This is a genomic window from Streptomyces sp. NPDC007088 (assembly GCF_042869355.1).
Lineage (GTDB): Bacteria > Actinomycetota > Actinomycetes > Streptomycetales > Streptomycetaceae > Streptomyces.
In genome coordinates this window covers 339,997-389,608 of sequence record NZ_JBIAFO010000005.1, presented here as the reverse complement: position 1 = coordinate 389,608, position 49,612 = coordinate 339,997, and the positions used below count along the sequence as shown (strand labels likewise).

The 49,612-nt window shown below is 74.6% G+C and carries 40 protein-coding genes and 1 riboswitch; of the genes, 12 read left to right on the top strand and 28 right to left on the bottom strand.

Annotated elements, in window-relative coordinates:
• The first annotated feature begins 110 nt into the window (after window positions 1-110).
• Window positions 111-467, top strand: coding sequence for an Mpo1-like protein (locus ACFYMP_RS11400; RefSeq protein WP_388854216.1), 357 nt, complete (start codon window positions 111-113; stop codon window positions 465-467).
• A gap of 55 nt (window positions 468-522) precedes the next feature.
• Here the strand turns inward: ACFYMP_RS11400 and ACFYMP_RS11395 are convergent, their stop codons facing one another.
• The 4 genes from ACFYMP_RS11395 to ACFYMP_RS11380 form a co-directional block, all read right to left on the bottom strand.
• Entirely contained in the window at window positions 523-1,119 is a 597-nt protein-coding gene (locus ACFYMP_RS11395) for an ATP/GTP-binding protein (protein ID WP_388854213.1), read from the bottom strand.
• Between the two features lie 73 nt (window positions 1,120-1,192).
• Window positions 1,193-1,588 carry a DUF742 domain-containing protein gene (locus tag ACFYMP_RS11390; RefSeq protein WP_388854210.1) on the bottom strand — a complete coding sequence of 132 codons (396 nt, stop codon included), beginning with the start codon at window positions 1,586-1,588 and terminating at the stop codon, window positions 1,193-1,195.
• 9 nt (window positions 1,589-1,597) lie between these two features.
• A complete protein-coding gene (locus ACFYMP_RS11385) occupies window positions 1,598-2,044 on the bottom strand; it encodes a roadblock/LC7 domain-containing protein (RefSeq protein WP_388854207.1) in 447 nt (148 codons plus the stop codon).
• Window positions 2,041-4,887 (bottom strand): nitrate- and nitrite sensing domain-containing protein, encoded by a 2,847-nt coding sequence (locus tag ACFYMP_RS11380; protein WP_388854204.1) that lies wholly within the window; start codon window positions 4,885-4,887, stop codon window positions 2,041-2,043. Before ACFYMP_RS11380 ends, ACFYMP_RS11385 begins: the two co-directional genes overlap by 4 nt.
• Before the next feature lie 416 nt (window positions 4,888-5,303).
• On the opposite strand from ACFYMP_RS11380, the gene ACFYMP_RS11375 reads away from it, so the two are divergent.
• Complete coding sequence (locus ACFYMP_RS11375; RefSeq protein ID WP_388854201.1) at window positions 5,304-6,014, top strand: hypothetical protein; 711 nt, start codon at window positions 5,304-5,306, stop codon at window positions 6,012-6,014.
• 74 nt (window positions 6,015-6,088) lie between these two features.
• On the opposite strand, the gene ACFYMP_RS11370 is transcribed toward ACFYMP_RS11375, so the two are convergent.
• From ACFYMP_RS11370 to ACFYMP_RS11350, 5 genes are all read right to left on the bottom strand, one after another.
• Window positions 6,089-10,789, bottom strand: coding sequence for a hypothetical protein (locus tag ACFYMP_RS11370; protein WP_388854198.1), 4,701 nt, complete (start codon window positions 10,787-10,789; stop codon window positions 6,089-6,091).
• A 60-nt stretch (window positions 10,790-10,849) separates the two neighbouring features.
• The gene (locus tag ACFYMP_RS11365) at window positions 10,850-11,737 is read right to left on the bottom strand and encodes a hypothetical protein (protein WP_388854195.1); all 888 of its coding nucleotides are present in this window, start codon (window positions 11,735-11,737) and stop codon (window positions 10,850-10,852) included.
• Window positions 11,738-11,829: 92 nt separating this feature from the next.
• Window positions 11,830-13,374 carry a hypothetical protein gene (locus ACFYMP_RS11360; RefSeq protein ID WP_388854192.1) on the bottom strand — a complete coding sequence of 515 codons (1,545 nt, stop codon included), beginning with the start codon at window positions 13,372-13,374 and terminating at the stop codon, window positions 11,830-11,832.
• A gap of 241 nt (window positions 13,375-13,615) precedes the next feature.
• Window positions 13,616-15,034 (bottom strand): HEAT repeat domain-containing protein, encoded by a 1,419-nt coding sequence (locus ACFYMP_RS11355; RefSeq protein ID WP_388854189.1) that lies wholly within the window; start codon window positions 15,032-15,034, stop codon window positions 13,616-13,618.
• A 313-nt stretch (window positions 15,035-15,347) separates the two neighbouring features.
• Entirely contained in the window at window positions 15,348-15,761 is a 414-nt protein-coding gene (locus ACFYMP_RS11350) for an ankyrin repeat domain-containing protein (protein WP_388854186.1), read from the bottom strand.
• A gap of 323 nt (window positions 15,762-16,084) precedes the next feature.
• On the opposite strand from ACFYMP_RS11350, the gene ACFYMP_RS11345 reads away from it, so the two are divergent.
• Window positions 16,085-16,279: a hypothetical protein gene (locus tag ACFYMP_RS11345; protein ID WP_363147976.1), complete on the top strand. Its 195-nt coding sequence runs from the start codon at window positions 16,085-16,087 to the stop codon at window positions 16,277-16,279.
• 149 nt (window positions 16,280-16,428) lie between these two features.
• Window positions 16,429-18,099, top strand: a complete 1,671-nt coding sequence (locus ACFYMP_RS11340; RefSeq protein WP_388854183.1) for a hypothetical protein — start codon at window positions 16,429-16,431, stop codon at window positions 18,097-18,099.
• Window positions 18,100-18,138: 39 nt separating this feature from the next.
• Here ACFYMP_RS11340 and ACFYMP_RS11335 read toward each other — a convergent pair whose 3' ends face one another.
• Window positions 18,139-19,650: a PLP-dependent aminotransferase family protein gene (locus ACFYMP_RS11335; protein ID WP_388854321.1), complete on the bottom strand. Its 1,512-nt coding sequence runs from the start codon at window positions 19,648-19,650 to the stop codon at window positions 18,139-18,141.
• Between the two features lie 100 nt (window positions 19,651-19,750).
• Here ACFYMP_RS11335 and ACFYMP_RS11330 point away from each other — a divergent pair, with 100 nt between their 5' ends.
• The 4 genes from ACFYMP_RS11330 to ACFYMP_RS11315 all read left to right on the top strand — a co-directional run bounded on the left by ACFYMP_RS11330 (window position 19,751) and on the right by ACFYMP_RS11315 (window position 23,290).
• On the top strand, window positions 19,751-20,404 hold the full coding sequence (locus ACFYMP_RS11330) for a YitT family protein (protein WP_388854318.1): 654 nt from the start codon (window positions 19,751-19,753) through the stop codon (window positions 20,402-20,404).
• Window positions 20,405-20,470: 66 nt separating this feature from the next.
• On the top strand, window positions 20,471-21,235 hold the full coding sequence (locus ACFYMP_RS11325) for a glycerophosphodiester phosphodiesterase (RefSeq protein ID WP_388854315.1): 765 nt from the start codon (window positions 20,471-20,473) through the stop codon (window positions 21,233-21,235).
• A 44-nt stretch (window positions 21,236-21,279) separates the two neighbouring features.
• Complete coding sequence (locus ACFYMP_RS11320) at window positions 21,280-22,647, top strand: MFS transporter (RefSeq protein ID WP_388854180.1); 1,368 nt, start codon at window positions 21,280-21,282, stop codon at window positions 22,645-22,647.
• 268 nt (window positions 22,648-22,915) lie between these two features.
• Entirely contained in the window at window positions 22,916-23,290 is a 375-nt protein-coding gene (locus tag ACFYMP_RS11315; RefSeq protein WP_363147982.1) for an RNA polymerase-binding protein RbpA, read from the top strand.
• Window positions 23,291-23,503: 213 nt separating this feature from the next.
• Here ACFYMP_RS11315 and fxsA read toward each other — a convergent pair whose 3' ends face one another.
• The 4 genes from fxsA to ACFYMP_RS11295 form a co-directional block, all read right to left on the bottom strand.
• Window positions 23,504-24,079: an FxsA family membrane protein gene (gene fxsA, locus ACFYMP_RS11310; RefSeq protein WP_388854177.1), complete on the bottom strand. Its 576-nt coding sequence runs from the start codon at window positions 24,077-24,079 to the stop codon at window positions 23,504-23,506.
• Between the two features lie 73 nt (window positions 24,080-24,152).
• Entirely contained in the window at window positions 24,153-25,007 is an 855-nt protein-coding gene (locus ACFYMP_RS11305; RefSeq protein ID WP_388854174.1) for a polyprenol monophosphomannose synthase, read from the bottom strand.
• Window positions 25,008-25,625: 618 nt separating this feature from the next.
• Window positions 25,626-27,269 (bottom strand): amidohydrolase, encoded by a 1,644-nt coding sequence (locus ACFYMP_RS11300; protein WP_388854171.1) that lies wholly within the window; start codon window positions 27,267-27,269, stop codon window positions 25,626-25,628.
• A gap of 69 nt (window positions 27,270-27,338) precedes the next feature.
• Entirely contained in the window at window positions 27,339-27,779 is a 441-nt protein-coding gene (locus ACFYMP_RS11295; protein WP_388854168.1) for an Lrp/AsnC family transcriptional regulator, read from the bottom strand.
• Window positions 27,780-28,135: 356 nt separating this feature from the next.
• On the opposite strand from ACFYMP_RS11295, the gene ACFYMP_RS11290 reads away from it, so the two are divergent.
• On the top strand, window positions 28,136-28,567 hold the full coding sequence (locus tag ACFYMP_RS11290; protein ID WP_388854166.1) for a hypothetical protein: 432 nt from the start codon (window positions 28,136-28,138) through the stop codon (window positions 28,565-28,567).
• A 1,346-nt stretch (window positions 28,568-29,913) separates the two neighbouring features.
• Here the strand turns inward: ACFYMP_RS11290 and ACFYMP_RS11285 are convergent.
• Both ACFYMP_RS11285 and ACFYMP_RS11280 read right to left on the bottom strand, forming a co-directional pair.
• Window positions 29,914-31,086 (bottom strand): acyl-CoA dehydrogenase family protein, encoded by a 1,173-nt coding sequence (locus ACFYMP_RS11285; RefSeq protein WP_388854164.1) that lies wholly within the window; start codon window positions 31,084-31,086, stop codon window positions 29,914-29,916.
• Between the two features lie 316 nt (window positions 31,087-31,402).
• Window positions 31,403-32,761, bottom strand: a complete 1,359-nt coding sequence (locus ACFYMP_RS11280) for a peptidase C39 family protein (RefSeq protein ID WP_388854161.1) — start codon at window positions 32,759-32,761, stop codon at window positions 31,403-31,405.
• Window positions 32,762-33,231: 470 nt separating this feature from the next.
• On the opposite strand from ACFYMP_RS11280, the gene ACFYMP_RS11275 reads away from it, so the two are divergent.
• Both ACFYMP_RS11275 and ACFYMP_RS11270 read left to right on the top strand, forming a co-directional pair.
• Window positions 33,232-33,858 (top strand): uridine kinase, encoded by a 627-nt coding sequence (locus tag ACFYMP_RS11275; RefSeq protein ID WP_388854158.1) that lies wholly within the window; start codon window positions 33,232-33,234, stop codon window positions 33,856-33,858.
• A gap of 482 nt (window positions 33,859-34,340) precedes the next feature.
• A complete protein-coding gene (locus ACFYMP_RS11270) occupies window positions 34,341-36,218 on the top strand; it encodes an AAA family ATPase (RefSeq protein ID WP_388854155.1) in 1,878 nt (625 codons plus the stop codon).
• Window positions 36,219-36,287: 69 nt separating this feature from the next.
• On the opposite strand, the gene ACFYMP_RS11265 is transcribed toward ACFYMP_RS11270, so the two are convergent.
• The 12 genes from ACFYMP_RS11265 to ACFYMP_RS11210 form a co-directional block, all read right to left on the bottom strand.
• Complete coding sequence (locus ACFYMP_RS11265) at window positions 36,288-37,403, bottom strand: hemolysin family protein (RefSeq protein ID WP_388854152.1); 1,116 nt, start codon at window positions 37,401-37,403, stop codon at window positions 36,288-36,290.
• Window positions 37,400-38,752: a hemolysin family protein gene (locus ACFYMP_RS11260; RefSeq protein WP_388854149.1), complete on the bottom strand. Its 1,353-nt coding sequence runs from the start codon at window positions 38,750-38,752 to the stop codon at window positions 37,400-37,402. Before ACFYMP_RS11260 ends, ACFYMP_RS11265 begins: the two co-directional genes overlap by 4 nt.
• Before the next feature lie 272 nt (window positions 38,753-39,024).
• Entirely contained in the window at window positions 39,025-39,492 is a 468-nt protein-coding gene (locus tag ACFYMP_RS11255; RefSeq protein ID WP_388854147.1) for a PH domain-containing protein, read from the bottom strand.
• Between the two features lie 26 nt (window positions 39,493-39,518).
• Window positions 39,519-40,376, bottom strand: coding sequence for an ATP phosphoribosyltransferase (gene hisG / locus ACFYMP_RS11250; RefSeq protein WP_388854144.1), 858 nt, complete (start codon window positions 40,374-40,376; stop codon window positions 39,519-39,521).
• A gap of 152 nt (window positions 40,377-40,528) precedes the next feature.
• Window positions 40,529-40,801: a phosphoribosyl-ATP diphosphatase gene (locus ACFYMP_RS11245; protein WP_388854142.1), complete on the bottom strand. Its 273-nt coding sequence runs from the start codon at window positions 40,799-40,801 to the stop codon at window positions 40,529-40,531.
• Between the two features lie 110 nt (window positions 40,802-40,911).
• The gene (ribH, locus tag ACFYMP_RS11240) at window positions 40,912-41,397 is read right to left on the bottom strand and encodes a 6,7-dimethyl-8-ribityllumazine synthase (protein ID WP_388854140.1); all 486 of its coding nucleotides are present in this window, start codon (window positions 41,395-41,397) and stop codon (window positions 40,912-40,914) included.
• Between the two features lie 64 nt (window positions 41,398-41,461).
• Entirely contained in the window at window positions 41,462-42,781 is a 1,320-nt protein-coding gene (locus tag ACFYMP_RS11235; protein WP_388854138.1) for a bifunctional 3,4-dihydroxy-2-butanone-4-phosphate synthase/GTP cyclohydrolase II, read from the bottom strand.
• Window positions 42,778-43,428 carry a nicotinamide riboside transporter PnuC gene (locus ACFYMP_RS11230; protein ID WP_388854135.1) on the bottom strand — a complete coding sequence of 217 codons (651 nt, stop codon included), beginning with the start codon at window positions 43,426-43,428 and terminating at the stop codon, window positions 42,778-42,780. Before ACFYMP_RS11230 ends, ACFYMP_RS11235 begins: the two co-directional genes overlap by 4 nt.
• Window positions 43,425-44,051, bottom strand: a complete 627-nt coding sequence (locus ACFYMP_RS11225) for a riboflavin synthase (protein WP_388854132.1) — start codon at window positions 44,049-44,051, stop codon at window positions 43,425-43,427. Before ACFYMP_RS11225 ends, ACFYMP_RS11230 begins: the two co-directional genes overlap by 4 nt.
• The gene (ribD, locus tag ACFYMP_RS11220) at window positions 44,052-45,146 is read right to left on the bottom strand and encodes a bifunctional diaminohydroxyphosphoribosylaminopyrimidine deaminase/5-amino-6-(5-phosphoribosylamino)uracil reductase RibD (protein ID WP_388854129.1); all 1,095 of its coding nucleotides are present in this window, start codon (window positions 45,144-45,146) and stop codon (window positions 44,052-44,054) included. It lies immediately after the preceding gene.
• 143 nt (window positions 45,147-45,289) lie between these two features.
• Window positions 45,290-45,421: riboswitch (FMN riboswitch) on the bottom strand.
• Window positions 45,422-45,504: 83 nt separating this feature from the next.
• Entirely contained in the window at window positions 45,505-46,839 is a 1,335-nt protein-coding gene (locus ACFYMP_RS11215; protein ID WP_388854126.1) for a PP2C family protein-serine/threonine phosphatase, read from the bottom strand.
• An 89-nt stretch (window positions 46,840-46,928) separates the two neighbouring features.
• Complete coding sequence (locus ACFYMP_RS11210) at window positions 46,929-48,110, bottom strand: ROK family transcriptional regulator (RefSeq protein WP_388854123.1); 1,182 nt, start codon at window positions 48,108-48,110, stop codon at window positions 46,929-46,931.
• A 116-nt stretch (window positions 48,111-48,226) separates the two neighbouring features.
• On the opposite strand from ACFYMP_RS11210, the gene ACFYMP_RS11205 reads away from it, so the two are divergent.
• Window positions 48,227-49,450, top strand: coding sequence for an MFS transporter (locus tag ACFYMP_RS11205; protein ID WP_388854120.1), 1,224 nt, complete (start codon window positions 48,227-48,229; stop codon window positions 49,448-49,450).
• The last annotated feature ends 162 nt before the right edge of the window (window positions 49,451-49,612 follow it).

The following is a 49,612-nucleotide window of genomic DNA, read 5'->3' as shown; positions in this document are numbered from 1 at the left end:
GGGGGGCCGGGCCCGCCGGGGGGGCGGGCGGGGCGGGGGCGGGGGGGGGGGGGCCGCGGGGGGCCCCCCCCCCCCTCCCCCGTCGGGGCCCCGCGCGCTACCGTGCCCGCATGGAGCAGGCGACGGAAGCCGGGTTCGGCGGCTACGAGGAGTTCTGGCCCTACTACGTGGCCATGCACGCGCGGGCGGCGACCCGGTGGGTGCACCTCGGCGGCACGCTGACCGGGCTCGCGGTGAGCGCCTACGGGCTGGCGCGCGGACGGCGACGGTACGCGGTGGCGCTCCCGCTCATCGGTTACGGCACGGCCTGGCCCGCGCACTTCCTGATCGAGGGGAACAACCCGGCGACCTTCGGGCATCCGGTGTGGTCGCTGCGCGGGGACGTCCGGATGATCCGCATGATGCTCGCGGGCCGGGACGCGGAACTCGCCGAGACCGCGCGGAAGTGGCTCGCCGAGCACGCGTGAGCCGAGCGGGCGGCGCGGGCGCGGGGCCGGCGCGCGGCCCCGGGCGGGCCGGGGTTCACGGGGCGCCGGTCGGCTGCCCGGCCGCCCTGGCGAAGGCCCTGGCGTGTTCCACGACCGCGATGAGGACCGTCTTCGCCGAGGCGCGCTCGCGCGCGTCGCACAGCAGGACCGGGACGTCCGGGTCGAGGTCGAGGGCCTCGCGGACGGTCGCGGCGGGATGCCGGTCGGCGCCCTCGAAGCAGTTGACGGCGACGACGAAGGGGATGCCGCGGCGCTCGAAGTAGTCGACCGCGGAGAAGGAGTCCTCCAGCCGACGGGTGTCGACGAGCACCGCCGCCCCCAGCGCGCCCTGGGCCAGTTCGTCCCACAGGAACCAGAACCGGTCCTGGCCGGGGGTGCCGAAGAGGTACAGGACGAGGTCCTCGCGCAGGGTGATGCGGCCGAAGTCCATCGCGACGGTCGTGGTGCGTTTGTGCTCCACGCCCCGGATGTCGTCGACGGGCCGGCTCGCCTCGGTGAGCGTTTCCTCGGTACGCAGCGGACGGATCTCGCTGACCGCGCCGACCAGCGTGGTCTTGCCGACCCCGAACCCGCCGGCCACCAGGAGCTTGAGGGTGACCGGGGGCGCGGCGGGGGCGAGTGAGGTGTTCATACGGCCTCTTCTCGTGCCGTCCCCGCCGGTGTGCGCGGCGGGGACGTGCGGGGTGAGCGGTGCGGGCCCCGGTTCACAGGGCGCGCAGCCCGTCGATGACATCGCGCAGGATGCTCTCGTCGGGCAGTTCGGCGGGCGGCACCGGCCGGGTGACCGTGACCAGTTCGCCCTCGGCGAGGTCGCCGACGAGCACCCGGACGACGCCGACCGGCAGGTCGAGCCCGGCCGCGAGTTCCGCCACGGACTGCGGGGCGTTCGCGCAGAGCCCGAGGATGTCCATGTGCTCGGGGGACAGCAGCGCGTCGCTCGCCGCGTCCTGCGGGGGCGAGGCGGCGGTGACGAGCGCGATGAGGTCGAGCCGGTGCTGTCCCGCTCCGCTGGTGCGGCCCCGGGTCATCGCGTAGGGACGTACGACCGGGCCCGCCTCGTCGTCGAACCAGCGGGCGCTCTCGTGACCGGCGTCGCTCATGCCCTGCCTCTACCCCCCGGCGGACACGTCGGAGCGGGGGGCCTGGCCCAGGTGGGCGCCGACCCGCTTGACGAGCAGGGTCATCTCGTAGGCGATCTGGCCGACGTCGGCGTCGGAGCCCGCCAGCACGGCGAGACAGCTGCCGTCCCCGGCGGCGGAGACGAACAGGAACGCCTCGTCCAGTTCGACGATGGTCTGCCGGACGCTGCCCGCCTCGAAGTGCCGCCCGACCCCCTTGGCGAGACTGTGGAAGCCCGAGGCGACGGCGGCGAGGTGCTCGCTGTCCTCGCGGTCGATGTCCTCGGAGACGCCGGTGGGCAGTCCGTCTCCGGACAGGACGATCGCCTTGCGGATGCTCGCTACCCGGGAGACCAGATCGTCGAGGAGCCAGTTGAGTTCGCGGGTGCCGCCGGGGGCGGCGTTCGCGGGTGTCGTAACGGCCCTTGGTGCAGTCATCGACCGTCCCTTTCCGGTGTGGTTCGTGGCGCTGTGCTGTCGGGGACGGGTCCGGTGGCACCGGTCCGCCCCACGTTCTGCCCGGCCGGTCGGGAACCGGCCGGCGTGTCCTTCGGTGTGCCGCCGGGGTCCTCGCCCGTCTCGACGCGCCCGCGCTGCCAGCCCTGCTGGAGGGCCGCCATGCGGTCGCGGACCTCGTCGGCGTCGCGTTCGGCGGCGCTCTGCCCCGCGGACGCCGCCGGGGCGGGTGGCGGTTCCTCGCGCAACTGCCGCGCGAGGCTCGCCTGCCGCACCCGGCGGGGCAGCCCGCCCGGTCCGGCGGACGGACGCCCGGGTGCCGCGGGAGGCGGCGAGGCCGGAGCCGGGCCCGGGGCGCGGCTCGCGGCCGGAGCGGGGGTGGCCTCGTCCGAGGCAGGCCCCGGTCCCGGCGGCGCGGGGCTCGCGGCGACCGGGGCCCCGCGCGTAGGCGCCGCCTCCGCGCCGGCGTCCGGGCGCTGCCCGCGCACCGGCCTGCCGTGGGAGCTGACGAGCTTGGGCACCGGCCGGCGCGGCAGGGCGCCGAGGTCTGTCAACGGGCCCCTCGGCCGGTTCGCGCCCCCGGCGGTCCCGGCGTCCGCCGTCTCGCGCTCGTCCCGGGCGTCCCTGGCCTGCTGGTGCTGTTCGCCGCCGGTCTCGCCGGCGGGGGCCCTGCCGGTGCCGCGGGCGCGGAACAGTCCGCCGTGCTCCGTGCCGTCCTCGTCCGGCTCGTCGGTCTCGTCCCGCTCGTCGAGGCCCTTCGCGCCGAGTGGGGCCTCCAGCTCCACGGGACCGTCCGGTACCGGTTGCCCGGCGGCCGGGGCCCGGCCCGGTTCCCGCGTGCTCGCGCCCTCGCGCGCCGTGCGGCGCGGCAGCCCCCGCTCCTGCCGGGACGGCGGCAGGTCACCGGTCCGCAGTCCGGCGCCGTCGGTGTCCCCGGCCTCCGTCAGCAGGGCCTCGGGCAGGAACACGACGGCGGTGGTCCCGCCGTACGGGGAGGGCTGGAGGGAGACCCGCACGCGCTGGCGCCGGGCCAGCCGGCTGACCACGAACAGACCGAGGCGGTCGGTGTCGGACAGTTCGAACTCGGGTGTCTCGGCGAGGCGCTGGTTGGCGTCGAGCAGCGCCTCGGGGGCCATGCCGAGGCCGCGGTCGTGGATCTCCAGCGTGAACCCGTTGCCGACGTGCTCGCCGACGACCTGGACAGCGGTGTGCGGCGGGGAGAACACGGTGGCGTTCTCCAGCAGTTCGGCGAGCAGGTGGGTGAGGTCGCCGACGGTGGGGCCGGTCACCGCGACGCGGGGCAGCCGGCGCACCTCGATGCGTTCGTAGTCCTCGACCTCGGAGACGGCGGCGCGTACGACGTCCATGAGCGGCACCGGTCTGCGCCACTGCCGCGAGGGCGCCGCGCCCGACAGGATGACGAGGCCCTCGGCGTGCCGGCGCATACGGGTCGTGAGGTGGTCGAGGCGGAAGAGGTCGGCGAGTTCGTCGGTGTCCTCGGTGCGCCGTTCCATCGTGTCGAGCAGGGTGAGCTGCTTGTGCAGCAGCACCTGGCTGCGCCGGGCCAGGTTGACGAAGACCTCGGAGACGCCCTGGCGCAGCTCCGCCTGCCGGACGGCGGCCTCGACGGCGGCCCGCTGGAGCGTGTTGAGGGCCTGCCCGACCTGGCCCATCTCGTCCTTCTCGTAGCTCAGGCGGGGGGTCTCCGTCTCGACGTCGATCTCCTCGCCGGCCGCGAGCCTGCGCATGACGGCGGGCAGCCGCACCCCCGCCGCCTCGTGCGCCTGGCGGCGCAGCCCGGACAGGTCGCGCACGAGTCCGCGGCCGATGCGCAGCGACAGGTAGAGGGAGAGCAGCAGCGCGAGCAGGCCGAGGACGCCGGCCAGGGTGGCCCGCAGCAGCACCCCGTGCGCGTACGGGCTGATCTCGTCGCGGTAGCGGGTCTCGGCCCGGTCGTTGCGCGTGGCGAGGGCGTCGAGGACGGTGCCCGAGGCCTCGGACCAAGTGCGGGCGCTCACCGGGCTCGGGGCGCTGGGCACGGACTGGCTCACTCCGTACTCGGCGTCGCGCAGCGCCGAGGTCTGGCCGCCGGACCAGTACTTCGTGAACTCCTCGCGCTCCTTCTCCGGCAGCAGCGCGAGGTTGGTCTCGTAGACGAGGTCACGTTGGGCGACGAGGTCGGAGACGCTCTGGATCTCCTCGCGCCCCAGCCGTTCCTGGGTGAGGGCCGCGGTGACGACGGCGTCCTCGCGGGAGAGGAGTTCGCGTGCGCGGTCGATGCCGACGACGCCGCGGCCGTACTTGTCCAGGGCGACGTCCTTGACCGAGCGCAGGTCGGTGAGGAAGCCGAAGCAGGGGCTGATCAGCCGGGTGTACAGGTCGAGCGCGGTGGTGCGCGAGACCCGGTTGTCCTCGACGGTGCGGCGGATGGATTCGAGGTCCTTGAACCCGTCGACGAGGTCGGCGAGTTCGGCTCGCGAGGTGGGGTTCATCCGGTCGCGCAGCCCTGTGTCGCGGGCCACGTCCTCCACCTTGGCCAGCGCCGTGTCGGTGCCGGTCCGGCTGCGCCGCAGGGCCGCGAGGACGTCGGCGCCACGCGGGTCGGCGAGGTAGACGAGGGTGCGCAGCCGCTCGTGCTGGAGGGCCCGGGTGGCTTCCTGGACAGGCCGGGCGGCGTGGTCGAGGAGTTCGTTCACGCCGAGGACCCGGTAGGCGTCCTGGCCGCTGATGACGGTGGCGTAGGCCCAGACGGCGCTCAGCGAGAGCAGCGGCACCAGGAGCAGCGCCACGATCTTCCTGCGGATCGATTTCCCGCGAAAGCGCATGGTCTCCCCCAGATCCGACCCCCTGCCGGTCCCGGGCCGGCGGGCGGCCACCGAAACCGGCCCCTTCGGGAAGGGGCGCACGTTCCTCGTGAATCGGCGTGACTCTACTACTGCCTCAGCGACAACTCGAAGAGATGTCCGGTTACTTTTCTCCCGGCTTACGTGGGACCATTCGGGAGGTGTCGGTTCATCGCACTAGATGGTGGGTCAGTCCGGGGATACCGGGGCCACCGGCGGAGAACCTCGCGGCCCGGCCGTACGTCTGTCCGTAGGGAAACGGTTCCGCTGCCGGCCGCAGGTGAGCGGCGTACCGCGGCCGTACGGGTAAAGCCGCGTGGGGCGGGCAGCGAAGAGGAAGGCCGCCCGCGTCCCCCGGGCGGTGGTCCGGTCCGTGAGAGTGGGGAGTTGACGGGTTGATGAGCACGGCAGAGCGCGGGGCGGAGGACGTCCGGGAGAGTGCGGGGGCCCGCCCCGGGAAACCAGCTGAAGAGGATTTCGACACTCCGCTGCCCGACTGGAGCCTCGCGGAGTACGGGGAGGACGCGGAGGCCGACGCGGACGTCGCGCGCCGGCGGAGGGAGTCGGTCCGCCGGGACTCCCTGTGGGTCGAGGAGCCCGCGGTACGCCGTCGGCTGCCCGATCCGGTGCGCACCTCCGCGGTGCGCGCGGTCATCGTCGTGGCGCTGACCCTGAGCCAGGCGGTGACCGCCTTCCTGTGCACGCTCGCCGGTTCCTGGCTCGCCTTCCCGATGGTGGTCAGCAGTGTGGCCAGCACCGTGGTGGCGACCTGGGCGGTGCTCGACGTGTGGGTGACCCGCCAGGTGTGGAACCAGCGCAACGGTGTGGAGTCCCTGCCGGGCAGCACGGCACGCCAGTTGCGGCGTGAGCGGCGCCTGGCGCGGCGCGCGGCCCGTGCGGCGGCCCGGGACGCGGCACGCGAGAGGACCGGCGACCCGGCCGACGGGGACGCCGGCGTGGGCGGGGAGCGCGGGACGGTCGTGGCCGCGCGGGCCGCCACTCCGGTCCCCTCCGCCCGCCGGCCCGCCGAGCGGGCCGGGACGGGCACGGAGAACGGAGCCCGTCGCACCGGGGCGGGGCGGACGCGGCGGGAGAGCGCGGCCGCCTGACACCGGGTGTGCGCCGGGAAACGCGGGAGCCACCGGAGTCCGTACTCCGGTGGCTCCCGCGTTTCCCGGCCCGCTCAGACCGTGGCCGTGCCGCGGGACCCCGTGTCGCCGGCCGGTCGCTTGTACATACGGGTGGCGGTGATCTCGCCGTGCACCGCCTCGGCGTCGGTCGGGCCGGGCAGTCCGGGGCGCAGGTGCTCCTCGACGCTGATGTACTTCAGCCCGGCGCGCAGATCCGCGTCGTTGCGCAGACGGATGACGAGGGGGAACTCCGCGAGCGCCGTCGTGTCGAACAGGCCGGTCGTGTAGAGCAGCTGGACGCCGAGCGCGTCGGCCACGGCGCGCTGGAGCTCCAGCAGGTACGTCGCGTTGGCCCGGCCGATGGGGTTGTCGAGGAACAGGGTGCCGGCGTGCCGGTGCTTGTCGCGGCCCCGGTCGTTGGAGCGCAGCGCGGCCATCGTGCAGTACAGGGCGATCGCCGCGGTCAGGAGCTGGCCGCCGGAGAACACGTCGCCCATCTGCCCGACCGGGACCCGCTCGGCGCGCAGCACCGCGTCCGGCTTGAGGATCTCGACGCTGACCCCGCGCGGCTGGAGCGCCGCGTGGACCGAGCGCAGCAGCAGGGACATTCCGTCGCGGCGCAGGTCGGAGTTCTTGCGTACGGCGGAGCGGGTCGCCTCGTCGATGACCTCGCCGAGGCGTTCGGCGAGGCTCGCGTGGTCGGGCTCCTCGAAACGGATGCGCAGGAACTCCTGTCCGGACCACTCCCCCAGCCCTTCCGGGAGCCTGGACAGGCGCTGGGCGGAGCGCAGCGTGGCGAGGGAGGACTCGACGAGCCCGCGCAGCCGGTCCACGATCGAGTCCCGGTTGCGTTCGAGCTGGTCGAGTTCGTCACTGAGGACGCGCAGCCGGGGGGCGAACGCCTCGGCCCACTTCGCGGCGTGCTCGGGGAGCGCGGCGGCGGGCAGTTCGCGGATCTGCTGGCGCGCGGGCGTGCGGACCTGTTCGTAGCGCGTGGAGTTGGCGTGCCGCACGAGGATGTCGCTCGCCTCGCGGACCGCGGCCTCGGCGGCGGACAGGTCGGCCGCGCAGCCGCGCAGGGAACGGCGCGCCTCGGCGGTGGCGGTACGGGCCTCGGCGAGGGTGCCGTCGAAGGTCTCGGGGGCCTCCGCCGTCGCGTCGGGTCCCGGGGGCTCGGGATCTGCCGGGTCGCGCAGCAGATCACGCAGCGCGGCGGTGGACTCCTCGAAGCCGGCGGCCGCCTCCTCGGCGGTGCGGTGGGCCTGCTGGAGCTGTGCGTGGGCGGCGCGGGCGGTGTCGAGGGCGGTGGTGCGTTCGGCGAGTTCCCCGGTCGCGGTGCGCAGCAGGGCCTGGGCCGCTTCGGCGTCGGCCGGGACGCGTTCCCCGGGCAGTTCGGTGTGGGCGGTGCCCTCCTCGGGGGCGAGGCGTTCGGCCTCTCCGCGCAGTCGCCCCAGTTGCTCGCTGGCCGTGGAGGCACGGGTCTCCAGCATCTGGACGAGGGCCTCGGCGCGCCCGGCCGCGGCCTGCCGGGAGGGGCCGTCCGCGCCGTCGGGGCCTTCGAGGAGCTGTGCGGCGCGGGTACGGACCTTGTTGCTGAGCCGGTGGAGTTCGGCGTAGGCGGCGCTCTCGTCGCTCTCCGCGCGGGCCTGTTCGGCGCGCAGGTCGGCGCCGACCCCGACCTTCTCGTAGAGCTGGGAGGCCGCGCGGTACGCCTCGCGCAGGTCGGGCAGGGCGGCGCGGGCGGCCCGCGCGGAGGGTTCGGGCAGTTCCTCCGGGGCGCCGGCGATCTCGGCGCGTTCGGCGCGCAGGGCGCGGGCGGTGCGCCGGGCGTCGTCGGCGGCGCGCTGGGCTGCGCGGCGGTCCTCGTCGGCGGCGCGGGCGCGCTCCAGGCAGGTCTGGGCGCGGGCCTCGGACTCGGCCGCGTCCTCGGCGAGTTCGCGCAGCCGGGACGTCCACGTGGCGCGTTCCCGCAGCCGGTGGGCGAGGCCGGCGAGGGCGTCGGCGGCGCGACGGGCCCGCTGGGCGGCCTCCTGGCGCTGGTCGCGGACGGCGGCGGCCTCGGCGGCGGCCTCCTCGGCCTCGGCCCGCAGGGTGTGGGCCTCGGCGCGCTGCCGCTCGGCCTCCTCGGCGGCCGTCCGGGCCTCGCGGGCGGCCGTCTCCAGTTCGCGCAGGCGGCCGGGCGGACAGGCGGAGCGCCAGGAGGCGAGCCGGGCGGACAGCTCGCGGTCCTTGGCGAGCCGGGCCGCGAGCGCGCGGATGTCCTCGTCGCGGGCGGCGGCCCGGGTCCGCAACTGCTGGCGCTCCTCGTCGGCGGCGTGCTCGTCGTGCATCGCCGGGTTCGGCGGTACGAGGAAGACGTCCGCTCCCCCGGTGGAGCCGGTGGCCGGGGCGAGGAGGGCGGCGGCGGTGCCGACGGCGACCGTGGAGCGGGGCAGCAGGGCGGCGCCGGAGAGGACCTCGCGGGCGCGGCCGTGGGTCTCGGGGTCGGTGATGACGACGCCGTCGACGAGTTCGGGGCGGGCCGCGAGCACGGCGCTGTGGTCGGCGGGGTCGACGGCCTGGGCGAGGTAGCGCCAGCCGGGCAGGGCGGGGATGCCGTGCTCGCCGAGGTACTCGACGGTGGCGAGGACGTCGGGGCCCGGCGGCAGGAGTCCGCCGTCGCCGAGGGCGCCGAGAATGCGGGAGTCGTCGGCGGCGGCGGTGCGCAGGTCGAAGAGCTGCCGTTCCGCGCCGGTCACGGACTGGTCGAGCAGTTCTCCGAGGGCTTCGGCGTTGTCGTCGAGGCCGTACGCGTCCAGGCCGCCCGCGAAGGGGTCGCCCTCGTCCCCGGCCGTGGCGCGCGCGGACGTACCGGTCCGCGCTCCCTCACTGCCCGCGGCCCGGCGGGGCTGGGGGACACCGGCCGTGTGGCCGGGCAGTCCGAGGAGTTCCGCGAGGCGTTCCTCGCGGGCGAGTGCGGCGGCGGTGGCGTACTCGGACCGGTGGGCGTGGTCGGCGGCGTTCGCGGCGTCGGCGGCGCGGGCCGCGGCCAGTTCGGTGCGGGCGGCGGCGGTCGCGGTCTCCTTGGCGTGGTCGTTCGCGCGGGCGGCGGCGGCGCGCGCGGTCTCCCACGCGGCGGTCGCGGCCTTCTCGGCGTCGCTCGCGGCGAGCGCGGCGCGGGCCGGATCGGCGTCGGGGGCGGTGTCGTCGAGCCAGCCCGCCTCGACCGCCTCCGCGGTCTCCTGCTCGACCTCGGCGAGGCGCTGGCGCAGGTGACCGGTGTCGCTGCGGGCGCGCTGGGCATCGGTGGCGGCGGCCGTCGCGTCGCGGTGGGCGCTCTCGCTGTGTTCCTGGAGGGTCGCGGAGCGCTCCTCCTCGGCGTTGGCGTGGCCCTCGGCGGCCTCGGCCGCGTCCTGAAGGGCGCGGACGAGGTCGGCGGCCGCGGCGGCGCGAGCGGCGAGCGCGGGGGCGGCGTCGCGTTCGGCCTCGCGGATGGCGGCGGAGACGCGCGCGGAGCGGTCGGTGGCGGCACGCGAACGCAGTACGGTCTCGGCGGCCTGCCACGCGGAGTGCAGCGTGCGGGCGTCGGCGAGTTCGCGGCGCTGGGCGGCGGCCGTCTTCTCGGCGGCGGCCAGCGCCAGGGAGGCGTGCCGGTAGGCGAGTTCGGCGGCGAGAAGGGCGGCGCGGCCACGCGCGGCGCCGGCCTCGGTGACGGTGTGCCCGGCGGCGGTGACCTGCTCGGCCAGCTCCGCGGAGCGGACCCGTTCGAGGGTGGCTCGGGTGGCGAGGCGGCGGCCGAGGGTGCGGGCGCGGCGCTCGGCGGCGGCGTGGATCTCGCGGCTGCGGGAGCGGCTCGCGGTGGCGTCGACGATGCGGCCGAGGAGGTCGACGGAGCCGGCGGTGAAGTCCCGTTCGGCGATGAGTTCGGCGCGGCGGCCGAGTTTCCCGCCGAAGCCGTGCACGAGGTCGGCGAGTCCGTCGGTGTCCCGGGTGTCGGTGACGGCGCGCAGCAGCAGGTCGGTGAAGTCGGAGTCCTTCTTGACCGCGAAGAGCCCGGCGGCCTCTCCCTCGTCGGCGTTCATCTCGCGCTGGTAGCGGAAGAGTTCGGGGTCGAGGCCGAGTTCGCCGAGGTGCTCGGTCCAGCGCTCGTGGGTCTCCTCCCAGTGCACGTCGAGGTGGGGGTAGAACTTGCCCGCGTCGACGAGCGCGTCCCGGAACCCCTTCATGGTGCGGCGCCTGCCCTGGGCGGCGGAGACGCCCTCGGCGAGGGGACGTACGGCGGTGGACTCGGCGACCGGCAGCGCGTCGAGGCTCATTCCGGGGCCGGGCCGGAAGGAGTACCAGGCTTCGGCGAACTTGCGCGGGTCGTTGGACACCTGCCGGCCACGCCACTCGCTGACCTTGCCGACGACGACGTACTCGCCGGTGCGGGTGTGCTGCCACTCCAGGGCGACGTGTCCGCAGTCCTCGGCGAGCAGGAACTTGCGCAGCACCCCGGAGCTGGCGCCGCCGAGGGTGTTGCGGTGGCCGGGCAGCATGACGGAGAAGATGAGTTTGAGCAGGACGGACTTGCCGCCGCCGTTCTCCAGGAACAGCACGCCCGCCGGGGCCGGCCGGCGCGGCGGGCCGACCGGCTCCTCCGCGAAGAACTCCGCCTGGGCGGGGGCGGGATCGGGCACGGGTTCGCCGACGCCCCTCAGGTCGAGCACGGTGTCGGCGTAGCGCGCGCCGGCCGGGCCGATGGAGTAGAGGCGGATACGGGACAGCTCGTACATGGCGGCGGACTCTCGTGGACGGTGCGGGAGTGGGGCGGGACGGTGGGCGTGCGGGGCGGGTCAGCCGTGGAAGGGGAGCCCGGCGTCGGCGACCAGATCCAGGTCCTCGGTGTCCTCGGGCGGCAGCAGGCTCGGGCTTCCGTCGCTGACCGGGACGATGCCCAGTTCGAGCAGTTCGGCCATGGCGGCGCTGCCCGCCATGTCGCGGACCTGGAGCTGGTAGCGGGCCGTGGTGCGGTAGGTGCCGCCCGCTTCGTCGCCGGTGCGCTGGAGGAAGCCGGACTCGGTGAGGAAGCTGACGGCCTTGGCGACGATGCCGGTCGTGGAACCGGCCAGCCGCCGGGCGTCCTTGGTGGCGCCGGTCGCGCTGCGCCGGGCCCACACGCGCCAGGCCGCTTCGAGTCCGGGGGCCTCGGTGGCAGGGTCGGTGTTCTCCCCGGCGGCCTCGGCGCGCTCCTCGATGCGGCGGCATGCCTGGCGGACGAAGGCGTCCACCCCGTTGACGGTGAGGCGCCCGATGTAGCCGTCGTCGGCGAGATCCTCGGGGCGGGGGAAGGCCAGGGCGGCCACGGACAGGTGGGCGAGGCCGTGCAGGAAGCGGTCGGCGGTGTCGGTGGCGGCGCGGCGCGCGTAGTCGCCCATGCGGACCGCGAACAGGGAGTCCTCGGCGGCGGTCACCGCCATCCCGGCACGCGGGGAGACCTCCAGGACGATCAGCCCGAGTCCGGTGGCCACGGCGTCGGCCAGGCGCGCGAAGGCCGGGTCCTCGCGATGCCGGCGCAGCAGTTCGGCGTACTCGGCGTCCCGGGCGGGCTGGAGCCTGGGCTGGAGCCCGAACGCGACGAGCCGTGCCGCGTCCGCCGCGTCGGCCGGGGTGAGGGCGGCGGGAGCGGGGGCCGGGCTCCCGGACTCCCCCCAGGAGGGCTGCTCTGCGGCGTACTCGGTCACGGCTGGGGCTCCTGGGCGGTGGGGTGGGTCGGGGCGTACGGGGTGGGGTGGGCCGGGGCGTCGGTCCGGGGTCCGGAGGGGCGGGCCGGCGCTCACGCGGGCCCGGTGGGGTCGGCGGCCGTGCCCGCCGCGTCGAGGAGCGCCGTGCCCAGTATCAGGTCGGCGCCGCCGAACTCCGGGTCGTCCAGCGGGGTCCCGTCGTCCACGGCGAACAGGAGGCTGGGCTCGCCCTGGCGGTAGGCGGTGCCGAAGGGAGGGCTGGCGGCGTGCACGGCGAGCAGCGCGACGAGATAGGGCAGGTCCTCGTCCACGTCGCCGTGGCGGTCCGGGCGGCGGGCTTCCGCGAGCAGTCCGGAGAGGCGGCGCGGGGCCTCGTACTCCAGGGTCAGCAGTGCGGTGGCGCGGGCGAGTTGTTCCTCGCTGAAGCGGCTGTCGTCGGGGGTGGTGACGAGGTCGGGTTCGGGCATCTCGGCGCCGAGGTGCTCACGCTCCTGCGGAGGTGTCAGCAGGAGGTCCACGAGGTCGCCGACGCGCACCGAGACAGGGGTGCGCAGCCCGGTGCCGCGCGCGAAGAACGCGTCGGTGACGCGCAGGGCCGCTTCGACGGGGAGAGGCAGCACGGGGGCGAGCAGCTGGCCGTGGAGGTCGAGCCCGGGGCGGCCGGAGCGGGGCGCGAAGGACTGCCGGTCCTGTTCGGCGCGGAACAGGGGGCCGGCCTCCAGCAGCCGGGACTGGAGCTGGGTGTGGCGGCGGATGCAGTCCTTGACGATGTCGACGAGTTCGGCGGCGCGCCGCTTGTTGTCGGGCTCCTCCGCCTCGTCGCGGGCCTTGCGGATGTTGGTGAGGATCGCGTTCTCGTGCCGGTAGCGGTCGGCGACGTGGTCGAGCGCCTCGGCGATCATGTCGGGCACGGTGTTCAGCCAGTCGACGGCGCGTACGTCGCGGCGGGTGGCCTCCAGGGCGCGGCGCAGCGTCTCGGAGTACTGGACGGTGCGGTAGCGGGCCTGTTCTGCGGCGAGCTGGGCGTCGGCGAGCCTGCCGCGGCTCACCAGCACCTCCAGCTTGACCTCGGCGGCGATCTGGGCGCTGGTGACGTCCGTGTCGAGGGCGCCGACCAGGACGTTGACGGCCTCGTCGGTGGTGCGCAGGTAGACGCTGCCGCCGGTGCCGGGCACCTCCTCGATCAGCTTGAAGTCGTAGTCCCTGCGGACGTAGTCGCCGTCCTGCCCGAAGGTGCCGTAGACGGCGCGGAAGCCTCGGTCGGCGCTGCCGACGTTGATGAGGTTCTCCAGGACCCAGCGGGCGACCCGTTCGTGTTCGGCGGCGGGCCGGTGCGGGGCCTGGGCGGCCACCCGGGGCAGGAGTCTGGCCACTATCTCGTCGTGGTCGGCGCCGGTGTCGAAGTCCATGTGGAGGGTGACGAGGTCGATCGCGGAGAGGGCGACCTCGGCCATGGCGTACCCGGAGTACTCGCCCGCGAGGTTGGCCTTGCGGGCGTCCAGGTCGTGCAGGGGGGCCGTGCAGGCGAGCGCGCGCAGCCGCCGGGCCAGCCCCTCGTCGGCGGCCGGGCCCGGGGCGGGGCGCGGCCCCGCGCTGAGCTGGGACGGAAGCAGATCCGGGGCGGCAGGCGAAGTCACGCCGAACAGAGTAGATCCTCGGTCCGACAACGGTCGAAACGGCGCTTTTCCGCGCGGGCGGCCCAGCCGCGCCGGGGCGAGGGGCGCACACCCGCCAAAGGGCAGCCGCGCGTGCGCCACGCGGCCTCGCGGGCGTCGGTGCCCGGCTCGGGCCGGAGGGTCCGGGACCCGATGCCCTCGGTCCGGACGGCCCCGGCCCCCGGCGGCCCCGGTCCGGACGGCCCGGACCCCCGACGGCCGGTCAGGCGGCCGCCGTGTCCGGGCCGATGCGGCCGCGTACGGCGGTCTGCACCTCGTCCTCCTCGGCGGGGTCGGTCGCCAGGCGGCGGAGCTGGGCGACGACACGGGCGTCGGCGGTCTCGGCGTGCCGGGCGGCGATCTCGCGGGTGGACTCCTCGCAGTCCCACAGGCATTCGACGGCGAAGCCCGCGGCGAAGGAGGCGTCCGTCGTGGCGAGGGCGCGGGCGGCGCGGCCCCGCAGGTGCGAGGAGGAGGTCTCGCGGTAGACGTGCCGCAGCACGGGGGCCGCGCACACGATGCCGAGGCGCCCCGCCCCGTCGAGCAGCGGCCCGAGCCCGGTGTGGTCGGTGCCCTCCCCGCGTACGGCCTCGCGCAGCGCGCCCAGCACGAGGGGGGCGTCCTGCCTGCCGCCCCGGCAGGCGAGCAGCCGGCCGGCCGCGGCGCCGAGACGGTCGGGGCGGTGCGCCCAGCGGCGGGCGCGGTCGACGGCGGCGACCGAGGCCATGCGTTCGAAGAGGTCGAGGGCGACGTCCGCCGCGAGGGAGGAGCCGCTGAGCGCGGCCTCCTCGACGAGGTCGAGGGCGAGCGGGTCGTGGGAGTCGGCGAGATAGCGCAGAGCGGCGCAGCGGGCACCGTCCGCTCCGTGCCGGGCGGCGGTCAGGAGTGCGGCGCGGTCCTGGGGGCCGGCCACGGCGACCAGGCAGCGGGCGGCGGGCACGTGCAGGGCCGTACCGCGCTCCAGTCCCTGCTCGGCCCAGTCGAGGATCGCCTCGACGCTCCAGCCGGGCCGGGGCCCGCTGGGGGTGAGCTGGCGCTGCCAGCGGTCGAAGGAGCCGCGTTCGAAGGCGCCCCGGACCCGGGCACCGGCCCGGGAGGTGGTGTCCTCGGCCCACAGCCGCCAGGGCCGGGGCTCGTAGGAGTCCCGGACCGCGGCGGTGAGATCGGCCTCGCCCTCGGGGTCCTCGGGGAAGCGGGCGAGTACCGGTGCGGCCAGGGCGCGCAGCGCCTCGTCCTCGTCGCGTACGGCCAGCTCGTCCAGCGCCCAGGCCCAGTTGACGCCCTGGGCGGCGTAACGGCGCAGCAGCGCGAGCGCGTCGGACCGGCCGTAGGAGGCGAGGTGGCCGAGGACGGACAGGGCGAGCCCGGTCCGGGACTCCGCCGGGTCGAGAAGGTCCTCGGGGCCGAGGAGATGGCGCCCGACGCGGTCGAGCGCGCCGTCGAGATCGAGGTAGAGACGGGCGTAGTAGAGCGAGCGGTTCTCCACCTGCCAGTCGGCGCGGGGGTCGTGGCACACGCACTGGTCGAGAGCGGCCAGCGCCTCGGCGCGGGGTGCGGTGAGCGCGTGCAGGGTGCCGTCGCCGCGCCCGCGTTGCAGCAGGCCGAGCAGCGTCCCGCTGGGCGCTATGACCGGTTCGAACATGGGAAGGGCCTCACATCAAGCTGTCGACGCAACCGGGGACTCACGCGTTACCTGATGCGACAACACGTCAGTGGACCCGTGGTCAGGTGCTTGTCGTCAGCCATCTTCCTCTGCCTCTCGTTGATGGCCCCGAGGGGGGCCGGAGCACGGTGCGGGTGGTGCGCCCCTTCTTCCCGGGGCGCACCGGCGCGAACCATGCCGTCATGATGACCCAGCCGTGAAGGCTGTGGCGAGCGCATTTACGGGCGCTGCCCAAAACCCCCGGAATCGGCCTCCGCTTTTCACTGTTTCCGCAGGTCGGACGGGGGGTTGATCAATTGACGCCGAAGCGGGCCACCAGCTCGTCCTTGCCGAACATCCGGGCCGTCTCGATCGCGGAGGGGGTGCCGGCGGCGGGGTCCGCGCCCCCGTCGAGGAGGGCCGTGATCACGTCGTCCTCGCCCTTGAAGACGGCCCCCGCGAGCGGGGTCTGCCCGCGGTCGTTGGGCCGGTCGGCGTCGGCCCCGCGGGCGAGCAGGACGCGCACCGCCTCCGCGTGGCCGTGGTACGCGGCGAGCATGACGAGGGTGTCGCCCCGGTCGTTGCCGAGGTTCACCGGGACCCCCGCGTCGACGTAGGCGGCGAGCGCCTCGGCGTCTCCCGCGCGGGCGAAGTCGAAGAGACGTCCCGCGAGTTCCACGACCTCGGGGCCGGGCGTCTCGTCCGGTGCCTGGGCGTTGTCATTCACAGTCGATGGCCGCCTTGTCCAGGTGGGTGAACGTGGGTGGGCCGGGAGCGTACCCGGCGGAAGACGGCACCGCGGCCGTCCGGGTGAATCGCCAGGGTACTGCCCGGTGCGGCCCGGGGGCCGGGGCCGGGGCGGCAAAGATCGACAGCGCCGCGCGAGGGGCGGAATTCCGGGCTCCACCGGCCTGGGGAGCACTGGCCGGAGGCCGGTCGCCTCACCAGAAAAGTCCGTTGTTCACTCATTTGCACCTTTTGTCGTATAGATACATGCTGTGAGCCTGGAAGAACTCATGGTGACTGTCCCCTCAACCAGGAGAAACCCTCATGATCCTGTCCATCTCCGGCGTCATCCTGCTCGGCATCATCGTCTTCCTGTTCTTCAGGAAGGACGGACTGAAGCCCTCGCACATGGTGGTGTGCGCGCTCTTCGGCTTCTACCTCGCCGGTACCGCGATCGCGCCGAGCATCAAGGCGGGCGGGGCGAGCCTCGCCGGTCTGCTGGGCGGCCTGAACTTCTGACCGGCCGAACGCACGCCGGGCCCCGCGCGTCCCGGCGTGCGCCCGCCCTCCCCGCGGTTCTTCCGCGGCCTTCCCCGCAGACTTCCCGCAGCGCCGACGGGGCCGCACGGCCACCGGCGGCGCCGCGTACGACTCATCAGGAGACCGACGTGGCACGGCGCCCACTCCCCCGCATCCTCCGCGACGGCGGCGTACCCCTCGCCCGGAGCCGGGATCTCGCACGGACGGCCGCCGACGGCGCCACCGATGTCCTGCACCCGCTCATCACCCTCTCCCGGGGGCTGGGCCGGCTCGCGTCGGCGGGCCGCCGCAAGTGGAGCGGCACCCCGAAGGACCGCCGGGGTCCGCTGCTGTTCCTCGTGGCCGCGCTCGCCCTCGTGGTCGGCCTGACGCCGTACGGCCCGGCGACCGCCCTCGTCGCCCTGCTGGCGGCGGCGGCCTGGCAGGGCAGGGACCGCACCCCGCCCGTCCCCGAGGGGCCCGGCGAGGAGCAGGTGGGGCGGCTGTCCTCCCTGTACGAGGCGCTCGTCCCGTACTTCTCGGTCCCCGAGGACCCGGACCCGCTCTACACGTACGGCGGCGCGTGGGACCGGGCGCTGAGCGACCCGGCGTTCGACGGCTCGGGCAGGCTCACCGGTCTGACGGTCACCTACCCCGCCTACTTCGACGACGGGGACCCCGGGGCGCGGGCGGGCGTCGAGCGGCTGCTGCACAACAAGTCGGGCCGGGGGCGCGAGTACCACTTCGCGTGGCGGGAGGAGGCGAACCGGCTGACCGTGACCGCGCTGCCCCCGCTGTCCACCGACATCGCCGCCCAGCGCTTCGTGACCTCCCCGGGCGAGACGGTGCTCGGCTTCTGCGACCCGCTCGGGGTGCGGCGCACCCTCCCGGTGGTGGACGCGAGCGGCGCCGCCCCGCGCGACGTGCCCCCCGTCGTGTGGCGCACCGGGCCGCGCTCCGCGGAACCGCACCTGCTGGTCACCGGCCGGCCCGGCAGCGGCACCAGCACCCTGCTGCGTTCGATCGCCCTCCAGGCCCTGCGCCACGGCGAGCTTCTCGTCGTGGAGGGCGGCGGGGGCGGCGACTACGCGTGCCTGAGCGGCCGGGACGGTGTCCTGGGCGTCGAGTGCTCGCTCGCCGGGGCGCTGTCCAGCCTCACCTGGGTGGTCCGGGAGACGGAGCGGCGGCTGGTGGCGGCGAACCTCGCGCGGCAGGCCGGTGATCCCCCGCCCGAGGACACGCGGCGTCCGCTGTGGGTCCTGGTGGACCGGCCGGCGGTCCTGACCCATCTGGCTCGTTCCGAGGGTGCGACCGATCCCCAGAGCCTCCTCCAGGTCCCGCTGCGCCACGGCAGGGCGGCCCATGTGACCGTCGTCGTCGCCGAACAGTACGACTGCCTCGACGCGCTCGCCGAACCGGTGCTGCGCCACACCCGGGCGAGGGTCGCGCTGGGCCCGGTCGGTCACGAGCAGGTCGCCGAGGTCCTGGGTGCCCGGCCGGGCACCACCGCCACCCCCGACATGCCGCCGGGCCGGGGCTACGCGCGCCTGGGCACCGGGCCCGTGCTGCGCCTCCAGGTGCCGGCCACCCCCGACCCCTACGACGAGGCGGCCGCCGACTCCCACCGGCAGGCCGTCCTCGACCTGCTCCCGCCGCGGTTCGGCACGACCCTGGAGAACACGTCCTTGGAGAAGGAGCCGGAGCGGGAGGCGGTCACCCCGCCCGCGCGGGAACCCGCGCAGGAGGCCGACTGCCTGCCCGCCCAGGAGGAACCCGACACGCGGCCGGTCCCCCGGGCGGTGTCGGTCGCCGAGGCGTAGGGACCGGCGGCCCGAGGCGCCCGAACCCGGGCGGCCCGGCTAGGCGATGAGGGTGCGGGGCGTCGCCGTGTGCGGCCCCGCGCCCGAGCGCACGAGGTCCACGGCCGCCGCGAGCCGGACGGCCGCCTCGTCGGCGAGCGGTCCCGACACGGTGAACGGCAGCCGGACATAGCCCTCGAAGGCACCGTCCACCCCGAAGCGCGGCCCCGAGGGAACCCGCACCCCGACGCTCTCCCCGGCCGCCGCGATCCGGGAGCCGGACAGCCCTCCGGCGCGCACCCACAGCGTGAGTCCGCCGCGCGGCACGGTGAACTCCCAGTCGGGCAGCTCGCGGCGGACCGCGTCGACCAGGGCGGTCCGGTTCTCCCTGGCCTGGGCCTTGCGGAGGGTCACGGCCGACTCCCAGCCGCCCGTGGTCAGCAGCCAGTTCAGGGCGAGCTGTTCGAGGACGGGCGTGCCCATGTCGGCGTAGGCGCGGGCGGCCACCAGGCTGCGGATGATCTCGGGGGCGGCGCGTACCCAGCCGATCCGCATCCCGGCCCAGAACGCCTTGCTCGCGGAACCGACGGTGATGACGCTGGCTCCGGCGGGGTCGAAGCCGCACACCGGCCGGGGCATCGCGGCCCCGTCCTCCCGGTCGAGTTCCTCGTCGAGCCGCAGTTCCACCATCGTCTCGTCGGCGAGCAGCACGGTGCCGGCGTGCCGCGCCGCGTCCACGAGCGCGCGCCGCCGCTCGTCGTCGGCGAGCGCCCCGGTGGGGTTGTGGAAGTCGGCGACGACGTAGGCGAGCCGGGGTGCCGCCTCGCGCAGCACCTGCCGCCAGCGGTCGAGGTCCCAGCCACTGAGCCCCTCCCCCATCGCGACCGGTACGAGCCTGCTGCCCGCGTCGCGCATGAGCTGGAGGATGTTGGCGTAGCTCGGCGACTCGACGGCGATCCGCTCCCCGCGCGGTGCGAACAGCGTACGGATCGCGTCGATCGCCCCCATCGCCCCGGTGGTCACCATGATCTGCTCGGGCATCGTGGGCACCCCGCGCGCGGTGTACCGCTCGGCGAGGCTACGGCGCAGCGCGGGCAGTCCCGCCGGATAGTCCCCGTGGGTGTGCGCGTACGGCGGCAGGGCCTCCAGCGCTCCCTGGAACGCGCGGGTCAGCCAGGGCTCGGGCGCGGGCAGCGAGGCGCAGCCGAGGTCGATGTGCGAGCCCTCCTGTTCGGGGGGCAGCGGGGCGAGCCCGCGCGCGGGCAGCGGGGAACCGGCTGGGGCGGCGGTCCAGCTGCCCGCGCCCCGGCGGGATTCGAGGAAGCCCTCGGCACGCAGCGCCTCGAAGGCGGTGGCGACGGTCGTCCGGCTGACGGAGAGCGCGAGGGCCAGTTCGCGTTCCGCGGGAAGCCGGGTGCCCACGGGGACCCGGCCTTCGAGGACGAGCAGCCGTATCCCGTCGGCGAGGGCCCGGTAGGCCGGCGGCCTGCGTCCGTCCCCCGGCGGCCGCTGCTGGGAGCCCAGCAGCCGGGCCAACTGTCCGGAGCTGACCGCGGAGGTCCAGCGCGCCACCATCGAAAATCAGTCCACCTTTCCCGGATTGGCCCTGTCGAAGCCAGGATAACGAGCCACAGAGTGCGAGGAACAGTCCACTTCCGCCTTGGGGGCCCTTGTGACCACGCCGCACGCTTCATCCGATCCCTCCGCCGCCGCCCCGGCCGCCCCTCCCCGGCGCCTGCCGCGCCGGCTGGTCCAGCTGTACGCGGGGCTGGTGCTGTACGGCGTGAGTTCGGCGCTGCTGCTGCGTTCGGGTCTGGGGCTGGAGCCGTGGAACGTCCTCAACGAGGGCGTCGCCGAGCGCACCGGCCTCAGCATCGGCACGATCACCGTGGTGCTGGGCGCGGTGATCCTGCTGCTGTGGATACCACTGCGCCAGCGGCCGGGGCTGGGCACCCTGTCGAACGTGGTGCTCGTGGGAGTCTCGATGGACGCGGCGCTGGCCGCGCTGCCGGACGCGCACGGCTGGGCCCTCAGGGTGGGCGTGATGGCCGGGGGCGTTCTGCTCAACGGCGTGGCGACCGGCCTCTACATCGCGGCCCGCTTCGGCTCGGGCCCGCGCGACGGGCTCATGACCGGTCTGCACCGGGTCACCGGGCGTTCCCTGCGGCTGTGCCGTACGGCGGTCGAGGTGGCCGTCGTCGTGACGGGCTTCGCCCTCGGCGGGACCCTGGGCGTGGGCACCGTCCTCTACGCGCTCGCGATCGGCCCGCTCGCTCAGTACTTCCTGCGGTTGTTCGCCGTACCGGAGCCCGCCACCGCCCCCTGAGCCCAGCCGGGGCAGGCCCTCCCCGGCGCGCCGGCCCTCCGGCGCCCGCGCCATACTGCCGCCGTGATCACGTCCGTACGCCATCCTTTCCTCGACCACCCCGTCCCGCTCGCGTTCGCCCACCGGGGCGGCGCGGCCGACGGGCTGGAGAACACCGTCTCCGCCTTCCGCCGGGCCGCGGCGCTGGGCTACGTCTACATGGAGACGGACGTGCACACGACGGCCGACGGCACCCTGCTCGCCTTCCACGACACGACCCTGGACCGGGTCACCGACGGGGCCGGGCGGATCGCCGAACTGCCCTGGTCGGAGGTACGGCAGGCGCGGGTCGGCGGCGTGGAGCCGATCCCGCGGTTCGAGGAACTGCTGGAGACCTTTCCCGCCGCGCGGTGGAACGTCGACGTCAAGACGGAGAGCGCCCTGCTGCCGCTGCTCGGCCTGATCCGCCGCACCGGCGCCTGGGACCGGGTCTGCGTGGGCTCCTTCAGCGAGCGGCGGGTGCGCCGGGCCCGGCGGCTGGGCGGTCCGCGGCTGGCGACCTCGCTGGGCACGGCCGGGGCGCTCGCACTGCGCCTGCGGGCGTACGGGCTCCCGGTGGCGCCCCAACGCCCGGCTCTGTGCGCCCAGGTCCCCGAGCGCCACGGTCGCATCCGGGTCGTGGACGCCGCCTTCGTACGGGCCGCGCACCGCCGGGGCCTCCAGGTGCACGTGTGGACGGTGAACGAGGCGGCGCGGATGGAGCGGCTCCTCGACCTCGGCGTGGATGGCATCATGACCGACCACACCGGGACGCTGCGTGAGGTCCTTCAGCACAGGGGCCAGTGGGACTGACGCGTCCCGGCGCGCCGACCGGTCCGGACGGACGAGGGGCGGGGATGGGCGCGGACACCATCGGTACGGGGGCGAACGGTGCCGACGCGGAGCGCGAGCTGACGCAGCGGCGCCGCGAGCAGCGTGGCTGGTACTTCTACGACTGGGCCTGCTCGGTGTACTCGACGAGCGTGCTTGCGGTGTTCCTGGGGCCCTACCTCACCGAGGTCGCGAAGTCGGCGGCCGACGCCGACGGCTACGTCCACCCGCTGGGGCTCCCGGTGCGGGCGGGTTCCTTCTTCGCCTACGCGGTCTCGCTCTCGGTGATCGTCTCGGTCCTGGTGATGCCGCTCGCGGGCGCCCTGGCCGACCGGACCGGCCGCAAGAAGCCGTTGCTCGCTCTCGCCGCCTACCTGGGGGCCGCCGCCACGGCGGGGATGTTCTTCCTGGACGGCGACCGCTATCTGCTGGGCGGTGTCCTGCTGGTCGTCGCGAACGCCTCGATCGCGGTCTCGACGGTCGTCTACAACGCCTTCCTGCCCCAGATAGCCCCGCCCGAGGAGCGGGACGCGGTGTCCGCGCGGGGCTGGGCCTTCGGCTACGCGGCCGGCGCCCTGGTCCTGGTCCTCAATCTGGTGCTCTACCTCGGTCACGACCGCTTCGGGGTGAGCGAGTCCACGGCGGTGCGCATCTGCCTGTCCTCGGCCGGCCTGTGGTGGGGCGTGTTCACGCTCGTGCCACTGCGGCGGCTGCGGGAGCGGCCGGTGGCGGGGGCGGAGAGCGGCCGGGTGGGCAGCGGCTGGCGGCAGCTCGCCGCGACCCTGGGCGACATGCGGCGGCGTCCGCTGACCCTGTGGTTCCTGCTCGCCTATCTGGTCTACAACGACGGCGTCCAGACGGTGATCTCGCAGGCCTCGGTGTTCGGCTCGCAGGAGCTGGGGCTGAGCCAGTCCACGCTGATCGTGGCGATCCTGCTGGTGCAGGTGCTCGCGGTGGCGGGGGCGCTGGGCATGGGCCGGCTGGCCGCCCGGTACGGCACCCAGCGCACGATCCTCGGCTCGCTCGGCGCCTGGACCCTGATCGTCGGCTGCGGCTACTTCCTGCCGGCCGGCGCGCCCGTGTGGTTCTTCCTGCTGGCCGCCGGGATCGGCCTGATCATGGGCGGCAGCCAGGCGCTCTCCCGTTCCCTGTTCTCGCATCTGGTGCCCGCGGGCAAGGAGGCGGAGTACTTCTCCGCGTACGAGATGAGCGACCGGGGAATGAGCTGGCTGGGCCCGCTGCTGTTCGGCGTGACCTATCAGCTCACCGGAAGTTACCGGGACGCGATCATCTCGCTCGTGCTGTTCTTCGTCCTCGGTTTCGCCCTGCTTCTGCGGGTACCCGTACGGCGTGCGGTGCGCGAGGCGGGCAACCCGGTACCCGAGAGGATTTAGCGCGGGGCCGCGAAGGACGGTAGTGTACGCGTTTGGCCTGCGAGGCGTACCGTTACTGCGTGTCAAAGACAGGGAAACAGCACCTGATTTTCCGCGCAAACCCCTGTCAGATGTGACAAACCGGGCGCCGGTGGGTAAACAATGGGGCGGCTACGACGGCGACGCTTGACCCTGAACGGGAATCTTTACCGCCGACCGGACGTTGACCGGATGACGACGACAGCGACATACCTGTCCTGTGGGCGACCAAGCCCGGGAGGCACGATTCATGAGTGAGCGAGCTCTTCGCGGCACGCGTCTTGTGGTGACCAGCTACGAGACGGACCGCGGCATCGACCTGGCTCCGCGCCAGGCCGTGGAGTACGCATGCCAGAACGGACATCGCTTCGAGATGCCGTTCTCGGTGGAGGCGGAGATCCCGTCGGAGTGGGAGTGCAAGGTGTGCGGGGCACAGGCACTCCTGGTCGACGGCGACGGGCCGGAGGAGAAGAAGACCAAGCCCGCGCGTACCCACTGGGACATGCTGATGGAGCGGCGTACGCGGGAGGAGCTGGAGGAGGTCCTGGCCGAGCGCCTGGCCGTCCTGCGCTCCGGGGCGATGAACATCGCCGTACACCCGCGCGACAGCCGCAAGTCCGCCTGACGGGCGGCAGCCGCCCTCCTGGGGCGGTTCACCGGCCTTGAAGGGCTGCGGGCCGGGACACGTGAGGGTACGTGTCCCGGCCCGCAGCCCTTTCGGCGTGCCCGGGGCCCCAGCCGCCGGGCACGCGCGGGAGGGCCGGGCGACGCCCGCCGCACGCGCTCCCCGGCCACCGCCGCGGGTGCCGGCTCTCTTCGGCCGCGAGCGCCGGCCGGCTCACTTCGCCAGCGGCGGGCGGGGCCCCTCGTCCGGCCTGGGCTGCTCGGTGCCGTCCTCGTGGACCACCTCGCCCTGGACGACCTTGCCGTCCGGGCGGTGCATACGCGCCTGCTGGTAGGCCGCGCCGAGCCCACCGCCACCGGCCTGTTCCAGCCTGCGCTGGAAGGTGCGCTCGATCCTGCGGCTGAGCAGGGAGCGGACCGGCGGGATCAGGAGCAGCAGGCCGAGGGCGTCACTGAGCACGCCGGGGATCATGAGGAGCAGGCCGCCGAGCATCAGCAGCCCGTTGCCGTCTCCGCGGCCGCGCTGCTCGGCGCCCGGGTCCTGGCGCTGCTGAAGGGTCTCACTCAGCGAGCGGAAGGCGCGTCGGCCGGCCCGCTTGACGACCACGCCGCCGAACAGCACCCCGGCCACCAGCAGCAGGAACACCGTGAGCCCGCCGGCCGCCCCGCCGATCAGGATCAGCAGCCAGATCTCCAGCACGATCCACGCGGCGATGCCGAGCGGCACGAAGGTGCGGGCCCGGGATCGCCGGGGACGCGCGGACCGGGGCGGCGGGGTGCTCGTCGTCATGCTCCCAGTGTGCCTGGCCGCCCCGGCCTGTGGCATCCGGGGGACGATCAAGGACCCCCGCGGGCCGTCGCGGTCAGGGCTGGACCGGGCCGGTGGGCTCCGCCGCCACCGCGGCCCCGGGTTCCGGGCTCCGGGCGGCTACCCGCCCGCGCCCCAGGACGCGGCCCACCCGGGCGCCCACTCCCCAGGCGGTGACCCGCCACAGCGCCTCGACCACGATGTCCTTGCTCATCTTGCTGTCGCCGCGCTCACGCTCCACGAAGGTGATGGGCACCTCGACGACCGTGTAGCCGGCCCGCAGCGCGCGGCGGGCCAGATCGACCTGGAAGCAGTAGCCCTGCGAGGCGACCTCGTCGAGGCCGAGTCCGCGCAGGGTCTCGGCGCGGAAGGCGCGGAAGCCTCCGGTGACGTCCCGGATCGGTACGTCCAGCAGGAGGCGGGAGTAGGTGGAGCCACCCCGGGAGAGCAGTTCACGCGATTTGGGCCAGTTGACGACCCGGCCGCCGGGCAGCCAGCGGGAGCCGAGGACGAGGTCGGCGTTCTTGAGGGCGGTGAGCAGCCGGGGCAGTTCCTCGGGCTGGTGCGAGCCGTCGGCGTCCATCTCGACCAGGACCCCGTAGCCGTGCTCGATACCCCAGGTGAAACCTGCCAGGTAGGCGGCGCCCAGGCCCTGCTTGCCGGCCCGGTGCAGGACCTTGACCGCGGGATCGGCCCCGGCGAGTTCGTCGGCGATCGCGCCGGTGCCGTCCGGGCTGTTGTCGTCCGCGATCAGCACGTGCGCCTGGGGCACGGCGGCGCGTGTGCGCTCCACGATGGCGCGGACGTTCTCCGCCTCGTTGTACGTCGGGATGATCACCAGGGCCGTGCCCAGCGGCTCACGCTGCCTGCCCCCGGCCGCCGGTGCGGCCGGATTGCCGCCTGTGTTCACTGCTGCCCCTTACTCCTGTACGCGGGTGACCACCCTAGTTGCCCACAGCCGGGCGGACGGCCGCGGCGCGACACGAGGGCCCGGCCGGGAAGACGGGACAACCACACGAGCGGCGGGCATCGGCGGGCGGTCCCGGCGAAGGAGTGAAGGGGCCGCCCGCGTGGCCGGGTACTGCGGATGAGGGCCCGGCGCCCTTCGGGCCGGCCCGGGAACCGCTGGCTGCGGATCGACCGAGAACCGTTGTCTACTGAGCGGCCGGACCCCACCCGGGTCACACCGTCCCCCACGCCCGTGACGGGCGGGGAGGGACCCCTGTTCGGCCGGCACGTTCCCGTGTCCGGTGGCGCGGGCGCTGGACCTGGCTGCCTGGGGAGAAGCTCCGGCGCGCTCCTCCCGTGGCCCAGTCGCGCTCAGCGGACGCACGGGACGTCGCCGATCGGTTGTCCAGTGGTGGACCCGGCCGAACCTACCCGCCGACCGCCGCATCCTGTCAACACCCCTGCTCACCGGCCGTCTCCCGGAGGGCCCGGAAAAGCAGCAGGTCATGGCCCGGGGCCCACGGCGGGGGCGGGGCGGCGCTCGCCGGGCGCGGGGCGCGGGCGCCCGGGGTCACATCACTCAACCGGCCGTACTGAAGACGGTGCGGCCCGCCACGACCGTGCGCAGGCACTCGGGAAGCGCCCCGCCGGGGGTGAGATCGGGCAGGCCGGGGGTGCCGGAACGCGGGTCGGTGGACCAGCGCGCGACCCGGTCGTCGGGGGCCTGGACGATCAGCTCGCCGGTGCGCCACACGGCGTAGTCCGCGGGGGCCCCGGGCACGAGGGTGCCGGCGTCGTCCCGGCCCATGGCCCGCCAGCCGCCCCGGGTGTGCGCGGTGAAGGCCGCGCGGACCGAGACGCGGTGCTCGGGCGTGCGGTGGAAGGCGGCGGCCCGCACGGTGGCCCACGGGTCGAGCGGGGTGACCGGGCTGTCGGAGCCGAAGGCGAGCGGCACACCGGCCCGCAGGAGGGCGGCGAAGGGGTTGAGGGTCCTGGCCCGCTCCACGCCCAGCCGCCGGGCGTACATCCCGTCCTCGCCGCCCCACAGCGCGTCGAAGGCGGGCTGCACGGAGGCGGTGAGGCCGAGGTCGGCGAAGTCCGCGACGGTCTGCTCCGTGAGCATCTCGGCGTGCTCGACGCGGTGTCGCGCCGCCCGCACGCGCGCGATGCCGAGCTTCTCCGCCGCCGCCCGGACGCCGCCGACCACGGCGCTGAGCGCGGCGTCCCCGATCGCGTGGAAACCCGCCTGGAGACCGGCCTCGGTGCACGCGGTGACGTGCGTGGCGACGGCGGTGGCGTCGAGATAGGGCGTGCCCCGGTGCCCTGCCGCGCCGTCGGCGTAGGGCGTGTGCAGACAGGCGGTGTGGGAACCGAGCGCTCCGTCGGCGAACAGGTCGCCGGCCGCCCCGTGGGCCCCCAGGGCCCGCACCCGTGCGGCGTCGGCCGCGCTCGCGACCTCCTCGGCCCAGTAACCGGTCACCCGGGGCCCCGGCTCGGCGGCGGCCAGTCGCAGCAGTCCGGTGAAGTCCTCCTCGTCGGAGATCTCGGGGCCGCCGCATTCGTGCACCGAGCCGATGCCGCGCGAGGCCGCGTGCCGCAGGGCCGCGCGCTGCGCCTCCTCGCGCTGGCCCGCGGTCACGGCCCCGTACGCCGCGGCGCGGACCGCGTGGTGGGCGTCGCCGGTGAGCGGGGCCTCGGCGGCGAAGCCGGTGCGGTGGGTGACGCCGGGGACGAGGTCGAGCAGCGCGGAGGTGACCTGTGCGGAGTGCACGTCGATGCGGGACAGGTAGAGCGGCCGACCGCCGGTGGCACGGTCGAGTTCGCGGCGCGTGGGCGGGCGGCCGCCGGGCCAGCGCGCGGCGTCCCAGCCGTGGCCGAGCAGCACACGGTCGCCGGGGTGGCTGCGCGCGTGGGCGGCGACACGCTCCAGGGCCTCGGCCAGGCTCCCCGCGTCGGACAGGTCGAGACCGGTCAGCGCGAGCCCGGTTCCGGTGGTGTGCACGTGGGCGTCGGTGAAGGCCGGGGTGACGAGCGCCCCTTCGAGGTCGATCACCTCGTCGGCCCCGTCGGCGAAGGCGTCGGCGGCGCCCTCCGAGCCGACCCAGGCGATGTGGCCGTGCTCCAGCACCATGGCGGTGGCGAAGGGATCGGCCGGGCTGTGCACTTCGCCGCCGCGCAGGAGGACTGTGGGCGGGGGCGGAGGGGGTGTCGTGCGGTGGGTCATGCGCACCAGTCTGACGGGTGGGGCGCGGGGGCGAACGCGCGCCCGACCGGGCGAGGGACCCACGGCGCCTCAGATCTGCGGCGGGCGCGCCTCGTAGGGCGTCGAGAGGACGACGGTGGTGCGGGTGGAGACCCCGGCCAGCGAACGCACCCGGGCGAGCAGGTTCTCCAGGTCGAGCGGGCTGTTGACGCGGACCTTCAGTATGTAGTTCTCCTCCCCCGCGACGCTGTGGCACGCCTCGATCTCCGGGATGGGGGCGAGGCGTTCGGCGATGTCGTCGGGGGCGCTCGGGTCGAAGGGTTTGACGGAGATGAACGCGGTCAGCGCGAGTCCCACCGCCTCGGGGTCGACGACGGCGGCGTAGCCGCGGATGACGCCCCGCTGTTCGAGCCGGCGCACCCGCTGGTGCACCGCCGAGGTGGACAGGCCCGTGGCCTTGCCCAGGTCGGTGTAGCTCATCCGCCCGTCCTTGACGAGCAGCTGCACGATCTGCCGGTCCAGCTCCTCCATGGCCGAGAACCTACAGGCCAAAGGCGGTGTGGGACAGCGGCTGCGGCTCTCGTCTCGTCCTGCGGCCCCCGGGCCGCCCGGTACGCGAGGGGCACGGGTGCCGGGCGGGGGCGTGCGCCCCGGCGCGGGAGGGCGCGAATCTACGCGTGGTGAACACCTGTCACCAGCGACTGAGCCCTTCGCGCCCTCTCGCCGCGCCAGCTTTTCACCCTTTTACCCGACGGATGTGATGAACGCCACACCCGTCGGGTCGGGTCCGCACATGTGTGGCGATTACCGCGCGTACCGCGGGGGAAGTGCTTGCTGTGGTCGAGGCCGCAGCGGCATGTCGGCCCACCCGAGGGGGAGAAACCCATATGCAGAATCCCAAGCGATCCAGTCGTGCCCAGCAGGCGCGTCGCCAACTCGCCGAGCCCGTCGCCCCGGAGGGCGTCGATCCGGCCGAGGACGAGTTCGACGCGTACGAGGCCTTCGAGATGTACCGGGTGGTCTGCCCGCACTGCGACCAGCCCATCGCCCTGCTCGCGGACGAGGACGTCCTGCCCGAGCACGCGCTGTGCGCCTCGCCGTTCAACCCGTTCGGTCTCACCGTGTGCGCGGGCACGGGCAGCGCGGCGACGTCCGCCCCGCCCGCCGACGGGGGCGCGCTCCAGGAGCAGGAGACGGCGCTGCTGTTGACGCTCCCTCAGGGGCTCGACTGGCGTACGCAGCCCTTCTCACACGTCGGCGGCCCCGGTTCGCGCCCCATGAAGGTCACACGCCCCGCCGCCTACCGTCGCGCGGCCTGACCGGCGGGCCACCGGCCCGGCCGCCCACTCGGGCGCGCCCGCCGGCCCCTGGGACGTCTTCTGGCGTCAGCGGCTCCGCACACCCCCGGGTGTCCCCACCGCGCCGGTCATCCGCGTGACGTGGAGGCCGGGGCCGCCCGTCTCGGGCACTTCCAGTCGGCGTCGCGTCCTTGCGGCCTCTCCGTGACGCCGTCACCTCGGCGCGTTCCTGGGTGGGGGCGTCAGGGGGCCGCCCCAGGGCCGGGCGCCGTCACGAGGTGGGCGGTCGTCCGGCTGCGCCGCCCGGCCGGGGCGCCCTGTCCGGCCGGGGCGCGGGCGACGGGGTCGCCGGGACGTCCGGCGGGGGCGGTCAACCGCCCCTCACCGCGCCGGGACTCCGCCGTCTCACGGCGCCGTCTCGCCGGGTGCGCGTGGCCGTTGAGGGCGCGCGAGCGGGCCGTCGGGCGGTGCCGTTCGGCCTGGCGGCCCCAGGGCTCGGACTCGGCTGCCGGGGCACCGTGACGGGCCCGGCGGGTCCTGGGCTGGTCGACGGGCCCGTCACCGCCGGAGGACGGGCGTCGACGAAGGCGACCGAGCGCGGGGTTCCGGTTGACCGAGGGGCAAGAGCCGCCTCGGCACGCCGGACGCGTGCGCCCGGTCGCTCCCCAGCGCGTCGGGGGTGCGCACCGCGTCCGAGGCGGGGGCGGTGGGCGTGCAGGGGTGCTCCTCGACGGCTCACGTCGGGCGCCCGGTGCCACGGTGGTCGCAGCGCACCGCCTGGTGAGGCCGCGGGCGTTCGGTTCTCTGGCGAGCGACGGCACGGCCGCGGCCGTTTTCTCCGCCCCTCGGCCCGAAGCCGGACACGGGCACGGGTACGGGGGGGGGACGTCGATCAGGCGCTTCCCGGCCTCCTCACCTGCGCGCTTCCGCCCGAAGGCGGGCTCCCGGCCCCGCGACCCGGCCGGGGGGAGGGGCGACGGCAACCCGGTTCCCGCCCGTGGTCACTGAACTGATGCGCGAAAAGCCGTCGCGGTGACCGCGTGCGGGGCCGCGCGTTGGGACGGGCATGAGTTCCGCCCAGGCACCTGCCGGAAGCCGGCGTCGCCTCCGTGCCCCCGCGCCCGCCCCGTCGCCTGCCCAGCCCCCAGCAGAATCGGTTCCGCAGCAGTCGGCCGACTCGGCCGCGCCCTCCGGGCCCTTCTTCTCGCGGCAGGCCCCCGCGCCGCCCTGGGCGCGCGGCGAGCGGCCGGGCGGCGATCCCCCGATCTACCGCGCGATGCTCGCGCACTGGGCGGAACAGGGGCGGAGCCTGCCGGGGCGTCACGATCCCGGCTGGGAGGGGCTCACGACGCCGCCCGGCCGGTCGTTCAGCGGCTCTCGGGGCCCAGCAGCTGGCGGCCGATGACCATCCGCTGGATCTGGTTGGTCCCCTCCACGATCTGCAGGACCTTCGCCTCACGCAGGTAGCGCTCGACGGGGAAGTCGGCGGTGTAGCCGTAGCCCCCGAAGACCTGTACGGCGTCGGTGGTGACCCTCATCGCGTTGTCGGTGCACAGCAGTTTGGCCATGGCCGCCTGCCGCGAGAAGGGCAGTCCCGCGTCCTTGCGGCGCGCCGCGGAGAGGTAGAGCGCGCGACCGGCCTCGACGGCGGTCGCCATGTCGGCGAGCAGGAAGCGCAGGCCCTGGAAGTCGCCGATCGGCCGTCCGAACTGGCGGCGCTCCGCGACGTACCCGAGGGCGGCGTCGAGGGCGGCCTGGGCGAGACCGACGGCGCAGGCCGCGATGCCGAGCCGGCCGGAGTCGAGGGCGGCGAGGGCGATCGCGAAGCCCTGCCCCTCCTTTCCGATCCGGCGGTCCTCACCGATCCGGACGCCGTCGAAGTGCAGTTGGGCGGTGGGCGAGCCCTTCAGACCCATCTTCCGCTCGGGCGCGGCGGCGCTCAGCCCCTCCGCGTCCGCGGGTACGAGATAGGCGGTAACGCCCTTGGCCCCGGGGCCGCCACTGCGGGCGAGGACGGTGTAGAAGTCCGCGATGCCCCCGTGGGTGATCCATGCCTTGGTCCCCGTCAGGCGCCAGCCCTCTCCCTCCCGTTCGGCCTTCGTGTGCAGGGAGGCGGCGTCCGAGCCCGAGGCCGGTTCGGACAGGCAGTAGGCGCCCAGGAGGCCGCCGCCGAGCATCGCCGGCAGACGGGCGGCCCGCTGCTCCTTGGTGCCGTAGGCCGCGAGGGCGTGACAGGCCAGGGAGTGGACGCTGACACCGAGGCCGACCGTGAGGCGGGCGGCGGCGAGTTCTTCGAGGACCTGGAGGTACACCTCGTAGGGCTGGTCCCCGCCGCCGTACTCGGAGTCGTAGGGCAGTCCGAGCAGTCCTGACGCGGAGAGCAGGGCGAACAGTTCCCGGGGGAACGTCCCGCTCTCCTCCTGCTCGGCGGCGCGCGGGGCGATCTCCCGCCGGGCGATGTCCCGGACCAGGGACAACAGTTCCCCGGCTTCCTCCGAGGGCAGTTGACGTTCCACCGGCTGCGGGGCGTGGTCGGTCATGGCGACGCTCTCCTCCCTTGTCGGGCGCTGCGGCGGGCGCACGCTCAGGGTGGGGCGACGCCGCCGGTCTCGATGCCCAGCCGATGCTGCCTTCCCGGATCGCGGGCGACACGTCCCCACGCCGGATCGGCGTATCGGAGGTGTGGCTGACCAGCGGCTGTGGCGGCACGAGTATGCCCGATCGAGTGGTCCGCGTCACGGGTGTGCGAACGAGGTGATCACCGGCTCACACTTCTCCGCCGGGCCTTGACGAGAAGGCGCGGGGCCCCCGTCCCCCCGATGAGGGGGTGGGGGCCCCGCGGCCCGGGGCGGGGTGTCAGCGCACGCCGACCGCCGCGAGGGCGCGCCGCTGCGCGGGGCTCGGGTGCGCCGGGAAGTACAGGTAGCAGACGCCGCCCGTGCCGGAGAGGATCTTGCCGTCGGCCCCCTTGCGCTTGGTCCGCAGCCAGATCGTCTCCCACTCGGAACGCCGGTAGACGCGGCGCACCGCCTCGTCATTGGGGGAGGCCGGATCGTTGGCGACGACGTCGCCCTCGGCGGTGAAGCCGATGACGGTCATCAGGTGGCCCGAGGTCCCGTATCCGGCGCCGGTCAGCTCCTCCTTGAGGAAGGACTGGGAGGTGATGACCGGGATACCGGCGCGCACCAGCGTCTCCAGGTCGGTGAGCGAGCCGAGCCGGGTGACGACGCCCTGGAGGTCCGGGTACGTCGCCGCGTAGGCCGCGTTGAAGGGCCAGTTGCCGCAGCCGTCGTACTGGTAGTCGAAGGTGTGCCGCGCGGCGTGGCACACCTGCGGGTCGACGGTGCCCGGCGCGACCCAGGCGAGCTGCTCGGCGGTGGGCCGGCGGCCCCAGTACTCGATGATCATCTGCGAGGAGGTGGGGCTGCACCACGCCTCTCCGCCGTTGTCGTACTCGGGGTACTGGCCCGCGTGGATCTCCTGCGAGTAGCGCGGGACGGCCAGTTCGCGCACGAGTCCGGGCGTGGAGGCGGGCACCGAGTAGCGGTCGGGCACGTCGGAGCCCATCGCGCCCACCCGCCACACCGTGGGGGCGGCGCGGCTGCCGGGCCGGCGGTACAGGCTCAGGCGCAGCCGGTAGGAGACGAGTCGCAGGCCCGAGGCGGGCTCGTCGATGGAGAAGGTGTCGGTCCAGATGCTGCTCTTGCCGTCGCTCTGGTCGTCGACCGAGGTGCGGCGGATGTCACGCCGGGCGTCGTCCCCCGAGGTCCAGCGGCCCATGACGTACCACGGGGTCTCGGTGCCGTCCGAGTAGGTGCCCGTCAGCTCGATCTCGACCCAGGTGCCGGTGGGGGTGTCGGCGTTCCAGGAGGCGATGACCTCGGTGGCCGGGACGCTCAGCCGGTGGCGGGGGCCGGTCCAGCGGGCGTACTCGTAGCGCGTGGTGGTCTTCAGGTGCGGATCGGTGTAGTCGGTCCGGCCGCTCGCGTGGCCGATCGTGACCCCGGGGCGGCGTCCGGCGAGGACGCGGACACCGTCGGCCGCGCCGGAGCGCCAGTCGGCCGCGCTCGTCCAGGCGCGGTTGTCCACCGGCCGGGTGGGCGCCTGGGCGCCGTGGGAGGAGGGGGTGGCGGCGAGCGCGGGTGAGGCGAGGCCGGCGGCGGCGACGGCCACGGCGGCGGTGAGGACGGTACGGCGGGAGGTGGCGGCGGTCATGGGCGGGGTCCCCCAGTCTTGGTGAGTCCGGAGCGCGGCGGGACGGGTCCCGGAACAGCGGTACGAGGGGTGCGCCTGGTGCGGCAGGTGCACGTCAGCGCCCACTATCGCCCTCGTGCGGGCCCGCTGCCAGCCTTTCCGGGCTCGTCCCGGTCACCAATATTGGCCTGTACCTCTGGGAACGGGGCGGGGCCGCGCCGTGGACGGGGCGGTGACGGGGCTGATGGGGTGGGCGCACGCGGGCACCGCCGGACCGGGGACGCGGCACCGTCGGCGTGGAGGGGCCCACGAGTACGGGCCCCCGGGGGCGCGGCCCGGCGCCGACTCCTGAACCGCGCGCGCCCACCCCGGCGCGCCCGAACCGGCCGCGCGGGCGCCCCGCCCGGCCGCCCCGCCGCGCCCCCCGCGCTCGCACCGCCCGCCCGGCCGCCCCGCGCGGGTGCCGCACCGCCGGACCGTACGCTGGGCCGGTGAACCCCCCGCACTCCCCCGCCGGCCCCGCCCTGTCCGCCGAGGACCTCGCCGGGAGGCTGCGCGGCCTCGCGCCCTCCTGCGGGCCGGTCCGGCTGATCGGTGTGGACGGGCACGCCGGTTCCGGCAAGTCCACCTTCGCGCGCCGTCTCGCGCGGGCGCTCGGCGGGGCGCCGGTGCTGCACCTGGACGACCTCGCCTCCCACGAGGCGCCCTTCGACTGGACCGGGCGGCTGGGCGCACAGGTGCTGGAGCCCTTCGCGCGCGGGGCGGCGGCCTCCTACACGCCGTACGACTGGGTGGAGCGGCGCTACGGTGCGCCGCGGCCACTCGCGGCGGCCCGTCACGTCCTGGTCGAGGGCGTGGGCGCGGGCCGGCGCGCCCTGCGGCCGTGGCTGGCGTACCTGTGGTGGATGGATCTGGCCGACGAGCGGTCCTGGGCCCGGGGGCGCGAACGTGACGGCCCGGAGCTGGCGGACTTCTGGGACGGCTGGGTCCGCGACGAGCGGCGGCATTTCGCCGGGGACCCCTCGCGCCCCTTCGCGGACGCCCTGGTGCGGGAGCGCGGCCAGGGGTACGAGGTGCGCAAGAGGGATGATCCGGGCACCCCTGCGGCCACACCGTGACGCAACGTGAGGGCCCGTCAGCAGGGCGCGGAACAGCCGAAAGCCGACCCCCGAAGTTCCACAACTCGTCTTGACCCGGGGCCGTACAGGTCTTACGTTCACTATGTGTGGCCGGACGGGCCGCACCGCAGACGCGAAGCCCCCGGTTGTTCCCCCGTGACCGGGGGCTTCGTCCTGTCCGGTGTGCGGCTTTCGCCTCGCTTGACGCACTCGCGCGCTCACCCTCGGTCACCGGGCTCCGTGCCCCCCGCGTGCGCCCCGTCGCTTCACCCGTGCCCCCACAACCGCTCCACGGCACTCTTCGGCCCGGCCCTCCTGCGCAGGTACGATGCCTTGCGGCGCGGTCCCGCTCGGCGGGCGGCCCGCGTGTGGGAGCAACATCCGTGCGTGGCGCGGCGGTTCCACGCACAGCACGGCGAGGGACGAAGGCCGGCCGGCACGGATCGGCGGCACACCACGGGGGCACGGTTGTGGGGGACGTGATGGACTTCGGCACGCACGGCGCACCGGGCCCGGCCGACCTCGCCTGGCTCCGGGGGGTGGACGCCTACACGATGGGCGCGTACCCCCAGGCCGAGGAGGAGTTCAGGTCGGCGGTACGGATGGACCCGGGCATGGCGGACGGCTGGCTCGGGCTGCACGCGCTGCGCATCGACACCCCGACGGCGCTGTTGCGGATGTTCCGCCACCGCGACCGCTTCGGGGAGCAGCGCGCACGACACCGAAGGCCGCTCAACTCCTGGTACTGGCTGGGCTGGTGGGTCCAGCCCGTGCTGGAGAGCCCGCGTGACCTGCTGCTCGCGCACGCCTCGCACTGGCTGGACGGACGCCATGTCCCGGAACTCGACGGGGCCCTGACGGGGCTCGCCCCGGTGGAGACGGACCGTCAGGTGCGTTTCCTGCACGCCTGCCGCGCCTATCTGGTCAAGGACTGGGACCAGTTGGTGCGGCACACCGACCCGCTGATCGACGATCCGCTGCTCGGCATCGAGGCGGGTCTGTTCGGCGGGATGGCCCGGGTGCGCCTGGAGATGTACGGACAGGCGGAGCCGCTGTTGTCGGCCGCGCTCATGCGGTGTCGCAGCGAGCAGCCCCAGCGCAAGGAGCTGAGGTACTGGCTGGCCCGCGCGCACGAGGGCAACGGGCGCAGCGCGGCGGCTCTCCCGCTGTACCGCGCGGTGCACCGGGTGGACGCGGGCTTCATGGACACCGCGGCCCGGCTGGCCGCGATCTCCGAGGGCGACGGCTACCAGGACCTGGGCGAGGCGGCCGACCTCGCGGCGATCGCGCTGGGCGGCGGGGCCGGCCAGGACACCGCGGCCGGGCCCGAGCCCGATCCCGTGTTCGGCGGGGACTCCGGTGGCGGGGACGGGTTGCGCCCGGGGCCGGACAGCGGCGCGCCGGTGTCCGGGCAGGACCTCGGTGACGTACGGGAGAAGGCGTTGGTGCCCCCGGGGCCGCGGCGGATGCCCTCGGGCCCGGCCGATCCCGCGCTGCTCCAGGAGGCGCTCGCCGAGCTGGAGCGCATGGTGGGCCTGGAGCCGGTGAAGCGTCAGGTACGGGCGCTCTCGGCGCAGTTGAACATGGCGCGGCTGCGCACCGAGCAGGGCCTGCCGGTGCAGCCACCGAAGCGCCACTTCATCTTCTCGGGCCCCTCGGGGACGGGGAAGACCACGGTCGCCCGCATCCTGGGCCGGGTCTTCTACGCCCTCGGGCTGCTGGGCGGGGACCATCTCGTGGAGGCCCAGCGCGCCGATCTGGTCGGGGAGTACCTCGGGCAGACCGCGGTGAAGGCGAACGAGCTGATCGACTCGGCGCTCGGCGGGGTGTTGTTCGTGGACGAGGCCTACAGCCTGTCCAACTCCGGTTACGGCAAGGGCGACGCGTACGGCGACGAGGCCCTGCAGGTGCTGCTGAAGCGGGCCGAGGACAACCGGGGGCACCTCGTGGTCATACTCGCGGGCTACCCCGAGGGCATGGACCGTCTGCTGGCCGCGAACCCGGGGCTCGGTTCGCGGTTCACGAGCCGGGTCGACTTCCCCTCGTACCGTCCGGCGGAGCTGACGGCCATCGGCGAGGTACTGGCGGCGGACAACGGGGACTGCTGGGACGAGGAGTCGGTGGAGGAGCTGCGCTCGATCGCGGAACACGTGGTCGAGGAGGACTGGATCGACGAGCTGGGCAACGGCAGGTTCCTGCGCACGCTGTACGAGAAGAGCTGCGCCTACCGGGACCTGCGGCTCATGACCTGTCCGGCGGCACCGACCCGTGAGGACCTGTCGACCCTGCGGCTCGCCGACCTCATGCAGGCGTACGGAGAGGTGCTCTCCGGCCGGGGCGGGCTGCCGCCCGCGCGGTGAGCGGTCCACGGGACCGGACCGGCCCCTCACCCCCGAGCGGGGACGAGGGGCCGGTCCGGTGCCGTGGGCTCAGCCCGCGAGCGCCTGCTCCTGCGAGCTGGTACGGCCGCCCGCCGGGGACTCGGAGAGGATCACGACGGGGGCCGGGACCGGGTCCTCCGCGCGGTGGGCGGGATCGTTGACCTCGCCCACCAGGAGTTCCAGCACGTCCTCCAGGGTGACGAGGCCGAGCACCCGCCCGGAGGCGTCCGCGACCTGCGCGAGGTGGGTGGCCGCGCGCCGCATGACGGTCAGCGCGTCGTCGAGCGGCAGTTCGGCCCGCAGGGTCGTCATCCGGCGCCACAGGTGCTGCGGCACCGCCCGGTCGGCCTCCTCCAGGTCCAGGACGTCCTTGACGTGCAGGTAGCCCATGAACGCCCCGCCCGCGCCCTGCACGGGAAAGCGGCTGTAGCCGGTCTCCACGGTCAGTTCCTCGATGCGGCGCGGGGTGACGGCCGGGTCGACGGTGACGAGCAGCGAGCGGTCGAGCAGGACGTCGGTGACCGGGCGGGAGCCGAGTTCGAGAGCGTCCTCCAGCCGTTCCTGGGCCTCCGCGTCGAGCAGTCCGGCCTGTCCGGCGTCCTCGACGAGGTGGCTGAGCTGGTCGCTCGTGAAGACGGCCTCGACCTCGTCCTTCGGCTCGACCCGGAACAGCTTCAGCACGAGCCGCGCGCAGGCGCCCAGCAGGGCGGTCACCGGGCGGCACAGCCGCGCGAAGGCCACCAGGCCGGGGCTGAACCACAGGGCGGTCTTCTCCGGGGCGGCCATCGCGAGGTTCTTCGGGACCATCTCGCCGATCACGAGGTGGAAGAAGACGACGAGCGCGAGGGCGATGACGTAGCCGAGCGGGTGCACCGCGCCGTGCGGCAGCCGGATCGCCGTGAACACCGGTTCCAGCAGGCGCGCGATGGTCGGTTCGGCGACGGCGCCGAGGGTCAGCGAGCACACGGTGATGCCGAACTGGGCCGCCGCCATCATGCGCGGCAGGTGTTCGAGCCCGTACAGGACGCGGCGGGCCCGCGCCGACTCGGCGGCGAGCGGTTCGATCTGGCTGCGCCGCACGGAGACGAGCGCGAACTCGGCGCCGACGAAGAAGCCGTTGACGAGGATCAGGACGACGGCGAGCAGGAGTTGCAGCACACTCATCGCGCGGCCTCCAGCACCGGGGCGGCGGCGCCGCGCGCGGCGGCCCCGTCGAGCCGGACGAGCCGGACCCGTTCGGCCCGGTAGTGACCCACCTGGCGTACGTCGAGCCGCCAGCCGGGCAGCTCGGCGCGGTCCCCGGGGGCCGGGATGCGGCCCAGCAGGTCCGCGACGAGGCCGGCGACGGTCTCGTAGGGCCCTTCCGGGATGTCGAGGCCGATGCGCAGCAGCAGGTCCACGCGCAGGCTGCCGTCGGCCTCCCAGGCGGGGCGGCCCTCGTCGGCGGGTGCGGGGACGAGGTCGGGGACGTCCTGTCCGTCGTGTTCGTCGCGGACCTCGCCGACGACCTCCTCGACGATGTCCTCGATGGTGACGACGCCCGCGGTGCCGCCGTACTCGTCGATGACGACGCCCATGGGCTGCTGGCTGCGCAGCAGCGCGAGCAGGCGGCGCACCGGCATCGTCTCGGGCACCAGCAGGGGGGTGCGGGCGATCCGGCTCACCGGGGTGCGCAGCCGCTCGTGCGGGGGCACGGCGAGCGCGTCCTTGAGGTGGACCGTCCCGGTGATCTCGTCGATGCGTTCGCGGTAGACGGGGAAGCGGGACAGGCCGGTGGCGCGGGTGAGGTTCACGACGTCCTCGGCGGTGGCCGTTGTCTGGAGGCTGCTGACCTTCACGCGCGGGGTCATGACGTGCTGGGCGGTCAGTTCGCCGAGCGAGAGGGTGCGCACGAACAGGTCGGCGGTGTCCTGTTCGAGGGCGCCGGCTCGGGCGGAGTGCCGGGCGAGGGAGACCAGTTCACCCGGGGTGCGGGCCGAGGCCATCTCGTCGGCGGGCTCGACGCCCAGGGAGCGCACGAGGCGGTTGGCGACCGTGTTGAGCAGGGAGATCACCGGGCGCAGCACGCGGGCGAAGGCGTACTGGGGCCCCGCGACGAAGCGCGCGACCTGGAGCGGCCGGGCGACCGCCCAGTTCTTCGGGACGAGTTCGCCGATCACCATCTGCACGGCGGAGGCCAGCAGCATGCCGAGGACGACGCAGATGCCGGGGGCGACGGCCTCGGGCACGCCGATCGCGGTGAACGGGCCCTCCAGCAGTCCGGCGAGCGCCGGTTCGGCGAGCATGCCGACGACGAGCGAGGTGATGGTGATGCCGAGCTGGGTGCCGGAGAGCTGGAAGGAGAGTTCCTTGAGCGACCGGGCGACGGTGGCGGCGCGGCGGTCGCCCTCCGCGGCCGCGCGCTCGGCCTCCGGCCGCTCCACGGTGACCAGGCCGAATTCGGCGGCCACGAAGAAGCCGTTGGCGAGGATGAGCAGGAATGCCGCCCCGAGGAGCAGCAGGGAGGTGGTCATACCGCCGCCTCCGTGCTGAGTCGGGGGGCGGCGCACGTACTACCGGACGATCCGTCCATTGCCGGAGGGTTTCACTCCTCGGTTCGAAGGGACCCCCGCGGGCCGGGCGGCCGGGCGGGGGCGGCGGCACTCGGCGTGTGTCGCGCTACCAGATTAATCACGAAAGGGGGCGGAGTGTCAGGGGCGACGGCCCCGAGTCCTCCCCGAACGGGTCTCGGGCAGGACCCCGGCCGCTGCCCCTCGGGGGGCGGGCCGGGCTGCTGCGCCTCCGTTCAATCCCGTGGGGCGGTGGCCTGGGCCCCGTGTGCCTCGACGAGCGCACGCAGGGCGCGGGCGTCCGCGAGGGCCTGTTCACGGGCCAGTCCGGGCTGGATGCCGAGCGCCGGCAGGCTCGTGCCGTCGCTCAGGTTGAGGAACACCCAGGGGTCGCCGGGGCGCAGGGTGACCTGGAGGACCTGGGCCCATTCGAGAAAGCGCCGTGTGGTGAGGTTCACGACGGTGATCCCGCTCTCGGTCGCGACCACCTTGGGCCGGGCCAGCAGGAACAGCACCCCGGCCAGCAGCGCGGCGGTCACGACGAAGCTCGCGCGTTCACCGCCGTGGAGCTGTTCGAGCAGCAGGGCGACGACGGTGATCACGACGAACAGCGCCACGCCCGAGGCCAGCAGGATCACCCGGGACAGGGTGGGCCGGAAGGTCACGGGAAGGGCGGGCTGCCGGGCGGGGGCGGGCGTGGTCATGGGCGGGTCTTCCGGTGGGCGGCGGATCAGAGCCTGCAGGCGTGGATGGCCGTGGTGAGGATGGCGCGGGCGCCGAGCGCGTAGAGGTCGTCCATGATCCGCTGGGCCTCCTTGGCGGGGACCATGGCGCGCACGGCGACCCAGCCCTCGTGGTGCAGGGGCGAGACGGTCGGGGACTCCAGGCCGGGCGTGAGGGCGACGGCCTCCTCCAGGTGCTCGACGCGGCAGTCGTAGTCCATCATCACGTAGGAGCGGGCCACCAGGACGCCCTGGAGTCGCCGCAGGAAGCGCTGGACGCGCTCGTCGTCGGCGGGGGCGCCGGTGCGGCGGATCACGACGGCCTCGGAGGTGAGGATCGGCTCGCCGACCACCTCCAGACCCGCGTTGCGCAGTGAGGTGCCGGTCTCGACGACGTCGGCGATGACCTGGGCGACGCCCAGTTCGATCGCGGTCTCCACAGCGCCGTCGAGGTGCACCACGGAGGCGTCGACCCCGGCGTCGGCCAGGTGCTTGGCGACGATCCCCTCGTACGAGGTGGCGACCGTGAGGCCGTCGAAGCCCTGGGGGGCGCGGGCGTCCGTCACCGTGCCGGGGCGGGTCGCGTAGCGGAAGGTGGAGCGGGCGAAGCCGAGCGGCAGGATCTCCTCGGCGTCCGCGCCGGAGTCCAGCAGCAGGTCGCGGCCGGTGATGCCGATGTCGAGCTTTCCGGAGGACACGTAGATCGCGATGTCGCGGGGGCGGAGGTAGAAGAACTCGACCTCGTTCTCCGGGTCGACCAGGACCAGTTCCTTGGACTCCTTGCGCTGCTGGTAGCCGGCCTCATGGAGCATCGCCGACGCAGGTCCGGAGAGGGAACCCTTGTTGGGCACGGCGATGCGCAGCATGGCGGGGAGGTCCTTTGCGAAAGGGGTACGGGGGGATTACGGGGTGATGCTCGGAGGGTTCTTCGCGCGCGGCGCGCACCGCGCCGGTCTCCCGGCGGGGCCCGAAGGGTTCACAGGGGTGCGCGCCCGGTCACGGACGCGCACAGCGCCTGTCACAGATGCGCGTACACGTCGTCGAGGCCGATTCCGGTGGCGACCATCATCACCTGTACGTGGTACAGGAGTTGGGAGATCTCCTCGGCGGCGGCCTCCTTGCCCTCGTGCTCGGCGGCCATCCAGACCTCGGCGGCCTCCTCGACGACCTTCTTGCCGATGGCATGGACGCCCTTGTCGACCAGCTCGGCGGTGCGGGAGGTGGCGGGGTCGCCGTGGGCGGCCTTCTGCTGGAGCTCGGTGAACAGCTCCTCGAACGTCTTCTTGGACATGGTGTCCCTCACCTTACGCGGCCGGGCGGCCCCGGCGCTAAGCCGGGTCCGCCGCCGCTCACGATGCGGACAGGGCGCGGGCGGGCGACGGCCCGCCCGGCGCCGGAGGCTCAGCGCCAGGGTTCGACGACACCGCGCAGGACGGTGGCGGTCGCGACGGCGGCGGTGACCGCCTCGTGGCCCTTGTCCTCGTGCGAGCCGGGCAGCCCGGCCCGGTCGAGGGCCTGCTCCTCGTCGTCCACGGTGAGCACACCGAAGCCGACCGGGACGCCGGTCTCGACGGCGACCTGGGTGAGGCCCTGCGTGACCCCCTGGCACACGTAGTCGAAGTGCGGGGTGCCGCCCCGCACGACGACGCCGAGGGCGACCACGGCGTCGTAGCCGCGCGCGGCCATCGCCTTGGCGGCCACGGGCAGTTCGAAGCTGCCGGGGACCCGCAGCAGGGTGGGCTCGCTGATGCCCAGCTCGTCGAGGGCGCGCAGGGCGCCGTCGGTGAGGCCCGTCATGATCTTCTCGTGCCACTGGGAGGCGATCACGGCGACCCGCAGGTCCCCGCAGTTCTTGACGTTCAGCTCGGGTGCGCCTTTTCCGCTCACGCGCTGCTCCTGGGTGTGTGGGTGTCGGGATGGAAGGGGTGGCAGGACCTGGGTCCGGTAAAGCTCACTGCCGGCCGCACGTGGCCGGGGCGGCGTCGAGCCAGGGCAGCTCGTGGCCCATCCGGTCGCGTTTGGTCCGCAGATAGCGCAGGTTGTCCTCCCCCGCCTGCACGGGCATGGGCTCGCGGGCGAGGACGGTCAGTCCGTGCCGGGTGAGGGCCCCGGACTTGTCCGGGTTGTTGGTGAGCAGCCGCAGCGAGCGCACCCCGAGGTCGTCCAGGACGCGGGCGCCGGCGCCGTAGTCCCGGGCGTCGGCGGGCAGGCCGAGTTCGAGGTTGGCGTCGAGGGTGTCCCGGCCGAGTTCCTGGAGTTCGTAGGCGCGCAGCTTGGACAGCAGGCCGATACCGCGCCCCTCGTGGCCGCGCAGGTAGACGACGACGCCCCGGCCCTCCTCGGTGATCCGCCGCATGGAGGCCGCCAGTTGGGGGCCGCAGTCGCAGCGCAGCGAGCCGAAGACGTCTCCGGTCAGGCATTCGGAGTGGACCCGGACCAGGACGTTCTCCCCGTCGCCGAGGTCCCCGTGGACGAGGGCGACGTGCTCGACGCCGTCGGCGGTGGAGCGGTAGCCGTAGGCGGTGAACTCGCCGTGCTCGGTGGGCAGCCGCACCCGGGCCTCGCGCCGGACGAGGGGTTCGGCGGCCCTCTCGCCCGCCTCCAGGCTCCGCAGGTGGGCGGCCAGGTCCTCGATCGAGATGATCGTCAGTCCGTGCTTGCGGGCGAAGGGCACGAGTTCGGGCAGCCGCAGCATGACGCCGTCCTCCCCGGCGATCTCCACGATCGCCCCGGCCGGGCGCAGTCCGGCCAGCCGGGCGAGGTCGACGGCCGCCTCGGTGTGACCGGGGCGTACGAGCACCCCGCCGGGTCGGGCACGCAGCGGGAAGACGTGACCGGGCCGCACGAAGTCCTCGGGTCCGGTGTCCGCGTCGGTGCCTCCGACTCCGTCGGCCAGGAGCCGGAGGGTGGTGGCGCGGTCGGCGGCGGAGATGCCGGTGGTCACGCCGTGGGCGCCGGTCGCGTCGACGGAGACGGTGAAGGCGGTGCCCATCGACTCGGTGTTGCGGCTGACCATCTGCGGCAGTTCGAGCCGGTCGAGGACCGGGCCTTCCATGGGCGCGCAGATCAGGCCGCGGCATTCGCTCATCATGAAGGCGACGATCTCGGGGGTGGCCTTCTCGGCGGCGACGACGAGGTCGCCCTCGTTCTCGCGCTTCTCGTCGTCCACGACGACGACGGGCCGGCCGGCGGCGATGTCGGCGACGGCCTGCGCGACGCTGTCGAGGACGAGCGACTCGTCCGGTGCGGTCCAGGGAGACGGTGCGGTCATGCCGGGGCTCCTTCCAGGGCGACGGTCGCGCGGGAGCGCAGCCACCAGTCGCGCAGGCCCCACAGGACGAGCGCGAGATAGATCACGTAGACGAGGCCGGAGAAGGCCAGTCCGCTGTGGAAGGCGAGGGGGACGCCGACGACGTCGACGAGCAGCCACGCGAACCAGAACTCCACGAGGCCGCGCGCCTGGGCGACCATCGCGGCGAGGGTGCCGACGAAGATGTAGGCGTCCGGCCACGGGTTCCACGACAGGCTCGGCACAGCGAGGAACAGGCCACCGAGGGCGAGGGTGCCGGCGGCCGTGCCGGCGGCGAGCAGCCCGCGCTCCTTCCAGCTCGCGAAGCGCACGGCGACCGAGCCGTCCTGGGCCCGGCGGCGGCCCCGGGTCCACTGCCGCCAGCCCCACAGGGCCACGACGATGACGAGGAGCTGTTTGCCGACCCCGCCGCTGAGGTGCGCGGAGAGGTAGGCGGCGACGAGGACGAGGCCGGACAGGAACTGGGCGGGCCAGGTCCACACCGAGCGCCGCCAGCCGAGGGCCAGGGCGATCAGGCCGATCGTGTTCCCGGCCATGTCGGACCAGATGACGTGCTGGCCGAAGACGGTGAACGCCTGCGAGTTGAGCCAGTCGACGGCGCCGTTCATCGCGCGCCCCCGCTGTCCACGGCGGCCGGCACGACCCCGGCCCTGAGCATCCGCTCGACGTACTTGGCGATCACGTCGACCTCCAGGTTGACGGGGTCGCCCGGCTGCTTGTGGCCGAGGGTGGTGAGGGCGAGCGTCGTGGGGATGAGGCTGATGGTGAAGTGGTCCTCCGCCGCGTCGACGACGGTCAGGCTCACCCCGTCGACGGTGACGGAGCCCTTCTCCACGACGTACCGGGACAGCTCCCCGGGCAGGGAGACGGTGACGAGCTCCCAGTGCTCGGAGGGTTCGCGGCGCAGGACGGTGCCGGTGCCGTCGACGTGTCCCTGGACGATGTGTCCGCCCAGGCGGTCGCCGACCGCCGTGGGACGTTCGAGGTTGACCCGGGAGCCGGGGGCGAGCGCGCCGAGGCTGGAGCGCTTGAGGGTCTCGGCCATGACGTCGGCGGTGAACTCCTCCCCCTCCTGCTCGACGACGGTCAGACACACCCCGTTGACGGCGATGGAGTCCCCGTGCCGTGCCCCTTCGGTGACGACGGGGCCGCGCAGCCGGAAGCGGGAGGCGTCGCCGAGGTTCTCGACGGCGGTGACCTGACCCAGTTCTTCGACGATTCCGGTGAACACTCAGTGCTCCTTCTGGGCAGTGGTGGGGACGGCGGTGACGCGCAGATCGGGCCCGACGCGGACGGCCTCGGTCATGTCGAGCCGCAACGCCTCGGTGATGGTGGAGATTCCGCCGCCCTCCAGGGCGGCGGGCCCGGCGCCGAGCAGGGCGGGCGCGAGGTAGCCGACGACCCGGTCGAGGAGCCCCGCGGCCAGGAGCGCCCCGGCGAGCCCCGCCCCGCCCTCGACCAGCACCCCGCGCACCTCGCGGGCGTGGAGGGCGGCCAGCAGGGCGTCCAGGTCCAAGCCGCCGCGCGCGGCGCGCGGCAGGCGCAGGAGTTCGGCTCCGGTCCCCGGGTCGGGTGCGTCCTGGGCGAGGGCGATCAGGGTGGGCGCCGCCCCGTCGAGGACCCGGGCGCCGGGACGTACGGCGGTGCCCTCGGTGTCGAGCACGACGCGCAGCGGCTGGCGGGCGCCCTCGATCCCGCGTACGGCCAGGTGGGGGTCGTCGGCGCGGGCGGTACCGGAGCCGACGAGGACGGCGTCGGCCTCGGCGCGCAGCCGGTGTACGTCGGCGCGGGCCTCGGCGGAGGAGATCCAGCGGCTGCTTCCGTCGGCGGCGGCGGTACGGCCGTCGAGGGTCGCGGCGTACTTCCAGGTCAGGTGCGGCCGGTGCAGCCGTACCGAGGTCAGCCAGGGCGCGTTGACCTCGGCGGCCTCGGCTTCGAGCAGGCCCGCCTCGGTGTCGATCCCGGCCGCCCGCAGGGTCACGGCCCCGCCGGTGGCCTGCGGGGTGGGATCGGCGACGGCGTAGACGACGCGGCGCACCCCGGCCTCGATGAGCGCCTGCGCACAGGGGCCGGTGCGGCCGGTGTGGTTACAGGGTTCGAGGGTGACGAGGGCGGTGGCGCCCCGGGCCTGTTCGCCCGCGGCGCGCAGGGCGTGGACCTCGGCGTGCGGCCCGCCGGCACGCTGGTGGTAACCGGTCCCCACGATCTGCCCGGAGGCGTCGAGGAGGACGCAGCCGACGACGGGGTTGGGACGGGTGAAGCCGAGCCCGCGCGCGGCGAGGGTGATCGCCTGCCGCATGGCGGCTGTTTCGGCTGCGGTTGCCACCGGTGTCTCCTGCCTCTTCGGGCACGGACTCCGGGGCCTGTCGATGACGACAGAGAAACGGGCACCCCACACGCACGACAGCCGGACGCGATCCGCCCCTGGACGGGACGAGACCTACGGCGGCACGTACACATACGGGCCCGCCGCGCACTGCCTCCCATCCGGACTTTCACCGTCGGTCCAGGAATTCCACCTGGTCAACCGCCCACTGGTTTGTGGACGGGTCGCGGACTGTTACCGCCGGTTCGGAATTACACCGACCCCGGAGTGCGCTGCTGTTTTTACGCGTCCAGTGTGCCACGCCGCCCCCCTTCGCACAGAGGCCGCCTTCGTGGGATAACTCACAGCCAGGAAGGGATTACTCCGCCTCGGGGACACGCAGGGCGAGCAGGGCGGTGTCGTCGCTGGCCCAGCCTCCGTGGCGGGCGGCCAGCACGCGGGCGAGTTCCTTGACGGTCGCGGCGGCGTCCAGCCCGGCGGTGGCGGAGAGCGACGCGGCCAGTCCGGCCTCACTGGAGAGGGGTTCCGCGGCGCCGGCGGAGTCCCCGGGCCGGGGACGGCCCTCGAAGGCCCCGTCCGTGTAAAGCAGCAGGAGGTCCCCGGGCGCCAGGCGGTAGCGCACGTCGGCGAGCCGGACCGTGCTCAGGACGCCCAGCAGGCTGCCGTTGCGGCCCAGTTGCTGGACCCGCCCGTCGGCACGGCGCACCAGGGGCGGAGGATGCCCGCCCAGTGCGACGCGCCCGGACAGGCCGGTCTGGGTGAGGCGGAAGGTGGTGTACGCGGCGGTGAGGAAGCGGGGCGCGCGCTGGTCGAGCATCGCGGTGTTGAGCCGGTCAAGGACGGCCGCGGGCGACAGCGTCTGGCCCGCGTCGGCACGCACGGTGTAGCGGGCCATCGAGGTCACCTGCGCCGCCGGCACGCCCTTGCCGCACACGTCTCCCATCACGGCCCCGTAATAGGGGCCGTGGAGGTGGAAGAGGTCGTAGAAGTCGCCGCCGACCTCGACGTCCGTCCGCCCGCTGACGGAGGCCGGAAGGTAGGAGGCGGCGGTCTCCAGGCCTGGCACCGGACGCAGCTCGGGGGGCAGCAGGCCCTGCTGGAGGCTGTGCGCGAGGTCGGCCGAGATCTTGTGGGCCCGGCGGGAGGCGTCCAGCGTCTGACGCAGGTGGATCTCGGCGGACACCGAGCGGGCGAGGGTGGCCAGCGTCGTCAGGTCCGCCTCCGACCAGACGCGCGGGGACTCGTCGATGACGCAGAAACTGCCGAGTACCTGCCCGTCGGGGGACAGCAGCGGATAGCCGGCCCAGGCGCCGATGTGCATCGGTCGCACCGAGGGGTGGCTGCGGGTCCGCGGATCGGTGGCCGCGTCCTCGACCACGAACCGCTCCCCGGCCAGGCCGACCAGGAAGTAGCAGAAGCTCTCGCGTACCGGGTTCTGCCGGTCGTCGAGGGCGAGGACGTCCACGCCGACGCAGGACTTCCAGAAGGAGCGGTCGGCGTCGACCAGAGTGACGAACGCCCGGCCCGAGCCCGTCACCCGGGCCGCCAGCGAGGCCAGGTCGTCGAAGACCTCCTCGGGACCGGTGTCCAGCAGGCCGGTCGCGGCGACGGCGCTCAGGCGCGCGGCGTCCGACAGCGCCGCCGGGAGCCCGTCCTGCCGCACCCCCGCGGCGAAGTCAACATCTGTGGCCACCGGCCCTGACACCTCCTCGCGACTTTGTTCGAAACCCGGCAAATCATGGAGCCTACTCCGGTGCGGGCGTGACCGGAGAGTCGCGCTGTTCATCGTGCCTCCGCGAAGACCGCCTCCCGTGCGGCGTCGAGGGCCAGCAGCAGGGCTCCGCGCAGGACCGCCCCTCCCCCGAGGGCGGCGGCCCGCACCTCGGTGGACAGGGGGGTCATCCCGGCGAGGCGTTCCTCGACCCGGGCCGAGAGCGCCGCGCCGCCGGCCCGCCCGATCTCCCCGCCGAGCACGACACAGCCCGGGTCGAGCAGGGCGACGGCCGAGGCCGCGCCGAGCACGACCCGGTCGGCGAGGGCGTCGAGGAAGTCCTCCGCGCCGCTCTCCACGGCGGCTCTGACCGCCGCGACCGCCGCGAGTTCGTGCGGTACGGGCCGGGCGCGGACCCCGTGCGCGGCGGCGAGGGCGGTGACGGCCTCGGCGGCGGCGAGCGAGTGGAAGCCCCCTTCGCAGTTGTCGGCGGCGGGCAGCGCCCCGGTCCCCGGTACGGGCAGGAAGCCGATCTCCCCGGTGCCGCCCGAGGCGCCCCTGCGCAGCGCCCCGTCGAGGACGACGGCGGCGCCGACCCCGGCGCCCAGCCACAGCAGGACGAAGGTGTCCCGGTCGCGCGCCGCGCCCGCGCGCTGTTCCGCGACGGCGGCCAGGTTGGTCTCGTTCTCCACCAGGACGCGGGCCGGCAGCCGCTCCCGCAGGGTGGCGACGAGGGCGCGGTGCCACGCGGGCAGGCCGGTGTGCCCCCGCAGTTCGCCGCTGGCCGGGTCGATCAGCCCCGGCGCGCCGATTCCGATGCTGCGCAGTCGCCCCGCCCCGGCCCGGCGGGCGGTGTCCTCCAGGAGGGCGACGGCTCTCTCCACGGTGGCGCCGGTGGAACCGTCCTCGAAGGAGGGTTCCACGGGCACCGAGGCCTCGGCGAGCGTCGTCCCGAGCAGATCGCTCAGGACGACGGAGACGCTGTGCGTGCGGACGTCCAGTCCGGCGAGGTGGGCCCGGTCGGCGACGATGCCGTAGACCCGCGCGTTGGGCCCGCGCCGCCTCGCTTCCGACTCCCCCACGACGGCGATCAGTCCGGCGGCCTGGAGGCGGTCCACGAGGTCGGCGACGCTGGGCCGGGACAGCCCGGTGAGCTGTTTGAGCCGGCTCGCGGTGAGGGGCCCCTGTTCCTGGAGCAGTCGCAGCGCGAGGCGGTCGTTGATGGCGCGGGCGGTACTCGGTGATGCGGGCAACGCGGGCCCCCTTCCCGTGGCGTCCTGGAGCCCGCAGGATAAACCCGAGCTATCAGGCAGGCTTCCTGATAGTTTACGGCGGCGCGCACCGGGCGCGCCCAGGGGCGGGAGCGGGAATGGAAGAGTCGAGCAGGCCGGGCGCGGCGGAGACGGTCACCACGGCGCCGGAAAACCCTTCGGCGGGGCCGCCGTCGGCACGGATACGCAAGGGCCGGTACGCGATCGCGGCGGTCTTCTGCGTGCACGGCAGTGTGACGGGTTCCTTCGCGACGCGCGTTCCGTGGATCCAGGACCACGCGCACGTCAGCGCGGGCCAGTTGGGGCTCGCGCTGGCCTTCCCCGCGCTGGGGGCGGCGCTCGCGATGCCGCTCGCGGGCCGGATCAGTCACCGGCTGGGCTCGCGGGCGGCGCTGCGGCTGCTGCTGGCGTTGTGGACGGCGGCGCTCGTGCTGCCCTCCCTCGCGCCGAACCTGCCCGCGCTGTGCGCCGGGCTGTTCGTGTTCGGGGCCGCCTCGGGGATGTCCGACGTGGCGATGAACGCGCTGGGCGTGGAGACGGAGAACCGGCTCGGGCGGTCGATCATGTCCGGGCTGCACGGGATGTGGAGCACGGGGGCGCTCATCGGTTCGGCGGCGGGCACCCTGGCCGCGCACCTGGGCGCCGACGCGCGCCTGCACCACGAGCTGACGGCGGTGGTGCTCACCGCGACCGGCCTCATCCTGTGTCACTGGATTCTCGACCTGCGCAGCACGCGGGACGCTCCGGCCCCGCCCCGGTTCGCGCTGCCACCGCGGTCGGCGCTGCTGATCGGCCTGGTCGGTTTCTGCGCGGTGTTCGCCGAGGGGGCGAGCCTGGACTGGTCGGCCGTGTACCTGCACGGCGACCTGGGGACCTCGGCGGGTGTCGCGGCCGCCTCGACGACGGCGTTCACGGCGACCATGGCGATCGCCCGCTTCGCCGGGGACGGGCTGGTCAACCGGTTCGGGGCGCTGCGCACCGTCCGGGTGGGAGGTCTGATGGCGACGGCCGGGGGCCTGCTGGTGGTGTTCGCCCCGCACCCGGTGGCGGCGATGGCGGGGTTCGGGCTCATGGGCCTGGGGATCGCCGTGGTGGTCCCGCTGTCCTTCGCCGCGGCCGGCCGCAGCGGCCCGAACCCGAGCCAGGCCATCGCGGGCGTCGCGACCATCACCTACACCTCGGGGCTCGTGGCCCCCTCGGCGATCGGCACGCTCGCCGACGCGACGAGCCTCGTCGTCTCCTTCGGCCTGGTCACGGTGCTGGCCTTCGGCCTGACGGTGGGCGCCGGCGTGCTGCGGTCGGCGGGGGGCCCGAAGAGCTAGGGGCTGTCCCGTAATCCCTGGTGGATCAGCGCGCGGCGTCAGATGTGGTGCGTCGCAAGGCGCCGGAGCGGCCGCCAACCCGCGCGCGTGGGGGGGGTGGGGCACCCGGGGCGGGGGCGCCGCAGGCGGGGCGCGCCCCCCCCGGGGTAAGGGGCCCCCCCC

What these genes read in the sequence shown, in the direction of transcription:
- ACFYMP_RS11245 (WP_388854142.1), bottom strand. Translation starts at nt 40,801, where the DNA reads ATGTCCAAGAAGACGTTCGAGGAGCTGTTCACCGAGCTCCAGCAGAAG.
- ACFYMP_RS11260 (WP_388854149.1), bottom strand. Translation starts at nt 38,752, where the DNA reads ATGACCACCTCCCTGCTGCTCCTCGGGGCGGCATTCCTGCTCATCCTC.
- ACFYMP_RS11395 (WP_388854213.1), bottom strand. Translation starts at nt 1,119, where the DNA reads ATGAACACCTCACTCGCCCCCGCCGCGCCCCCGGTCACCCTCAAGCTC.
- ACFYMP_RS11280 (WP_388854161.1), bottom strand. Translation starts at nt 32,761, where the DNA reads ATGACCGCCGCCACCTCCCGCCGTACCGTCCTCACCGCCGCCGTGGCC.
- ACFYMP_RS11320 (WP_388854180.1), top strand. Translation starts at nt 21,280, where the DNA reads ATGGGCGCGGACACCATCGGTACGGGGGCGAACGGTGCCGACGCGGAG.
- ACFYMP_RS11345 (WP_363147976.1), top strand. Translation starts at nt 16,085, where the DNA reads ATGATCCTGTCCATCTCCGGCGTCATCCTGCTCGGCATCATCGTCTTC.
- ACFYMP_RS11390 (WP_388854210.1), bottom strand. Translation starts at nt 1,588, where the DNA reads ATGAGCGACGCCGGTCACGAGAGCGCCCGCTGGTTCGACGACGAGGCG.
- ACFYMP_RS11255 (WP_388854147.1), bottom strand. Translation starts at nt 39,492, where the DNA reads ATGACCACGCCCGCCCCCGCCCGGCAGCCCGCCCTTCCCGTGACCTTC.
- ACFYMP_RS11315 (WP_363147982.1), top strand. Translation starts at nt 22,916, where the DNA reads ATGAGTGAGCGAGCTCTTCGCGGCACGCGTCTTGTGGTGACCAGCTAC.
- ACFYMP_RS11300 (WP_388854171.1), bottom strand. Translation starts at nt 27,269, where the DNA reads ATGACCCACCGCACGACACCCCCTCCGCCCCCGCCCACAGTCCTCCTG.
- ACFYMP_RS11375 (WP_388854201.1), top strand. Translation starts at nt 5,304, where the DNA reads ATGAGCACGGCAGAGCGCGGGGCGGAGGACGTCCGGGAGAGTGCGGGG.
- ACFYMP_RS11205 (WP_388854120.1), top strand. Translation starts at nt 48,227, where the DNA reads ATGGAAGAGTCGAGCAGGCCGGGCGCGGCGGAGACGGTCACCACGGCG.
- hisG (WP_388854144.1), bottom strand. Translation starts at nt 40,376, where the DNA reads ATGCTGCGCATCGCCGTGCCCAACAAGGGTTCCCTCTCCGGACCTGCG.
- ACFYMP_RS11355 (WP_388854189.1), bottom strand. Translation starts at nt 15,034, where the DNA reads ATGTTCGAACCGGTCATAGCGCCCAGCGGGACGCTGCTCGGCCTGCTG.
- ACFYMP_RS11370 (WP_388854198.1), bottom strand. Translation starts at nt 10,789, where the DNA reads ATGTACGAGCTGTCCCGTATCCGCCTCTACTCCATCGGCCCGGCCGGC.
- ACFYMP_RS11285 (WP_388854164.1), bottom strand. Translation starts at nt 31,086, where the DNA reads ATGACCGACCACGCCCCGCAGCCGGTGGAACGTCAACTGCCCTCGGAG.
- ACFYMP_RS11235 (WP_388854138.1), bottom strand. Translation starts at nt 42,781, where the DNA reads ATGACCGCACCGTCTCCCTGGACCGCACCGGACGAGTCGCTCGTCCTC.
- ACFYMP_RS11295 (WP_388854168.1), bottom strand. Translation starts at nt 27,779, where the DNA reads ATGGAGGAGCTGGACCGGCAGATCGTGCAGCTGCTCGTCAAGGACGGG.
- ACFYMP_RS11400 (WP_388854216.1), top strand. Translation starts at nt 111, where the DNA reads ATGGAGCAGGCGACGGAAGCCGGGTTCGGCGGCTACGAGGAGTTCTGG.
- ACFYMP_RS11270 (WP_388854155.1), top strand. Translation starts at nt 34,341, where the DNA reads ATGGACTTCGGCACGCACGGCGCACCGGGCCCGGCCGACCTCGCCTGG.
- ACFYMP_RS11385 (WP_388854207.1), bottom strand. Translation starts at nt 2,044, where the DNA reads ATGACTGCACCAAGGGCCGTTACGACACCCGCGAACGCCGCCCCCGGC.
- fxsA (WP_388854177.1), bottom strand. Translation starts at nt 24,079, where the DNA reads ATGACGACGAGCACCCCGCCGCCCCGGTCCGCGCGTCCCCGGCGATCC.
- ACFYMP_RS11230 (WP_388854135.1), bottom strand. Translation starts at nt 43,428, where the DNA reads ATGAACGGCGCCGTCGACTGGCTCAACTCGCAGGCGTTCACCGTCTTC.
- ACFYMP_RS11290 (WP_388854166.1), top strand. Translation starts at nt 28,136, where the DNA reads ATGCAGAATCCCAAGCGATCCAGTCGTGCCCAGCAGGCGCGTCGCCAA.
- ACFYMP_RS11265 (WP_388854152.1), bottom strand. Translation starts at nt 37,403, where the DNA reads ATGAGTGTGCTGCAACTCCTGCTCGCCGTCGTCCTGATCCTCGTCAAC.
- ACFYMP_RS11380 (WP_388854204.1), bottom strand. Translation starts at nt 4,887, where the DNA reads ATGCGCTTTCGCGGGAAATCGATCCGCAGGAAGATCGTGGCGCTGCTC.